Source organism: Sphingobium limneticum (assembly GCF_008710155.1).
Classification (GTDB): Bacteria; Pseudomonadota; Alphaproteobacteria; order Sphingomonadales; family Sphingomonadaceae; genus Sphingobium; species Sphingobium limneticum.
On the sequence record NZ_VYPZ01000012.1, the window covers coordinates 53947 to 109080 of the forward strand.

At 64.9% G+C, this 55134-nt stretch carries 59 protein-coding genes and 1 other RNA gene (2 of these 60 cut by a window edge); 30 read left to right on the top strand and 30 right to left on the bottom strand.

The genetic code is table 11. The features are described from left to right. The 3 genes from F4U94_RS14960 to F4U94_RS14970 form a co-directional block, all read left to right on the top strand. Positions 1-141: the 3' end of a glycosyltransferase family 4 protein gene (locus F4U94_RS14960; RefSeq protein WP_120251945.1), read on the top strand. It extends 1155 nt beyond the left edge of the window; 141 of the gene's 1296 nt are visible here — the last part of the coding sequence; its start codon lies off the left edge, out of view; its stop codon occupies positions 139-141. 137 nt (positions 142-278) lie between these two features. Continuing rightward, positions 279-1916 (top strand): capsular polysaccharide export protein, LipB/KpsS family, encoded by a 1638-nt coding sequence (locus F4U94_RS14965; protein ID WP_120251946.1) that lies wholly within the window; start codon positions 279-281, stop codon positions 1914-1916. Further along, the gene (locus F4U94_RS14970; protein WP_120249408.1) at positions 1909-3171 is read left to right on the top strand and encodes a capsule polysaccharide biogenesis protein; all 1263 of its coding nucleotides are present in this window, start codon (positions 1909-1911) and stop codon (positions 3169-3171) included. Before F4U94_RS14965 ends, F4U94_RS14970 begins: the two co-directional genes overlap by 8 nt. Before the next feature lie 105 nt (positions 3172-3276). Here F4U94_RS14970 and F4U94_RS14975 read toward each other — a convergent pair whose 3' ends face one another. Genes F4U94_RS14975 through modA form a run of 3 tightly spaced genes read right to left on the bottom strand, consistent with a single transcriptional unit; the run spans position 3277 to position 5361 of the window. Beyond that, positions 3277-3891, bottom strand: a complete 615-nt coding sequence (locus F4U94_RS14975; protein ID WP_120251948.1) for an ATP-binding cassette domain-containing protein — start codon at positions 3889-3891, stop codon at positions 3277-3279. Further along, on the bottom strand, positions 3881-4594 hold the full coding sequence (gene modB, locus F4U94_RS14980; protein ID WP_232015833.1) for a molybdate ABC transporter permease subunit: 714 nt from the start codon (positions 4592-4594) through the stop codon (positions 3881-3883). Before modB ends, F4U94_RS14975 begins: the two co-directional genes overlap by 11 nt. Then, a complete protein-coding gene (gene modA, locus F4U94_RS14985) occupies positions 4591-5361 on the bottom strand; it encodes a molybdate ABC transporter substrate-binding protein (RefSeq protein ID WP_120249409.1) in 771 nt (256 codons plus the stop codon). The genes modB and modA overlap by 4 nt, the downstream gene beginning before the upstream one ends. Before the next feature lie 92 nt (positions 5362-5453). Between modA and F4U94_RS14990 the strand changes: the two genes are divergently transcribed. Continuing rightward, positions 5454-7109, top strand: a complete 1656-nt coding sequence (locus F4U94_RS14990; RefSeq protein ID WP_120249410.1) for a molybdopterin oxidoreductase family protein — start codon at positions 5454-5456, stop codon at positions 7107-7109. Here F4U94_RS14990 and F4U94_RS14995 read toward each other — a convergent pair. Further along, entirely contained in the window at positions 7106-8278 is a 1173-nt protein-coding gene (locus F4U94_RS14995) for a glycosyltransferase (protein ID WP_120249411.1), read from the bottom strand. The genes F4U94_RS14990 and F4U94_RS14995 overlap by 4 nt on opposite strands. A 60-nt stretch (positions 8279-8338) precedes the next feature. After that, on the bottom strand, positions 8339-8902 hold the full coding sequence (locus F4U94_RS15000) for a helix-turn-helix domain-containing protein (RefSeq protein WP_120249412.1): 564 nt from the start codon (positions 8900-8902) through the stop codon (positions 8339-8341). 99 nt (positions 8903-9001) lie between these two features. Between F4U94_RS15000 and F4U94_RS15005 the strand changes: the two genes are divergently transcribed. Continuing rightward, complete coding sequence (locus F4U94_RS15005) at positions 9002-9454, top strand: DUF6456 domain-containing protein (RefSeq protein WP_120249413.1); 453 nt, start codon at positions 9002-9004, stop codon at positions 9452-9454. Here F4U94_RS15005 and F4U94_RS15010 read toward each other — a convergent pair whose 3' ends face one another. The 4 genes from F4U94_RS15010 to F4U94_RS15025 all read right to left on the bottom strand — a co-directional run bounded on the left by F4U94_RS15010 (position 9455) and on the right by F4U94_RS15025 (position 12204). Next, positions 9455-9997: an NUDIX hydrolase gene (locus tag F4U94_RS15010; RefSeq protein ID WP_120249414.1), complete on the bottom strand. Its 543-nt coding sequence runs from the start codon at positions 9995-9997 to the stop codon at positions 9455-9457. After that, positions 9994-10671, bottom strand: a complete 678-nt coding sequence (locus F4U94_RS15015) for a TPM domain-containing protein (RefSeq protein WP_120249415.1) — start codon at positions 10669-10671, stop codon at positions 9994-9996. Before F4U94_RS15015 ends, F4U94_RS15010 begins: the two co-directional genes overlap by 4 nt. Continuing rightward, positions 10671-11525 carry a TPM domain-containing protein gene (locus tag F4U94_RS15020; protein ID WP_427772680.1) on the bottom strand — a complete coding sequence of 285 codons (855 nt, stop codon included), beginning with the start codon at positions 11523-11525 and terminating at the stop codon, positions 10671-10673. The genes F4U94_RS15015 and F4U94_RS15020 overlap by 1 nt, the downstream gene beginning before the upstream one ends. A gap of 76 nt (positions 11526-11601) precedes the next feature. Then, positions 11602-12204 carry a LemA family protein gene (locus tag F4U94_RS15025; protein WP_120249416.1) on the bottom strand — a complete coding sequence of 201 codons (603 nt, stop codon included), beginning with the start codon at positions 12202-12204 and terminating at the stop codon, positions 11602-11604. 102 nt (positions 12205-12306) lie between these two features. Here F4U94_RS15025 and mscL point away from each other — a divergent pair, with 102 nt between their 5' ends. The 13 genes from mscL to F4U94_RS15090 all read left to right on the top strand — a co-directional run bounded on the left by mscL (position 12307) and on the right by F4U94_RS15090 (position 22684). Then, entirely contained in the window at positions 12307-12744 is a 438-nt protein-coding gene (mscL, locus tag F4U94_RS15030; protein ID WP_120249417.1) for a large conductance mechanosensitive channel protein MscL, read from the top strand. 145 nt (positions 12745-12889) lie between these two features. After that, positions 12890-13159, top strand: coding sequence for a hypothetical protein (locus F4U94_RS15035; RefSeq protein WP_120249418.1), 270 nt, complete (start codon positions 12890-12892; stop codon positions 13157-13159). Positions 13160-13311: 152 nt separating this feature from the next. Beyond that, positions 13312-15678, top strand: a complete 2367-nt coding sequence (locus F4U94_RS15040) for a chemotaxis protein CheA (RefSeq protein ID WP_150411957.1) — start codon at positions 13312-13314, stop codon at positions 15676-15678. 11 nt (positions 15679-15689) lie between these two features. Then, positions 15690-16127: a chemotaxis protein CheW gene (locus F4U94_RS15045; RefSeq protein ID WP_120249420.1), complete on the top strand. Its 438-nt coding sequence runs from the start codon at positions 15690-15692 to the stop codon at positions 16125-16127. 82 nt (positions 16128-16209) lie between these two features. Then, the gene (locus tag F4U94_RS15050) at positions 16210-16575 is read left to right on the top strand and encodes a response regulator (RefSeq protein ID WP_120249421.1); all 366 of its coding nucleotides are present in this window, start codon (positions 16210-16212) and stop codon (positions 16573-16575) included. A 71-nt stretch (positions 16576-16646) separates the two neighbouring features. Then, on the top strand, positions 16647-17729 hold the full coding sequence (locus F4U94_RS15055; RefSeq protein WP_120249422.1) for a chemotaxis protein CheB: 1083 nt from the start codon (positions 16647-16649) through the stop codon (positions 17727-17729). Further along, positions 17729-18613 (top strand): CheR family methyltransferase, encoded by an 885-nt coding sequence (locus F4U94_RS15060; protein ID WP_120249423.1) that lies wholly within the window; start codon positions 17729-17731, stop codon positions 18611-18613. Before F4U94_RS15055 ends, F4U94_RS15060 begins: the two co-directional genes overlap by 1 nt. 129 nt (positions 18614-18742) lie before the next feature. Continuing rightward, positions 18743-19441 carry an N-acetylmuramoyl-L-alanine amidase gene (locus tag F4U94_RS15065; protein WP_120249424.1) on the top strand — a complete coding sequence of 233 codons (699 nt, stop codon included), beginning with the start codon at positions 18743-18745 and terminating at the stop codon, positions 19439-19441. Between the two features lie 56 nt (positions 19442-19497). Continuing rightward, positions 19498-19885, top strand: an RNA gene (gene rnpB / locus F4U94_RS15070) — RNase P RNA component class A. Positions 19886-19946: 61 nt separating this feature from the next. Further along, the gene (locus F4U94_RS15075; RefSeq protein ID WP_120249425.1) at positions 19947-20495 is read left to right on the top strand and encodes a J domain-containing protein; all 549 of its coding nucleotides are present in this window, start codon (positions 19947-19949) and stop codon (positions 20493-20495) included. Next, complete coding sequence (locus tag F4U94_RS15080) at positions 20468-20806, top strand: (2Fe-2S) ferredoxin domain-containing protein (RefSeq protein WP_120249426.1); 339 nt, start codon at positions 20468-20470, stop codon at positions 20804-20806. Before F4U94_RS15075 ends, F4U94_RS15080 begins: the two co-directional genes overlap by 28 nt. A 34-nt stretch (positions 20807-20840) precedes the next feature. Beyond that, the gene (locus F4U94_RS15085) at positions 20841-21152 is read left to right on the top strand and encodes a hypothetical protein (RefSeq protein WP_120249427.1); all 312 of its coding nucleotides are present in this window, start codon (positions 20841-20843) and stop codon (positions 21150-21152) included. A gap of 8 nt (positions 21153-21160) precedes the next feature. Then, entirely contained in the window at positions 21161-22684 is a 1524-nt protein-coding gene (locus tag F4U94_RS15090) for a methyl-accepting chemotaxis protein (protein ID WP_249042054.1), read from the top strand. 147 nt (positions 22685-22831) lie between these two features. Here F4U94_RS15090 and F4U94_RS15095 read toward each other — a convergent pair whose 3' ends face one another. The 8 genes from F4U94_RS15095 to F4U94_RS15130 form a co-directional block, all read right to left on the bottom strand. After that, entirely contained in the window at positions 22832-23446 is a 615-nt protein-coding gene (locus tag F4U94_RS15095; RefSeq protein WP_120249428.1) for a superoxide dismutase, read from the bottom strand. A 195-nt stretch (positions 23447-23641) separates the two neighbouring features. Next, on the bottom strand, positions 23642-24289 hold the full coding sequence (ispZ, locus tag F4U94_RS15100; protein ID WP_120249429.1) for a septation protein IspZ: 648 nt from the start codon (positions 24287-24289) through the stop codon (positions 23642-23644). A 93-nt stretch (positions 24290-24382) separates the two neighbouring features. Beyond that, positions 24383-25321 carry a signal recognition particle-docking protein FtsY gene (gene ftsY / locus F4U94_RS15105; RefSeq protein ID WP_120249430.1) on the bottom strand — a complete coding sequence of 313 codons (939 nt, stop codon included), beginning with the start codon at positions 25319-25321 and terminating at the stop codon, positions 24383-24385. Continuing rightward, complete coding sequence (gene mtaB / locus F4U94_RS15110; protein ID WP_120249431.1) at positions 25321-26634, bottom strand: tRNA (N(6)-L-threonylcarbamoyladenosine(37)-C(2))-methylthiotransferase MtaB; 1314 nt, start codon at positions 26632-26634, stop codon at positions 25321-25323. The genes ftsY and mtaB overlap by 1 nt, the downstream gene beginning before the upstream one ends. Positions 26635-26638: 4 nt before the next feature. After that, a complete protein-coding gene (gene dapF, locus F4U94_RS15115) occupies positions 26639-27439 on the bottom strand; it encodes a diaminopimelate epimerase (protein ID WP_120249432.1) in 801 nt (266 codons plus the stop codon). A gap of 103 nt (positions 27440-27542) precedes the next feature. Then, positions 27543-28940, bottom strand: coding sequence for an amino acid permease (locus F4U94_RS15120; RefSeq protein WP_120249433.1), 1398 nt, complete (start codon positions 28938-28940; stop codon positions 27543-27545). Positions 28941-29274: 334 nt separating this feature from the next. Next, complete coding sequence (locus F4U94_RS15125) at positions 29275-30243, bottom strand: diacylglycerol/lipid kinase family protein (protein ID WP_120249434.1); 969 nt, start codon at positions 30241-30243, stop codon at positions 29275-29277. Positions 30244-30253: 10 nt separating this feature from the next. Then, complete coding sequence (locus F4U94_RS15130) at positions 30254-30748, bottom strand: DUF2141 domain-containing protein (RefSeq protein ID WP_120249435.1); 495 nt, start codon at positions 30746-30748, stop codon at positions 30254-30256. A 130-nt stretch (positions 30749-30878) separates the two neighbouring features. On the opposite strand from F4U94_RS15130, the gene lptF reads away from it, so the two are divergent. Both lptF and lptG read left to right on the top strand, forming a co-directional pair. Further along, entirely contained in the window at positions 30879-32105 is a 1227-nt protein-coding gene (lptF, locus tag F4U94_RS15135; RefSeq protein ID WP_120249436.1) for an LPS export ABC transporter permease LptF, read from the top strand. A 3-nt stretch (positions 32106-32108) separates the two neighbouring features. Continuing rightward, entirely contained in the window at positions 32109-33209 is a 1101-nt protein-coding gene (gene lptG / locus F4U94_RS15140; RefSeq protein WP_120249437.1) for an LPS export ABC transporter permease LptG, read from the top strand. Between the two features lie 365 nt (positions 33210-33574). On the opposite strand, the gene F4U94_RS15145 is transcribed toward lptG, so the two are convergent. Continuing rightward, complete coding sequence (locus F4U94_RS15145; RefSeq protein ID WP_120249438.1) at positions 33575-34642, bottom strand: fatty acid desaturase family protein; 1068 nt, start codon at positions 34640-34642, stop codon at positions 33575-33577. Between the two features lie 150 nt (positions 34643-34792). Here F4U94_RS15145 and F4U94_RS15150 point away from each other — a divergent pair, with 150 nt between their 5' ends. Further along, positions 34793-35950, top strand: coding sequence for an N-acetyltransferase (locus F4U94_RS15150; protein ID WP_120251951.1), 1158 nt, complete (start codon positions 34793-34795; stop codon positions 35948-35950). Between the two features lie 84 nt (positions 35951-36034). Beyond that, positions 36035-36217, top strand: coding sequence for a CsbD family protein (locus tag F4U94_RS15155; protein ID WP_120249439.1), 183 nt, complete (start codon positions 36035-36037; stop codon positions 36215-36217). 279 nt (positions 36218-36496) lie between these two features. Here F4U94_RS15155 and F4U94_RS15160 read toward each other — a convergent pair whose 3' ends face one another. Continuing rightward, positions 36497-37867 carry an alanine/glycine:cation symporter family protein gene (locus F4U94_RS15160; RefSeq protein ID WP_150411958.1) on the bottom strand — a complete coding sequence of 457 codons (1371 nt, stop codon included), beginning with the start codon at positions 37865-37867 and terminating at the stop codon, positions 36497-36499. A 216-nt stretch (positions 37868-38083) separates the two neighbouring features. Here F4U94_RS15160 and glmM point away from each other — a divergent pair, with 216 nt between their 5' ends. The 4 genes from glmM (at position 38084) to F4U94_RS15180 (ending at position 41221) form a co-directional block, all read left to right on the top strand. After that, positions 38084-39424 carry a phosphoglucosamine mutase gene (gene glmM, locus F4U94_RS15165; protein ID WP_120251952.1) on the top strand — a complete coding sequence of 447 codons (1341 nt, stop codon included), beginning with the start codon at positions 38084-38086 and terminating at the stop codon, positions 39422-39424. An 87-nt stretch (positions 39425-39511) separates the two neighbouring features. Continuing rightward, on the top strand, positions 39512-39748 hold the full coding sequence (locus F4U94_RS15170) for a DUF1272 domain-containing protein (protein ID WP_120249441.1): 237 nt from the start codon (positions 39512-39514) through the stop codon (positions 39746-39748). Next, entirely contained in the window at positions 39745-40629 is an 885-nt protein-coding gene (thiD, locus tag F4U94_RS15175) for a bifunctional hydroxymethylpyrimidine kinase/phosphomethylpyrimidine kinase (protein ID WP_120249442.1), read from the top strand. Before F4U94_RS15170 ends, thiD begins: the two co-directional genes overlap by 4 nt. Beyond that, positions 40622-41221, top strand: coding sequence for a ribonuclease HII (locus tag F4U94_RS15180; RefSeq protein ID WP_120249443.1), 600 nt, complete (start codon positions 40622-40624; stop codon positions 41219-41221). Before thiD ends, F4U94_RS15180 begins: the two co-directional genes overlap by 8 nt. 3 nt (positions 41222-41224) lie before the next feature. Here F4U94_RS15180 and F4U94_RS15185 read toward each other — a convergent pair whose 3' ends face one another. The 8 genes from F4U94_RS15185 to F4U94_RS15220 all read right to left on the bottom strand — a co-directional run bounded on the left by F4U94_RS15185 (position 41225) and on the right by F4U94_RS15220 (position 48833). Then, positions 41225-41644: a DUF2147 domain-containing protein gene (locus tag F4U94_RS15185; protein ID WP_120249444.1), complete on the bottom strand. Its 420-nt coding sequence runs from the start codon at positions 41642-41644 to the stop codon at positions 41225-41227. Between the two features lie 127 nt (positions 41645-41771). Continuing rightward, complete coding sequence (locus F4U94_RS15190) at positions 41772-42761, bottom strand: type II secretion system F family protein (RefSeq protein WP_120249445.1); 990 nt, start codon at positions 42759-42761, stop codon at positions 41772-41774. Between the two features lie 19 nt (positions 42762-42780). Beyond that, positions 42781-43779 carry a type II secretion system F family protein gene (locus F4U94_RS15195; RefSeq protein WP_120249446.1) on the bottom strand — a complete coding sequence of 333 codons (999 nt, stop codon included), beginning with the start codon at positions 43777-43779 and terminating at the stop codon, positions 42781-42783. Between the two features lie 54 nt (positions 43780-43833). Further along, positions 43834-45123 (bottom strand): pilus assembly protein CpaE, encoded by a 1290-nt coding sequence (locus F4U94_RS15200; RefSeq protein ID WP_120249447.1) that lies wholly within the window; start codon positions 45121-45123, stop codon positions 43834-43836. 1 nt (position 45124) lies between these two features. Further along, entirely contained in the window at positions 45125-45775 is a 651-nt protein-coding gene (locus F4U94_RS15205) for a CpaD family pilus assembly protein (RefSeq protein WP_120249448.1), read from the bottom strand. A gap of 15 nt (positions 45776-45790) precedes the next feature. Further along, complete coding sequence (locus F4U94_RS15210; RefSeq protein WP_120251953.1) at positions 45791-47293, bottom strand: type II and III secretion system protein family protein; 1503 nt, start codon at positions 47291-47293, stop codon at positions 45791-45793. Position 47294: 1 nt separating this feature from the next. Next, complete coding sequence (gene cpaB, locus F4U94_RS15215) at positions 47295-48308, bottom strand: Flp pilus assembly protein CpaB (protein ID WP_150411959.1); 1014 nt, start codon at positions 48306-48308, stop codon at positions 47295-47297. Between the two features lie 51 nt (positions 48309-48359). Next, positions 48360-48833, bottom strand: coding sequence for an A24 family peptidase (locus F4U94_RS15220; protein WP_120249449.1), 474 nt, complete (start codon positions 48831-48833; stop codon positions 48360-48362). 50 nt (positions 48834-48883) lie between these two features. Here F4U94_RS15220 and F4U94_RS15225 point away from each other — a divergent pair, with 50 nt between their 5' ends. The 3 genes from F4U94_RS15225 to F4U94_RS15235 are packed head-to-tail and all read left to right on the top strand — an operon-like array spanning position 48884 to position 51152. After that, on the top strand, positions 48884-49834 hold the full coding sequence (locus tag F4U94_RS15225) for an alpha/beta fold hydrolase (protein ID WP_120249450.1): 951 nt from the start codon (positions 48884-48886) through the stop codon (positions 49832-49834). Between the two features lie 14 nt (positions 49835-49848). Next, the gene (locus tag F4U94_RS15230) at positions 49849-50952 is read left to right on the top strand and encodes an NAD(P)/FAD-dependent oxidoreductase (protein WP_120249451.1); all 1104 of its coding nucleotides are present in this window, start codon (positions 49849-49851) and stop codon (positions 50950-50952) included. 23 nt (positions 50953-50975) lie between these two features. After that, positions 50976-51152, top strand: a complete 177-nt coding sequence (locus tag F4U94_RS15235) for a YegP family protein (RefSeq protein WP_120249452.1) — start codon at positions 50976-50978, stop codon at positions 51150-51152. A gap of 16 nt (positions 51153-51168) precedes the next feature. On the opposite strand, the gene F4U94_RS15240 is transcribed toward F4U94_RS15235, so the two are convergent. Then, positions 51169-52476 (bottom strand): lipopolysaccharide biosynthesis protein, encoded by a 1308-nt coding sequence (locus F4U94_RS15240; RefSeq protein WP_172598746.1) that lies wholly within the window; start codon positions 52474-52476, stop codon positions 51169-51171. Between the two features lie 108 nt (positions 52477-52584). On the opposite strand from F4U94_RS15240, the gene F4U94_RS15245 reads away from it, so the two are divergent. Then, entirely contained in the window at positions 52585-53355 is a 771-nt protein-coding gene (locus tag F4U94_RS15245) for a phosphocholine cytidylyltransferase family protein (RefSeq protein ID WP_120249453.1), read from the top strand. A 288-nt stretch (positions 53356-53643) separates the two neighbouring features. Here the strand turns inward: F4U94_RS15245 and F4U94_RS15250 are convergent, their stop codons facing one another. Together F4U94_RS15250 and F4U94_RS15255 are read right to left on the bottom strand one after the other, a co-directional pair. Beyond that, positions 53644-54069, bottom strand: a complete 426-nt coding sequence (locus tag F4U94_RS15250; RefSeq protein WP_120249454.1) for an HIT family protein — start codon at positions 54067-54069, stop codon at positions 53644-53646. Further along, a protein-coding gene (locus F4U94_RS15255) for a CDP-alcohol phosphatidyltransferase family protein (RefSeq protein WP_120249455.1) crosses the window boundary here: on the bottom strand, positions 54066-55134 show its 3' portion. It continues 35 nt past the right edge of the window; 1069 of the gene's 1104 nt are visible here — the last part of the coding sequence; the start codon falls outside the window, past its right edge; the stop codon is at positions 54066-54068. Before F4U94_RS15255 ends, F4U94_RS15250 begins: the two co-directional genes overlap by 4 nt.

Genomic DNA, 55134 nt, shown 5'->3' on the forward strand with positions numbered 1-55134 from the left:
ATCGAGGCCTATAGCCAGCCGGACGCGCCGGCACGCGCGGCGCAGATCGCGCGGCTGGTCGATTGGCGCGCGCCGACCTGGCGTGACTATTTCGACATCATCACCGACCTGATCGAAGAAGTAACAGCCTCTGTTCCTTGACCTTGCCGGACGGCAATCGCATGGTCGGACGAGCTAATGAAGGACAGGGGCATGGCCCGCATCGGGGCATCATCAAGGGACGCAAACAGCGCATCGTCGCGCGCCGCGTGGATCATGCGCAAGCACATCCTTTCTTGATGACGACTATTGCGTTTCTGCGATCGCCGCCCTTTGCCGGCATTGCCGCCGCGACGGCGGCCGTCAGCGCGCCGGCGGTCGGCGAAGGCGATGGCGCGTCGATATCGGACGACATGCTGGTACTGCTGGCGCAGGCCCGTGTGGGGGGCGATTATTGGGGGCATCGGCCGCAAGGGCTGCGCCTGGTCGTGCGCGATGGGGTGTCGGTCGATGGATCGCATCTGGAAGGGCTGTTGCCGGAGCAGATCGGGATCGTGCCGGGGCCGGGGCGCGCATCGAGCGCGGGCGCGGGCCGACGCCTGCCCGATGGGTGCGATCCGTGGGCGCTGGTGGCGCAGGTGGATTCCGTCCATGCGGCAGCGGATGACGAGCTGGCTCTGGTCGCAGGCTTGCTGGAGGTGCCGGTGATCGGTCCCGACGGTCTGCGGGTCGACCCTGCCATGCTGCGCAGCATGTTGCGGGCAAGGTTGGCGGCGGCCAGCTATCGCGACTGTTTTACCGAGGCGGCCGTGGATATCGTGACCGTCATCACGCAGCTGGCCGACTGGCGGCGGCATATGGATGGCAATCGCGGGATCGCAGCGGCCAGCGGCATGGCCTTCTGGAAGCGGGAGGCGATCGGCCATTTCCTGTGGGATGGACTGCGCGCGCCGCCTTTCCTGTCGGCAGAGCGCGGCTTGCGCCGGGCGCAGCGGGCGGGCGGGGCGCTGGCCATTTGGCCCTCGCGCGTGCCGCCGGGCACGTCGCAGGCCGCCGCCGCCATGGGTGTTTCGATCGCGCAGGTCGAGGACGGTTTCCTGCGCTCGCGCGGGCTGGGTGCCGCGCTGCATCCGCCCGGGTCGGTCGTGGTGGATCGCAGCGGTATCTATTATGATGGGCGCAGGGCCAATGATCTGGAAACCCTGCTGGCAACGCATGAATTCCCCTCGGCTCTGGTCGAGCGGGCAGGGCGATTGCGCGAACGCATATGTTCGGCGGGCGTCACCAAATATGGGCCGGAAGCAGGGCAGATGATCGGCCTGCCATCCGGACGGCGCACGGTGCTGGCGGTCGGGCAGGTGGAGGATGACCTGTCCGTCCGGTATGGCGGTGCGGGTGTCGCGGGCAATCTGGATTTCCTGGCGCGGGTCCGCCGGGCCGAACCGGACGCCTGGATCGTCTACCGACCCCATCCCGACGTGCAGGCCGGCCATCGCAAGGGGCATCTGCCCGATGCGACCGTGCTGGCGCATGCCGACGCCATCGATACCGGCGCGCCGCTGATGGAACTGGTGCAGACGGTGGACGAGGTGCATGTCCTGTCGTCGCTGACCGGGTTCGAGGCGCTGATGCGCGGCCGGTCCGTCACGGTCCATGGCATGCCCTTTTACGCCGGCTGGGGCCTGACCCGCGATCTGGCCAAATCAACTGGTCGCCGCGGCCGTCAACTCGGCGTGGATCAGCTTGTGGCGGCCGCCCTCATTCTCTATCCTCGCTATATTGATCCGGTTACGCGGTTGCCGTGCGGCCCGGAAGTGATGGTGGACCGCATGGCAAATGGATCGACGCCGCCGATGACATGGCTTATTCGGCTGCGGATGCTACAGGGGAAGTTGCGTCGTTTTATGACTTTGTTCGCCGAGTTGTTGCATGGCTGAAGCGTCCGCAAAGACATTCCTGTTCCTGCAAGGGCCACATGGCCCCTATTTTGCGATGCTTGCAGACGCCTTGCGCGAGCGCGGGCATCGGGCTTTGCGGATCAACATCAATGGCGGCGACAAGGTCGACTGGCCGGGCGAAGCCACCGACTATCGCGGTACATTTCGCAACTGGCCGCTCTTCTTCGACGATTTCATCGTCAATCATGGCGTCACGGATCTTATTCTCTACGGTGATTGCCGCCCCTATCATACGTCCGCGCATGGCATGGCGCGCCTGCGCGATCTGCGCGTCCATGTGGTCGAGGAAGGCTATATCCGGCCGGACTTCATGACGTTGCAGGATGACGGGGTGAACGGCAATTCCACCCTGCCGCTCGACCCCAAATGGTATCTGGAGGAGGCCAGCGCCCTTCCGACGCAGGAGGAAGTCCTGCCGCAGATCCCGTCGACCTTCCGCGCGCGTGCGCGCAACACGATGCGCAACGGCCTGGCCGCCGCGTTGATGCGGCCCATCTTTCCCTTTTACAACACGCACAGGCCGCACAGCTTCCTGATGGAATCCGCCGCCTGGTGCTGGAAGCTGATCATGCGCAAAAGCCATGAGCGGCGGTCGCGGGCGGAATGGGAGAAGATCAAGGATCAGCCCTATTTCACGCTGCCGCTTCAGCTGAATTCCGACTATCAGATCCGCATCCACTCGCCGTTCGGCAATATGCGGGCGGCGTTGCGGTTCGTCATCAAGAGTTTCGCCCAGCATGCGCCGGACAATGTATCGCTGGTCGTCAAGCGGCACCCGCTGGATGCCGGGCTTGTCGGATGGGACAGGCTCACGCGCCGGCTGGCCCATCATTATGGCGTTGCGGATCGGGTCATCTATCTGGCCGACTGGGACATTGCCGATGTGGTGGGCAAGTCGCTGGGCGTCGTCACGGTCAACAGCACGGTCGGCACGCTGGCCCTGAATGTGGGCAAGCCGGTGATGGTGTTGGGCCATGCCGTCTACAAGGTGCCGGGCGTCGTCTATACGGGCAGCCTGGACGATTTCTGGCAACGCCCCAAGGCACCGGATTTGCAGCTTTACGCCGCGTTTCGGCGCGTGCTGATCGAGCGCTGCCTGGTGCGGGGTGGCCTGCTAAGCGATGAAGGCCTGCACATGCTGGTCGGCAATTCCGTCGCGCGCCTGCTGGCCCATCGGCGATCGAAAGCGCCGGACATGCTGACGGAGCGGCGCCCCAGATTGGTCGGCAGCTAGGGCTTGGAGCATGATCCGATTGGATTGGATCGAATCATGCGACAAGAGTCTTTTGTTTTCCGCATTTTGCGAGCCGTCAGCTGTGCTAGCTGACTTCAAAATGCTCTAATCATCCCCGGCCATGGTCACGATCATGGCCGACAGCCGTTCCGCTTCGCCGATATCGTGGGTGACGTAGAGGATGGGGGCGCGCATGCGGATCTGGTCGATCGCATCGAGAATGTCGCTCTTGCGGTGGCGATCGAGCGAGGAGAGCGGTTCGTCGAGCAGCAGGAAGCGCGGGCCGGACAGGAGCGCCCGGCCGATCGCCACGCGCTGCGCCTCGCCGCCGGAAAGATTGCGCGGCCAGCGGTGGAGCAGATGGCCGATCCCCAGAAAGTCCAGCACATCGTCCATGTCGACCGATATGCCGGTGCGCCGACCATAGAGCAGGTTGGCGCGCACCCGCATATGCGGGAAGAGGCGGCGATCCTGGAAGACATAGCCGGCATGTCGCTCCGCGGGAGGCATGTCGATTTTTGCGTCGCTGTCGAACAGGGTCTGGCCGTCCACGGCGATATGCCCGCGATCGGGCCTTATGATGCCGGCCACCATGTCGAGGATGCTGGTCTTGCCGACGCCCGATGGGCCGACCAGCGCGACCAGCGGGCGATCGGTGCGGACGGTCAGCGCGATCCTGCGCCCGCCGACGGTCCGGCTGACGTCGATGTCAAATGACATGGCGACCCCCATGGGCAATCCGGCGCACCATGATTTCCGACAGCATCAGCGCGCCGAGCGACAGCATCGTCGAAAGGATGGCGAAGCGAGTGACCATCGCTTCCCCGTCCGGCATCTGCATCGCGGCGTAGATGGCGATCGGCAGCGTGCGGGTTTCGCCCGGCACGTCGGATACGAAGGTGATGGTCGCGCCGAATTCACCCAGCGAGCGGGCGAAGCCAAGGATGATGGCGGCCAGGACGCCGGGCAGGGCGAGTGGCAGCGAAATGGTGAAGAATATCCGTAGCCGCGATGCACCCAGCGTGGCGGCGGCACTTTCCAGCCTCGTGTCGATCGCTTCGATAGACAGGCGGATGGCCCGGACCATGAGTGGAACGGCCATGATGGCGGCGGCCAGCGCGGCGCCCGTCCAGCGGAACAGCAGGGTGATGCCGAAAACGTCCGACAGCCATCGGCCGATCGGCCCGTTCATGCCGAACAGCAGCAGCAGCAGCCATCCGGTCACGACCGGTGGCAGCACCAGCGGCAGATGGACCAGCGCATCGACCAGCAATTTGCCGGGAAAGCGCCAGCGGGCCAGCATCCAGGCGATGCAGAAGCAGGCTGGCAGGATCGCGGCGACCGCGACCAGGCTGACCTTCAGCGAGAGGGCCAATATGCTCCATTCTTCAGGAGACAGGGCGGCGTAGATGTCGCTGCTCAAGGCGCGCTGAAACCATAGCGTGCCAGCACGGCGCGTCCCTTGGGCGAGAGCAGGAAGGTCCGGAACGCGTCCGCATCGGCATGGCGACTGGTCCGCAGGCGGGCGACGGGATAGCGGATCGGCGGGTGCGTCCAGGCCGGGAAGATGCCCGCAATCCGGACCTTGCGCGACGCGCGGGCATCGGTCGCATAGACGATGCCGAGCCGCGCTTCGCCCCGTTCGACGAGGGCGAGTGCGGCGCGGACATTTTCCGCGCGCACGACCTTGGGCGATACCGCGGTCCACACGCCCAATTGGGTCAGCGCGGCCTTGCCATATTTGCCGGCGGGCACGCTGTCGGGATCGGCCATGGCCAGCCGGGACGAGCCGAGCGCACGGGCGATCGGCATGCCGCGCCCCATCTTCACCTGCGCCGGCTGACGGATCGGCGTGACCAATACCAGCTGATTGCCGGCGATGTCCGCGCGCGTCCGGGGCTGGATCAGGCCGCCTTTCTCGACGATGTCCATCCAGTCTTCATCGGCCGAAATGAACAGGTCGGCCGGCGCCCCCGCGCGGATCTGTCGCGCCAGTGCGGACGAGCCGGCGAAGGAGAGGACCGGTTGGGCATGGCCCTGCCGCGCCCATTCGACGGCGGCGACGGCCAGCACATCCTGCAGGCTGGCGGCCGCAAGTATCACCGGGCCGCGATCGTTCGCGGCGCTGGACGGATTGGCCGACAGCAAAAGGAGCAATGCGCAAAAGGCGCGAAGGAAAGGGGGCTTCATCCGGCCTTTTTGCGCTGCATTGCCGGGCAACTCAACCGGGAACGGCAGGTGCGACCTTTTTCCCGCGATCCCGATCGGCTAGAGGGTCGGCGATGATCGCGACCAAGACGTTATGCGGCCGATGTGCCATGGGGTGCGGCGTACGCGCTATGGCCGATCCACAGGACGGAAAAGATCGGCGCGTCTTTCTGGAAGGCGATCGGATTCATCCCGCCAATATGGGTTGGCTCTGCCCGGCGGGTGAAGCGCTGGTGTTCGAAGCGGGGCTGGAAGGGCGTCTGCTGCACGCCCGGCTGGGCGCGCGGCGCATTCCGCGCGATCGGGCGATCGCGCAGGCGGCCAAGCGCCTGACCGACATCGTCGCGCGCCATGGCGCCGGCAGCGTCGCGCTGCATGTGGCGGGCGACCTGACGACCGAGGATTATTTCGTCGCCAACAAGCTGATGAAGGGCTTTATCGGCTCGGCCAATATCGACGTGCCCTGGGCGGAGGCCGGCGCGCAGGCGCATCGCGTGGCGTTCGGCGAAGATGTCATGCCCACCAGCGTCGAGGATATCGAGCAGGCCGAACTCATTCTGTTGATCGGCGCGCAGGCGCTCCAACGGCATCCGCTGCTCAACGAGCGAGTGAGGCTGGCCCGTGAGGAGCAGGGCGCCCTACTGGTTGTGATCGATCCCGATCCGGCGTCGGCCGATGGGGATGCCGACCTTTACCTGACGCCGGCGCCGGGGACGGTGGACAGGCTGTTGGGCGGGCTATTGCTCCATTGCCATGACGCGAACCTTATCGACCTGCCGTTCCTGAGCGAGAAAGTGGCGCTGCCGCATGGCTATTGGGACGATCTGCGGCCGGGGCATGATCTGTGGTCGGTGACGCGCGCGACCGGTTTGCCGGCTGCGCGGATCCGTGAGCTGAAGGACATGATCGCCGGCGCCGGGCGGATGGTGACGATCTTCGATCCCGATGGGGAGGAGGGAGCGGATCGTACCGCCGCTGCCATCCTTGCGCTGCATCTGGCGACGGGGCGGATCGGACGACCGGGTGCGGGGCCGTTCGCCCTGCCCGGCGCGCCCAATGCCATGGGCGCGCGGGAAGCCGGATGCTGCGCCACGACATTGGCCGCGCACCATGCGTTCGGGGCGGATGGGCATGGATCGGTTGCACGTTTCTGGGCCGCGCCGAAACTGGTGAAGGCGCCGGGCCTTGCTGGCGCGGCGCTGCTTGATGCGATCCGGGACGGGCGGATCAAGGCGCTGATCATGTTGGGGGCCATGCCGCCCGTCTGGTTCGATGCGTTGCCCGCCAGCCGGCCCTTCACCTTGTTCGTCGGTGACAGGCTGGACCCGTCAATGGCCGATCGGATCGATATCGCCCTGCCCATGGCGGCGATGCTGGAGCGGGACGGGACGTTGACCAGCGCGGACCGGTTGATAGGTCGGCAGCGCCCTGTCTTCCCGCTGCCGGGGGAAGCGCGGCCGGGCTGGTGGATCGTCACGCAGATCGCGCGGGCTATGGGATGGCATGAGGCCTTCCATTATGAGCGGCCGGCGGAAATCTATCGCGAACATGCCCGGCTGTCCGCCTATCATGATGATGGGCGGCGCGTATTCACCCTGCGCCGCCATGCCCCGGTGTCCAATCCCGCCTATCAGGAATTGACGCCCTGGCGATGGGGTGAGCTGCCGTTCGATGAAGGGCGGTTCCCCACGGACGATGGCAAGGCGCGGCTGGTCCGCTTCTGGGATTAATTCTGGCCGGCGATCGCCTGAAGATGGGCGAGCAGCGTGTCGCCATTGGCGGTCCAGGTGAAGCGCAGCGCGGATTCCCGCACGGCGGATCGGGCGGGCGGATTGTCCAGTATCGCGCGGACGGCCTGCGCGATCGCATCGGGATCGCGCTCCACGATCCGGCCGGCGTCCGGCCGGTCGAGCAGCTCGCGCGCGCCGCCGACATCGGTGATGACGATCGGCGTACCGCAGGCGAGCGATTCCACCCAGGCATTGGCCAGCCCCTCCGATTCGGAAGGCAGCGCCATCACATCGGCGGCGGTATAGATGCGCGGCAATTTATGATGCGGTACCGACCCCAGAAAGCCGACACGCCGTTCGACGCCCAGTTCCTGCGCCAGATTTTCCAGCGTGCGGCGGAAGGCGCCTTGCCCCGCCAACAGCAACGTCACATCGGGCAATTGCGGCAGTGCGCGGACCAGCAGATCCTGCCCCTTGCGCGGGATCAGCGCCCCGACGCAGAGCATGACCGGGCCGCTGAAGTCCAGTGCGGCCTTGGCTGCGTCGCGGTCGCCCCCTTCGAACGTGTCGAGATCGACGCCGGTATAATGGACGCGGATCTTGTCCATATCGATGCCCATGCGGCCCATCGATCGGCGCATGGCTTCGGACACGGCGAGCAGGCCGGAAGCGCCCTCGGCCGCCTGCAGCACCAGCTTGCGCGTGCTGCGCTGCGTACCCCAATAATGGATGTCGGCGCCGCGCGCCTTGACCGAATAGGGGATGCCGAGCGCTTTCGACAGGCGCTGGGCCACGGGGCCGTCGGGGAAGAAGAAACTGGCGTCGATCACGTCGAACGGCTTTTCCGCGTGCAGCCGGCGGACCAGCGGCAGGATGGCGCGAGTCATGGCGCCGACATTGGTGGCGCCGCCGAATTTGGGGATGATCGGGAAAGTCGGGCGGTAGACTGTCAGCTCGCGCCAGCGTTCCTTGCGCGGCAGCGCGCGCAGCGGGGCGTAGCGGCTGGCCAGCGATAGCGGCCATGGCGGCAGCCCGACCGGCGCGAGTACGGTAACGTCTGCTTCGGGCCGGCTGGCCAGTTCGCGCGCCTGCCGTTCCACGAACACGCCGAAATTGGGCCGGCTGATGTCGGGAAAGAGGGTCGATAGCATGAGAATGTTGAGCGCCATGGCCTCTCTCTTCGCAACATAGTCTTTAGAAGATGGTTAAGCAGCCCCGCGCCGACTTGGCTAGAGGCGTCGGACGAGTTGCACCGCCACAGCGGCCCATGGCGGGTCGGTGATGACCGTTTGGCGGGCACCGGCGCCGAAGGGGAGGAGTTGCAACCGGTCGCCTTCCCGGCCGATGAGCCGCCCGAACAGGAAGCGGCCGGCGGGGCGGGGGACGAGCAGGTCGCGGTTGAGCGCGCCGGCAAATTCCTCCGGCGCGATCCGCTTGCACCAGATGGCGTCGCCGCTGCGATAGTCGCCGATGCTGGCGTTGACATGGACGCCGACCATGCCGTCCGATGCGACGGGCGGGGGGAAGGCGAGCGGGCGGGTGGGCGCGCGCGCGCCGTCGGGGCCGAGCAGGGCGGCGACCGGCACGGCGGCCTGCCCCGGCAAAGCGACCAGTTCGGCGGTCGTCACGCCCAGCGCCAGCGCGATGCGATTGAGCCATTTGACCGATACGGTACGGGTGCCGGTTTCCAGTCGCCCGATCGTCTGTGCCGTGGTAGGCGGATCGCATAGCGCGCCGACCTGCTCCAGCGTCAGCCCCTTCGCCTTGCGAACTTCGCGGATGCGCGTGATCATGCCATGTCCTGAAATAAGAACCTATTTGGTTTTCTCTTTCCTACAGATTATCCCACATGGCAAGTGTCTGCGCTGCATATAGTCAGCGGAGAGACGTTTATGGCCGCCACCCATGTCGAACAAATGATCGAAGATCCCGATGGGCGGACGCAGTCGGTCATGGTGCATATCGGCGAATCGCCGATCGCCTGGCTGCATGCGCGTGGGCATTTGAGCGAACGGCATTATGTGGCGGGCGATCTGTTGCGCCGGGATTGGGAGAAGGCTGGGCTGGGCGCGCGGGTCACGATGCGCTGGGACGGAGCGCCGCGCGGCGGGCGTATGGCGGGGCAGCCAAGCGATCCGACATTGGCGCAACTGGCGGCGCGGGATCGGTTCGACGGGGCGATCAAAGCCGCCGGGCCGGGGCTGGCCGACATATTGTGGCGGGTCGCCTGCGCGGGCGAAGGGCTGGTCGCGGCGGAAAAGGCTTTGGGCTGGCCAAGCCGCGCGGGAAAACTGGTGCTGACGCTGGCGCTGGATCGGGTGGCGGCCTGGTATCGGCTGGCCTGATCAGGCCAGCATGCCCGTGCCCAGCAGCAGGAGCAGCTTCACGTCCATCGCATAGCCCTGCGCGCGCCAGTCGGCGATCTGTTCGTGCAGCGTTGCGAGGGGGACGCGATGGACCACTATATCCTCGCCCTCCACGCCGCCGCCTTCGCCGGTCTTCACCAGATCATGGGCGCGGAAGAGGGTGAAGCTTTCCGACACCATGCCGGGCGAGCTGAAATATTGACCGAGCGATTCGAGGCGGCCGGGCAGGAAGCCGGTTTCCTCCTCCAGTTCGCGCGCGGCGGCGATGCTGGCGTCTTCGCCCTCTTCCTCATCGCCGACCAGTCCGGCGGGCAGTTCGATGCAGCGCCGGCCGAGCGGCACGCGATATTGATCGACCAGCAGGACGTGGCGGCCATCCTCCGCCTCGTCGATGGCCAGGATGACAGCGGCGTGAATGCCGCGCGCCCGGCCGACATATTCCCATTTGCCACGCCGCTTGGCGGTGATGAAGCGGCCGGCCCACATCACTTCTTCGGGGGCAGTCCGGTCCGGGTCGGTCATAATTCGATCAGCCTGTCGGGAAGTTCGTTGATATCATCGTCTGCGCGGGGGAAGTGCGCGGCCAGCACCAGCCCGACCTGCTGTACGACCGCCGCCAGCCCTTCGCCCGCGCGACCGTCGCGGATGGCGTCGATCAGCGCGGCCATCGCATCGCCCCATGCCTCCGGCGCGACCTTCTCATTGATGGCGCGGTCGGCGACGATTTCGGCGCGATGTTCGTCGAGCGAGAGATAGATGAGGACACCGGTGCGCCCGCGCGTGCGCGCTTCGGCGGCGGTGCGGAACAGTAATATGGCGCGACGCCGGACCCGGCGCGCTTTGGTCGCGCGCGGCGTCATCAGCATGCGCAGCGGCATGATCGCCAGCAGATAGCGCACGAGGAGGAATTTGAGGATGAGGAGGCCCAGCAGCCCCATCAGCAATTTCCAGTCGGCCAGTTCATGCTCCCAATCGAGCAGCAGCATGGACAGGAAGGCGCGCAGATGTGCCGGGAAGGCGGCCATCAGGGCCAGGGCGATGAACACGACCGCCGCCGCCCAGCTGAGACCGACATCATGATAATTGTCGGACCGCCGCGCGACGATGGTGACGATCTCTCCGGAGGTGTGTGCCTCCGCCTCCCCCACGGCGCTGGAGACGAGGTCATGGTCGGCTTTCGACAAATGAAGCTGCATCACCAATCCCCCGATGCGCCGCCGCCGCCGAAGCTGCCGCCACCCGAAAAGCCGCCACCGCTGTCGCCGCCGCCCCAGCTGGAACCGCCACCGCCGGAACCCCAACCGGAGGAACCACCCCAGTCGGAACCCGCGCCCGGCCCCCAGATGATGATCGGCCCGCTGCCGCCGCCACTGCGATAGCGTTTACCGCCCTTGGCGCGCGACAGGAGCGGCAGGGCCACGAAGAAGACGATGAACAATATGATCCAGAAGGCGATGATGCCGCCGCCGCCATCATCCTGCTTGCGGGTGGCCGCCTCTGCCGCCGCCACGCGCGCCTTGGCCTGGTCGGGGGGCAGGGCGAGCAGCGTGGTGATTTCGTCCACGCCCGCATTGATGCCGCCGACCATGTCGCCCGCCTTGAACCGCGGGCTGATGGCGTTGCGGATGATCTGGGACGTGACGGCGTCGGTCAGCACGCCTTCCAGCCCATAGCCGACCTCTATCCGGATCTTGCGTTCGGCAGGGGCGATGATCAGCAGCGCGCCATTGCTGTCCTTGTCGCCGATCTTCCAATCTCGCCCCAACCGATAGCCATAATCGGATATGTCATAGCCCTGAAGGTCGGGGATGGTCGCCACGACCAGCGACCGGCCGCTCGCCTGCTTCTGCGCGATCAGCTTGGCGCTGAGCGCCTGTTCCTGCGCGGGGTCGAGCAGGTTCGCGGCATCGACCACGCCCTTGTCGTCGAATGTGGGGAAGCTCTGCGCCCAGGCCGACGGCGCGAGGGCCAGCAGCGCGAGGATCAGGAGCAGGATAGGAGCGATAGATCGCCACCGCCCGCCGGGCCTGTCCTTCCCGGACGGGAAAATATGGGCCTTCGACGGGGTCAGGCCGAACGGGGCAGGGCGGCGCCCCGTCGGCGCAAGGGTGGCGATGGGCACCGGATCAGTTGCCGAAGTCGACCTTCGGCGCTTCTTCCGCGCCGGGCGTCGTGGCCTGGAACGGGGTCATGGGCTTGGCACCATGGATGATCTTCGCGCCGATCGCGTCGGGGAAGGTGCGGATGCGGGTATTATAGGCCTGCACCGCGCCATTATAGTCGCGGATGGCGACGGCGATGCGGTTTTCCGTCCCTTCCAGCTGCGATTGCAGGTTCAGGTAATTTTCGTTGGTCTTGAGGTCGGGATAGGCCTCGACCGACGCGAGCAGGCGGCCGAGCCCCTGGCTCAACTGCGCCTGCGCCGCCTGGAACTGGGCGACCTTGGCGGGATCGGACAGATCCTCCGCATTGACCTGAACCGAGGTCGCCTTGGCGCGGGCCTCGGTCACCTTGACTAGCGTATCCTGTTCCTGCTTGCCCGCCGCCTTCACCGTGGCGACGAGGTTGCCGACGAGATTGGACCGGCGCTGATATTGCGCTTGGACGTCGGCCCATTTGGCCTTCGCCTCTTCCTGCGCGGTGGGCACGCTGTTGATGCCGCAGGCGGACAGGGCGAGCGCGCCGACGATCGGCAGAAGCACGGTGGAAAAACGACGCATCAGCGACATGGAACATCCTCGGCTTTGTTTCGCTGTTGAAATAGGACGTTGCCCCTGACGGCGCAACGGGCCATGCAGTGATTATTGCAGATGGTATAAGGGGCTTACACCATGGGGCTGATTTCGGAATTCAAGACTTTCATCAATCGCGGCAACGTGATGGACCTGGCCGTCGGTGTGATCATCGGCGGCGCTTTTGCCACCATCACCAAGTCGCTGACCGACGACCTGATCATGCCGGTGGTCGGCTTCATCTTCGGCGGCGCGGACTTTTCGGGCTATTTCGTGCGGCTGGGCGACCTGCCTGCGGACTTCAAGGGCAATCCCACCAGCTATACCGATCTGAAGGCGGCGGGCGTCGCCATGTTCGGCTGGGGCCAGTTCCTGACGGTGCTCGTCAACTTCATCATCCTGGCCTTCATCATCTTCCTGCTGGTCAAGGCGATGAACAAGCTGACCGCCAAGCCGGAACCTGCGCCGGCCGCACCTGCACCGACGCCCGAAGACATCGTGCTGCTGCGCGAAATCCGGGATTCGCTCAAAAAATAATCGTTTATGCGACGAAACGAGCCTGCGACGGGAACCATCAGGCGTACGGCCGGTTGATCGGCGTCAGGGTTTGAGGTGGCATATGCCGCCACGACCCGGTGCCGAATGATGTATGCCCTGAGGGGGCGCAACAGGAGAAAACGCCGTGAAAACTTTCGTCGCAGTTCTGGGCCTTGCCAGCCTTGTCGCACTTTCCGCGTGCGATTCCGCCAAGGAAAACAAGGTCGAGAACGCTTACGAGAATCAGGCGGACGCGCTCGACAACCAGGCCGACAATATGGAAGCGGCGGCCGACAACCTGTCGGGCAATGCGGAAAATGCGGCTGAAAACGCGGCCGACGCGCTGGAAAACAAGGCCGACGCCACCCGCGAAGCGGGCGAAAAGGCGGCGGATGCTGTCGAGAAGCATAAGTAAGCAACTGGCCATCGGCCAGGTGCATGAAGGGCGCTGCGGATATCCGCGGCGCCCTTTTTCTTTCGCGCGAGCGATCGTCGGCCGCAGCTTTAACGGCCCTTTAACTACGTCGCCGCAATGGTGCCACCGCGCGCATCTTGGGGCCTTGAGGCATGGACGAACTACTACAGGAATTCATATCCGAGACTCAGGAGACGCTGGAGGCTCTGGCCGGCGAGGTCGTCGCCTGGGAGGCTGATCCGTCGGACCGGGATCGGCTGGACGCCATCTTCCGCTTCTTCCACACGGTGAAGGGCAGCTGCGGCTTCCTCAACCTGCCGCGCTTCGAGCGGCTGAGCCACGCGGCCGAGGATGTGCTGTCGGAAATCCGCGCCGGCAACCGCCGTCCCGATCCCGCGACCGTCAGCGCAGTGCTGGGCATCATGGACCGGATCGGCGAACTGACCGAGGCCGTGGCGATCGGCGCCGCCTTGCCCAGCGAGAATGACGATTTCCTGATCAGCGCACTGAGCGCACAGGGCAGCGAGGCCGAGCCGGCCGCGGTTCAGGCGGCGCCCGTTGGCGTGGGGCGGCCGGCCGCCGCGCAGTCGGTGCCGCGGACCATTCGCCTGCCGCTCAGCCTGATCGACCAGTTGATGAACGGCGTGTCGGACATGGTGCTGGCCCGCAACGAATTGTCGCGCAAGCTGCGCGAGCGATCGGCCGACCCCGAACTGGACAATGTGTTCGAGCGGTTGTCGACCTGCGTTGCCGATATGCGCGACGTGATTTCCAAGACGCGGATGCAACGTGTCGATCGCCTGTTCGCCGCGATCCCGCGCATGGTGCGCGACCTGGGCCGGGAACTGGGCAAGCGCATCGACCTCAGCCTGGAAGGCGGCGATGTCGAGATGGACCGCGAAATGGTGGAGATGGTCGTCGACCCGCTCACCCATATCGTGCGCAACAGCATCGACCATGGTATCGAGACGCCGGAGAAACGCCGCGCCGCCGGCAAGCCGGAAACGGGCCGGCTGCGGCTGGAAGCGCGCCAGTCGGGCAACCAGATCGTCATCGCCATCGCCGATGACGGCGCGGGTATCGACACGGCGCGGCTGGTGGACAAGGCGATCGCTGACGGGCGGCTGACGCCCGATGCGGCCGCGCGCATGTCCGAACAGGACAGGCTGGACCTGATCTTCCACGCCGGCCTGTCGACCGCCGCCAAGGTGACGGCCATTTCCGGCCGGGGCGTCGGCATGGACGTGGTCCGGGCCAATGTGGAGCGGATCGGCGGCGTCATCGCGCTCGACAATCAGCCGGGGCAAGGGCTGTGCATCACGTTGCGCGTGCCGCTGACGCTGACCATCATCCCCGGCCTGATCGTGCGCGCCGGCGGGCAGCATTTCGCCATTCCCCGCGCGGCGGTGGTCGAAATCCTGCACGATAACAATGAAACGCTGCATGTCAGCGAAGTGGGCGGCGCAAAGATCGCGACGATCCGCGCGGTCCGCCATTCGATGGTCGATCTGGAGGATGTGCTGGGCATGGCCAAGCCGGTGCAGCAGGGGCCGCGCGCCATCATGGTGGTGCGCTCTGCGACCGGCGTACCCTTTGCCATGGGCGTGTCGGCGGTCGACAATCATGAGGAACTGGTGATCCGTCCCGCTTCGCCGCTGGTGATGGCCACAGGCGTCTATGCCGGCATGACCTTGCCCGACAATGGCAAGCCGATGCTGCTGCTGGACGCGGCGGGCCTGGCCAATGCGGCGCGCCTGCCCAACATCATCGACGATCGGGCGGCGCGGCAGCAGGAAGAGCAGGCGGACGCGCAAACCGGCGTCGAAATGGTCGCTGCGCTGCGGTTCGAGGAATTGTCGGGCGAGCGGCGCCTGCTGAAATTGTCGCTGATCGAGCGGGTCGAGGATATCGACGCGAACCTGTTCGGCCGATCGGGCGGCCGCGCCTTCGTGCGGCTGGACGGGCGGCTGGTGCCGGTCGCCAATGGCCTGTCGCAATTCGACCGGGACAAGGTTTCGGCGTTGCGCCTGCGCGACGATCGGCGCGAGGCCTGCTATCCGGTGGCGGCGGTGCTGGACATCGTCCAGATGCCCGCCGTGCCAGACATGGTGGCGATGCACGGCATGCTGAGCGGTGTCGCCGTGATCGAGGGCGAGCATCTGGAGGTCATCAACCCCTTCGCCCTGTTCGCCGCTCTGCCCGAAGAGGCGATGGTCGAACGGGTGCGGGGTCGCTGCCTGCTGGCCGACAGCAATGACGGCTGGACGCGCGAGATATTGGCGCCGCTGCTGCGGCAGGCGGGGCATGAAGTGTTGCTGGGCCTGCCCGGCGACGCGCTGGTCGATCCCGACGATGTGGTGCTGTGTACCGAAGCGGACGCGGCGCAGGCGGCGGAGATCATGGGATGCCGCGTCGTCCATCTGCGCGCGTCGCCCAGGCCCACGGGGCCGCAGGATGGCAGCATCTATCGCTATGATCAGGATGCGCTGATGGCGGCGATTGCCGGTCGGCGGGGATAAGGACGGGGTTTATGGATCAGCTTTATCTTCTCGCGACGCTGGCAGGCACGCGGATCGCCGTCGAAACCGGTGAGGTGGAGGCGGTCGTCCGCCTGACCGACGTGTCGCCCGTGCCCGGCATGGGCGCGCATATCGCCGGCCTGTCGGCCCTGCGCAGCCGGGTGCTGACGATCATCGACGTCGCAGCCCTGATTCGCGGGCAGGCGACGCCGGTCGAGCAGCGCAGTCTGGCGATCATCGCGAATATCAGCGGCCATAGCTACGGCCTGATGGTCGATGGCGTATCGGATATCTGCCGCGTGCCGGAAGGGGCTTTGCCCTTACGCGGGCAGCTCGATGCGGCCTGGGCACCCTATGCCCGCGCGCTGGTCGAGCATGAGGGGCATCCCTGGCTGCTCGTATCGCTCGCCGCCTTCATCGAGGGCGGGGCGCTCGCGCAGGCCGCCTGATTCACGCACGCTTGTTTACCAAATCCTCGCCTTTGCTGGTTAAGCCCGACGAAACGGGACGCAAAAATCTAAGGGACGCTTCATGAAGAATTGTTTGGTCGTCGACGACTCGAAGGTCATCCGCAAGGTTGCCCGCCATATCCTCGAATCGCTCGACCTGACCGTCAGCGAGGCCGTGGACGGGCAGGACGCACTGACCCAGTGCGAGGCATCGCCCCCCGACGTCGTGCTGCTCGACTGGAACATGCCGGTGATGAGCGGGATGGAATTTCTGCAGGCGCTGTCGACCGCCAAGATGGCGGCGCGGCCCAAGATCATCTTCTGCACCACCGAAAATGGGATCAGCCATATCAAGGCGGCGGTCGAGGCCGGCGCCGACGAATATGTGATGAAGCCGTTCGATCGGGAAACGTTGGAAAGCAAGCTGGCGATCGTCGGGGTGATCTAGCGGTCGTCCTGTCCGCCGATCCAGGAGTGCCGCCGATTTTCCGTTGATCCTTCCGCGCAGAAAGCCCCGAAATGACCGCGATGATGCCGATAATGACCAGTCATGGTGACGCACGACCCGTCGTGCGCGTGCTGGTCGTCGACGATTCGGTCGTCGTGCGGACAGTGATCGAACGCATCCTCAACGCCGATTCGGGCTATAGCGTCGTTCACAAGACGAACAGCGCCGAACATGCGCTGAACTATCTGGCCGACCATGTGGTCGATCTGGTGCTGCTGGACATCGAACTGCCGGGGCAAAGCGGTCTGGCGGCATTGCCCCAGATCCTGCGCGCCAATCCACAGGTCAAGGTCGCGATCCTGTCGGGCAAGTGCGAGGAGGGCAGCGCCGCGGCGATCGAAGCGCTGGCCCTGGGCGCCAGCGATATCGTGTCCAAACCGGGCAGCGGCAGTTTTGGCGAGCAATTTCCCGAAGCGTTGATCGGGCGCCTGAACCGCCTGTTCGGCGACTGGCCGGAGGCGCCGTCGCTGCCACGCGTGCCCCAACCGGTGCCGATGAACGAAACCGGCGCGCAGCTTGCCTGTATCGGCATCGGCGCGTCGACCGGTGGCATCCATGCGCTGGGCCAGCTGTTTGAAGGGCTGGCGGCGCCATTGGGCGTGCCGGTGTTGCTGACCCAGCATCTGCCGGCCAGCTTCACCGTCTATTTCGCGCAGCAATTGTCGCGCATGACCAGCCTGAAGGTGAAGGTCGCGGAAACCGGCGACGTGCTGGCGCCCGATACCGTCTATGTCGCGCCGGGCGACGCGAATATCCAGTTGCGCCGCAGCCTGCATGGCCGGGTGGTGATCCTGCTCAATCCCGAACGGACGCCGGCGGGCAACCTGCCCGGCGTGGACCCGATGTTTGCCAGCATGGCGGACGTCTATGGGGCGGGTGCGGCCGGCATCGTCCTGACCGGCATGGGCCGCGACGGCACGCTGGGCGCGCGTGAGATCGTAGCGGCGGGGGGCTGGATCGTGGCGCAGGACGAAGCGAGCAGCGTCGTGTGGGGCATGCCGGGATCGGTCGCCGGCGCGGGGCTGACCTGCGCCGTGATGGAGCCGCTGGCGATCATGAATTTCGTCGCGCGTCGTGGAAAGGTTACCGCCTGATGCCGCTGCCGCCCGCCGAAATCAGCGCTTTTCAGGGTGCCGCACGGATCCTGTCCGGATTGCTGGAAGCGCGCACCGGACAAGTGCTGTCGGAAGGCCGCGCCTGGCGGATGGAAACCGCGTTGCGCCCCGTGCTGCGCACGCACGGGTTGCAGACGATCGACGATCTGGCCGCGCAGTTGCTGCGAAAACATGATCCGCGATTGGACGAGGATGTCGTCAACGCGCTGCTCAACAATGAAAGCAGCTTCTTTCGCGATCTCCAGATTTTCGACATGATCCATCGCCAGATCCTGCCCCGCATCCGGGAGGAGCGGCAGGATCGCACGCTGCGCATCTGGAGCGCGGGCTGCTCGACCGGGCAGGAGGCCTACTCGCTGGCGATCCGCCTGCGCAACGATGCCGAACGCTGGCAGGGGTGGCGGATCGAGATATTGGCGAGCGACATTTCCACCGCCGCGATCGAGCAGGCGCGATCGGGCATATTTTCGCAAATGGATGTGCAGCGCGGTCTGGGCGTGGGCGACCTCATCAAATGGTTCGAGCCGCATGGCGAGGATTGGCGCGCCAATCCCGAATTGCGCCGGATGATCGATTTCCGCCGCGACAATCTGTTCGATCCGCGCGCGCCATCGGGTGCATATGATCTGCTGCTATGCCGCAACGTGCTGCTCTATTTCACGCCCGCGCGGCGTGGAGAGGTGCTGCGACTGCTCGCCCGGCACAGCCATGCCGGATCGGTGCTGCTGCTGGGCGCGGGTGAGACGGTGATCGGGCAGGGCGACGATTTCCTGCCCCATCCCGATTTTCGCGGCGGCTATGCGCCCAAGGCGCTGGCACTGGCGCCCCATCATGCCGGTGGGTCGATACGGCGGGCCGGATGAAGCGCCTTCTTCCGCATTAACCCTGCTTGATTGCTGCGCCCGTCTCGGCCATGGTCCTGCACAGGCCGCCAGAGGGGCGGGCCGGAAGGGTGCGATGACCGAGCCGCTGCAAGTGACTGGCCTTTTCCGATGACCGACATGCCCATGATCGATACGCCGTCGCCCAATTATGACGACCGCAGCCTGCCGATCACGATGCTGGTGCTGCACTATACCGGCATGCCCGACGCGGCGAGTGCCATCAACTGGCTGGCGAATCCGGAATCGAAGGTGTCGGCCCATTATGTCGTGACGGAGGACGGGCAGGTCATCCGCATGGTCGATGAGGGCAAGCGCGCCTGGCATGCAGGCCGGTCGCACTGGCGCGGCGTCGATGACATCAATTCGGCCAGCATCGGCATAGAGATCGTCAATCCCGGCCATGAATGGGGTTATCGCCCGTTCCCGGAGACGCAGATGGGATCGCTGATCCCGCTGGTCCACACCATCGTCCAGCGGCACAAGATCACGCGCGGCAATATCGTGGGCCACAGCGATATCGCGCCGGCGCGCAAGCAGGATCCGGGCGAACTGTTTCCCTGGGCGCAATTGGCGCGACTGCGGCTGGCACTGCCGCGCCCAACCAAGAATCTGATGGACCCGCGATGGACCGACAGCGGCTTCATGCTGGCGCTCGAACGGTTCGGCTATGATATTGCCGATCCCAAAGCGGCGGTGGTCGCGTTCCAGCGCCGTTTCCGGCCGGAACTGATCGACGGAGTCATTTGCGGCGAATGTCGCGCCATCCTGCTGGCCTTGCTGCTGCCCAAACCACGCGGGGATGAATAGGTGGTGTCAAATAAGCGGGATGACGGGGCCGTAAAATCGGTCTAAGGCCCATCCCGCCAGAGGGCCGGGCGGCCGCGGCGTGGCGGGTAACTTCCACGGCGAGGAAAGTCCGGGCTCCACGAAATGACGGTGCCGGTTAACGACCGGCTGGAGTGATCCAAGGGACAGTGCAACAGAAAGCAGGTCGCGAAGGTTTCGGCCCCGCGAAATTGAAAGGGTGCGGTAAGAGCGCACCGCGTCTGCGGCAACGCAAGGCGGCACGGTAAACCCCACCGGGAGCAAGACCGAATAGGGGCGGCGCGCAGTTTCGACTGCTAGGTCTGTTTCGACCGAGATCGCCCGGGTTGGTTGCTTGAGGAACGGAGCAATCCGGTCCCTAGAGGAATGGTCGCCTATCCCCTTTATCGGGGTGGACAGAACCCGGCTTACAGGCCCTCTGGCATTTTCCGCTGCAAAATCGGCGGCTGGGCTGGCTTTCCGCCCGCACCTTCCCTAATTCGGGGCAATGGCAAGAAATAGCCGATCCAATGACTGGGGCTTTCCCCGCTGGCGTGCCTATGGTGCAGCGCGTGAGGCGCAGCGCGTGCGCATGTGCGACCGCTATGGCTGCGACCAGCCGGGCGACTGCCCCGCACCCAAATCGCCCAACAGCCCGGAACGCTGGTATTTCTGCCCCGAACATGCCGGCGAATATAATCGCAACTGGGATTATTTTCAGGGCCTGGACGAGGAAGAACGCGCGTCGCGGGAAAAGGCCGAGCGGCGCGATGCCGGCGGATACCAGTCCAGCGCCTATCATAGCTGGGGTGGCCCCGGCGACGGCAGCCGATCGCGTGACGAACTCCATGCGCTCAAGGCATTGGAGCTGGAGGATGATGCCGGTTTCGACGCGGTGAAGAAAAGCTGGCGTCGGTTGGCCAAGGAATATCATCCCGATGTGAAGCCCGGCGACAGCGACGCCGCCGTCCGGTTTCAGGCGATCCAGGCCGCCTATGAAGTGCTGCGCGCGGCAGAGGAGCGGCGGACCTGGAAACCGCGAGGAGCGGCGGATTGAAGGATCAGGTCCGGTCCAACTGGTCCAATGTGGCGCTCATTTGCCGCAAATGTTCCAAGAAGCTGGACGGCGGCTTCGGGCCGGGCGGCGGCGAACGGCTGGCCAAGGCGCTGCGCAAGCATCTGTCGTTGAAGAAGGGGCGCAAGGCGGCGGCCGGCATCGTGGAGGTCAATTGCCTGGGCATCTGCCCGCGCGGCGCGGTGACGGTGGTGGATGGCGCGGCCAGCCGCGACTGGCTGCTGATCCGGCCTGGGGCCGATCTGGATGAACTGGCCGAGGCGCTGGGCCTGAACGCTGCGCCCCATCCTTAATATTATTCTTACCAATCCCGCCTAAACGGAGGCAATGCCTCTCCCTGCATCCTTTCGACGCGGCCTGCCTCTGGCGGCGCAATGCGCCCTGATCCTTTTCGGCTTGCTCGGCCTGTACGCCGTGCCGCCTGCCAGCGGCCGGATGCTCCTCCTGCCCCTGACCGATGGGGCGAGGGCGTCGGTGGCGTCCGTCGCCGTGGCCGCGGGCGCGCGGCTGGTGGCCAAAGGCCCATGGCCGGGATCCTTGCTGGTCGATGGCGAACGGGACATGCTCGCCCCTGCGCTGTTGAGCCGGGGCGTGATCGCCCTGTCGGCGCAGATGGGCGGATGCGGAGCGCCGGCTTGATGAACGCCATGACCAGTCTGGACCGGCTGCGGTTGCAGGGCCTGCGTATCCTATTGTTCGCCAATTGGTGGTGGACCGTGGCGATCGGTCTGGGCGGCCTGTTCCTGCCTGTGCAGCATGGCGGCCGGGCGTTGTTTCTGTCCGCGATCGTGAACGTCCTCCCGACCATCCAGGTGATGCGTCAGCGCGAAGGGTTGGAGACGCGGCTGATCGTGGGTACGCTGGCTGCGGTACAGCCGGCGATCGGCCTCTACCTTCTGTCCGGCCATGGCTGGCAGATGGACGGCCATATGTTCTTCTTCGTGGCGCTGGCCGGCCTGACGCTGCTGTACGACTGGCGGCCGATCATATTGGCTGCGGCATTGACGGCGGTGCATCACCTCATCCTCAACTTTCTTTTGCCGGCCTGGGTCTTTCCGGATCAGGCCAATGTCGGGCGGGTGGCGATCCATGCCGTCGCCGTCGTGTTGCAGGCGGCCGTGCTTTGCTATCTGACCGTGCGATTGCGCGGGATGCTGCTGGCGCTCGATGGCCATGTGGTGCAGGCGGGCGAACTGGCGCAGGAAGCGGAAAAGGGGCGCGATGCGGCCGAAGCGGCGATGACCGCCAGCCGGGCCGTCGATGTGCGTGCCGCGCAGTTGCGAAGTCAGCAGGAGGCCGAAAAGACGCGCATGGCCGAAGATCGGCGATCGGCGACCATGGCACTGGTACGGGATTTCCGGCAGTCGGTGTCGGAAATCGTCGGATCGGTGGGCGCTGCGGCGCAGGAACTGGACGATTCCGCACGGCAACTCAACCAACTGGCCCAGCGTGCGAGCGCGGGCACGGAAGAAACGGTGGCGATCGCCGAACAATCCTCCGCCAACGCCGCCATGCTGGCGCGGCGCATCGGCCAACTGTCGGAATCCATCGCGGCGATCGCATCGGCATCGCACCAGCAGGCGGTGCTGGGCGGGGAGGCGCAGCGTGTGTCGACCACCGGCCATCAGGCCGTGCACGACCTGGAAGGGCGCACCACCTCCATCACCAGCTTTGCCGATTCGATTACGGAAATTGCCGCGCGCACCAATTTGCTGGCGCTCAACGCCACGATCGAGGCGGCGCGGGCTGGCGATGTCGGTCGGGGCTTTGCGGTGGTGGCGGGCGAGGTCAAGCAACTGGCGGGACAGGCCGCCAATGCGACGGGCGAAATTCACGCCCTTGCCTGGTCCGCGCGCGAAGGCGCCGGCGTGGCGCGCGAAGCACTATCGGAGGTTGCTGGCGTGGTGGAGCAATTGGCAGGCGCGGCCGACGAAATTCAGCGGGCCGTGGCCGATCAGCGGGACGCCACCAGTGCGATCGGGGAATCCGCGCGCGATACGGCGCAGGATGCCGCCAGCATGACGCGCCAGATGGGGGATGTGGCCGATGTGGCGCGCGACACGGAAAGCCTGTCCGGTCGGGTGTCGAGCGCGGCGTCCAGCCTGTCGCAGACGGCGCAGATATTGCAGCGGGCGGCGGACCAGTTCGTCACGCAACTGGCAGCGGCCTGATCGCGATGGAGTAACGATGAAGTTGGCGCATCCGGAGCGTTCCGGGGAGCGCTTCCTATGGCTCAGGCTCATCCCGCCTCGATATCTTCGCGGGGCAGAAGTAGAAAAGGACCGGCCCCCTCATCGGCGGCCGGTCCTTTTATCTTGTCAGGCCGGCTGGTCGGCGCGGCTGGCGCCTTCGCCGTCCAGGTTCTGGGCTGCGAAGTCCCAGTTGATCGCTTCCTTCAGCAGCTTTTCGGCATAGGCCGGGCGCAGGTTGCGATAGTCGATATAATAGGCATGTTCCCACACATCGAGGATCAGCAGCGGTGCGTGGCCTTCATGCGCGACGGGGGTGTCGGCGTCATGATAGCTGGTCACTTCCAGCTTGCCGTCCTTCAAAATCAGCGCGGCCCAGCCGCTGGCGAAATGGCCGACGGCCTCCGCCTTCAGCTTTTCGATCAGCGCGTCCACCGAACCGAAGGCTTCTTCGATCTTGGCGAGCAGCTCGCCGGTCGGTGCGGTCTTCACCGGCGACAGCGAGTTCCAGTAGAAGGTGTGGTTCCAGATCTGGCCGACCTGGTTGAACAGGCCGCCCTTGGCGGTCTTGATCAGTTCGACGAGCGACTTGCCCTGAAGCGCGACGTCGGCGGCGACCAGTTCGTTGGCCTTAACGACATAGGCATTGTGATGCTTGCCATGATGGAAGTCGAAGGTTTCGACCGACAGGATATCGCCGAAGGCGTCCTTGGCGTAGGGAAGATCAGGCAGAACAAAGGCCATGGCGGAACTCCTCGGGTTCGTTATGGGGCGGCCGCGCAAGACGAGGGCGCAGCCGTTCGATCATATGGTCCATGCGGGGCGTGGACGCCTCCGTCGCTTCCCATATGCGCACCCAACGCCCAAGAAAACCAATATGTGCCTATTGCGAAACGATTGCAGAAATCGGACGATTTCCGTAGGATTTGACGTTTCGCCTCAGCCCTGCGGCGGGGTCGTCTCACCCACCTCTTCGCTGTCCAGGCCATCGCCCAGCGTCAGGCCATGGCGCATCAGCATCGGGATGTTCGCGGCGGCGAAAACGACCGATACGATGGTCACGCCCCACACCTTGACCGCCAGCCAGGTGTCGAATGTCATGGAGCGGCGCATCACCTCGTTCGCGATCGCCATGGCGACAAAGAACAGCGCCCAGTTGCGCGACAATTTCAGCCAGCCTTCATGCGTCAGCCCGTCATAGGCGGCCTGAAGCAGATATTTCAGCAGCGGCTTGCCGCGCAGCAGGCCGGCGAACAGCATGAAGGCGAAGAAGGTGTAGATGATCGTCGGCTTGATCTGAATGAAGCTTTGATCGTGGAAATAGATGGTGAGGCCACCGAAGAAGAGGATCAGCAGCGCCGACAGCCAGAGCATGGGCGATACGCGGCCCAGCTTCACCTTCGATATGATCACCGCGATCACGATCGAAAGCATGAAGGCGGCGGTACCGACGGTCATGGCGGTGATCGGATTGCCCGCGCCCCAGATCCATCCCGCACCCTTGTAGGTCAGGAAGAAGACCAGCAGCGGCCCGAAATCGAGGGCGAGGCTGAGCGTGCCGTTATGCGCGGGCTTGGTATCAGCCATCAATTTTGCTCCGTCATCCCAGCGAAGGCTGGGATCTCATTTTTCAAAAGGAAGAGAGATGCCAGCCTGCGCTGGCATGACGAGTAAGAGGTTTCACCGCGCATAGGCCGTCCCCGCGATGGCGCGCGCCATGTCGCCCGGATCGAAGGGGCGCAGATCCTCGATCTTTTCGCCCACGCCGATGGCATGGATGGGCAGGCGGAATTTCTCGGCCGCCGCGACCAGCACGCCGCCGCGCGCGGTGCCGTCCAGCTTGGTCATGACCAGCCCCGTCACCTGCGCGGTTTCCTTGAAGACTTCGATCTGGTTCAACGCATTCTGTCCAGTGGTGGCATCCAGAACCAGCACAACGTCGTGCGGGGCGGCCGGGTTCAATCGGCCCAGCACCCGGCGCACCTTGGCCAGTTCGTCCATCAGCTCGGTCTTGTTCTGAAGCCGGCCGGCGGTATCCACGATCAGCACGTCGATGCCGGTTTCGGTCGCCTGCTTGACTGCATCGAACACGATGCCTGCCGCGTCGCCGCCTTCCTTGCCCGCGACGATGGGGATGCCCAGGCGCTCGGCCCAGACTTTGAGTTGGCCGATGGCCGCCGCGCGGAACGTGTCGCCGGCCGCCAGCATCACGCCATAATCCTGCTCCAGGAAATTATTGGCCAGCTTGGCGATGGTGGTGGTCTTGCCCGACCCGTTGACGCCGATCACCAGGATCACCTGCGGGCGGGGAAAGGCCTCTATCTCCAGCGGACGGGCGACCGGGGCCAGCGTCTTCTCGATTTCCTCCGCGATGATCTCGCGCAGATATTCCTCGGTCAGCTCCTTGTTGAAGCGCCCTTCGGCCAGGCGATCGCGCACGCGCGCGGCCATGGCGGGGCCAAGGTCGGACATGATCAGCGCTTCCTCGATCTCGTCGAGGGTCTGCGCGTCGAGCGCGGCCTTGGAGAAAAGGCCGGTGAGATTGTCGCCGAGCTTGTCGGACGTGCGCTTCAGCCCGCCGAAAAGGCGGTCGCGCCAGCTGGTGCCGGTATCTGTCATTATGCTGCCTCTTGCGCGATCAGGGCGCCATTCTCAAGCGCCGTGATGGTGGCGCGGACGATGGATGAGGGGGGCTTAGCCGATGTGAAGCGCACTGGCGCGAAATTTTCGGCATGGCCATGCAGGCCGCTGCGTTCGACCAGCACCGACTGGCTGGTGCCGATCAGGCTGCGCAGCCAATCGTCGCGTCGGGCGGCGCAGGCGTCGCGCAGGCGGGCGGCGCGGGCCTTTATGACCGTGCGATCGACTTGCGGCATGCGAGCGGCAGGCGTGCCGGTGCGCGGCGAATAAGGGAAGATATGGCCGTGGACGATGTCGCATTCGTTCACCAGCGCGAGGCTGTTTTCGAACATCGCCTCATCTTCGGTCGGGAAGCCGGCGATGATGTCCGCGCCGATGCTGATGTCGGGGCGGGCGGCCTTGACGCGCTGCACGATGGCAATCGCGTCGGCGCGGCCATGCCGGCGCTTCATGCGCTTGAGGATCATGTCGTCGCCGGCCTGCAAGGACAAATGAAGATGCGGCATCATGCGCGGTTCGTGGGCGATCAGGTCGAACAGGCGCTCGTCTATCTCCACACTGTCGATCGAGGACAGGCGCAGGCGGGGAAGGTCGGGCACGCCCTTCAATATGCGCTCGATCAGCAGGCCGAGCGACGGGCTGCCCGGCAGGTCGGGGCCATAGCTGGTGACATCCACGCCGGTCAGCACGATTTCGCCATAGCCCGCATCGACCAGCTGCTTCGCCTTGTCGATCACCGCGCCGGCGGGCACGGAGCGGCTGTTCCCCCGGCCATAGGGGATGATGCAGAAGGTGCAGCGATGGTCGCAGCCATTCTGTACCTCCAGGAAGGCGCGGGCATGATCCGCAAAGGCGGACGCCATGTGCGGCGCGGTGTCGCGCACGGCCATGATGTCGGACACCTTCACCTTCTCGGTCATGCCAGCGAAGGCTGGCATCTCAGTTCCTTCGTGCGGAGAAGAAAAGAGAGATCCCCGCTTCTGCTGGGATGACGAGAGGTAGGTGTCGGCCTCCATCTTCTCCCGGTTGCCGATCACGCCATCCACTTCCGCCATGGCGGCGAAGGTCTGCGGCTCGGTTTGCGCCGCGCAGCCGGTGACGAGGATGCGGGCGTCGGGCCGCTCCCGTTTCGCCCGGCGGATCGCCTGGCGCGTCTGGCGCACCGCCTCGGCCGTCACGGCGCAGCTGTTGACCACGATCAGGTCGTCTTGGCCCTGCGCCATGTCGCGGATCGCCTCGCTCTCCGCGATGTTCAGGCGACAGCCCATGGTGATGATGTCGGGGCCGGCCATAGGCTCAGAAACGCGACCAGTCGGCCTCGCCGTCGAAGACATGGGTGGCGGGGCCGGTCATGCGGATCGTACCGCCGGGCGCCCAGTCGATCATCAGGTCGCCACCGGGCAGGCTGACGGTGACGGGGCCGGCCATGAGTTTCCGGCGGATCGCGGCGACGGCGGTGGCGCAGGCGCCGGTACCGCAGGCGCGGGTCAGGCCGGCGCCGCGTTCCCACACGACCAAGCGGATATGATTGTCGCCAACGACCTGCGCGAAATTGACGTTCACGCGCGCCGGGAACAGCGGATCATGCTCGATCAGCGGGCCGAGCCGATCGAAGTTCACAGTGTCGAGATCGTCCACGAAGAAGATGACATGCGGGTTGCCGACATTGACCGCAGCGGGGGCGGGCAGGTCTTCCCAACTGGCGCCCATGGTCAGCGTGTCCATGGGATAGGCGAGCGGGATGGCGTCCCAGTCGAAGCGGGGCGCACCCATATCGACGCTGGCGCCGCCATCGACCGACTTGGCATCGAGCAGGCCGGCCTTGGTACGGATCAGCACGTCGCGGCCGACGAACAGGGGCACGCAGCGGGTCGCGTTGCCGCAGGCTTCCACTTCGCTGCCATCGGCGTTGAAGATTTGCATCGACACGTCGGCGTCATCGCTCTCGCCGATCAGGATCAGCTGGTCACAGCCGATCCCGGCATGGCGATCGGCAATGGCGCGGGCGCGCGCCTGCGTCATCGCGACATCGCCTGCGCGCGCGTCGATCACGACGAAATCATTGCCCAGCCCGTGCATTTTCGAAAAGCGTCCCATGCGCGGCCATGTAGTGCGCGCGCATGGAAAAGGCCAGTGGCTCGGCGGTTTGGGTTTCCGCATTTTGCGAGCCGTCCGCTGTGTTAGCGGACGTTAAAATGCTCTACCGCACTGCGTCGGCCCGCTTTTGCCCATAGAGGAAATAGACCAGCAGGCCGATGGCGTTCCAGATGGCGCAGGCGATGATCGTCTTCATCGGCAGGCTGAGGAACAGATAGGCGCAGCCCGCGATGGCGCCGATGCCGACGAACCAGGCGGCAGGCGTGCGGAAGGGGCGGCGCAGGTCGGGCGCGCGCTTGCGCAGGACGAGGAGGCACAGGCCCACGGCGGTGAAGGCGATCAGCGTGCCGGCATTGGCCAGCGCCGCGATCTCGTCGATGGGCAGGACGCCGGCGATGATCGACACCAGAATTGCGGTGACGATGGTGATGCGCGCGGGCGTGCCGCGCTTCGAGATTTTGGCAAGGCTCTGCGGCAGGAAGCCGTCGCGCGCCATGACCAGGAAGATGCGGCTCTGGCCATAGAGGAAGCCGAGCAGCACGGTCGGCAACGCGATGACGGCGGCGATGGCGACGATGCGGGCGATCCTGCCCTGGCCCATTTCGCGCAGGATCAGCGCCAGCGGTTCCGGGCTGTCGGCAAAGCGGGTGAAGGGCAGGGCACCGATCGCCGCTGCGGCGACGAGGACGTAGATGAGGGTGCAGACGATCAGCGATCCGACGATGCCGATGGCCAGGTCGCGGTCGGGGTTCTTGGCCTCTTCCGCTGCGGTCGAAATGGCGTCGAAGCCGTAGAAGGCGAAGAAGATGATCGCGGCGGCGGCCATCACGCCACGCTCGACGCCGTCCGGTCCCATATGTTTGGCAAAGCCGAAGGGCATGAAGGGTTCGAGATTGGCGGCATCGAAAGCGGGCAGGGCATAGGCGACGAACAGGCTCAAGGTCACGATCTTGATGAGGACCAGGATGGTGTTCAGCCGCGCGCTTTCGCGCGTGCCGAACATCAGCAGGCCGGCGACCACGGCGATGATGAAGATGGCGGGCAGGTTGATGAGGCCGCCCAGTTCAGGCCCCTGCGTCAGGGCGGTCGGGAAGCCCAGCGGGGTCAGCAGCGGCGCGGCATAGCCCGACCAGCCGACCGCCACGGTCGATACGACCAGACTATATTCCAGGATCAGCGACCAGCCCACGATCCAGGCGATGCCTTCGCCCAGCACGACATAGGAATAGCTATAGGCGCTGCCCGCCGCCGGCATCATGGTCGACAGTTCGGCATAGGCGAGCGCGGCGCAGGCGCAGATCGCGCCGGCAATGGCGAAGGAGAGCAGCACGGCCGGGCCGGCACGATCCGCGCCGACGCCGATCAGAGTCAGGATGCCGGTGCCCACGATCGCGCCGACGCCCAGCGCGAGGAGGTGCGGCCAGGACAATGTGCGCGCCATTTGATGCCCGGCGTCCCTGGGCGTCATCGCCTCCATCGGCTTGCGGCGTGTCCAGCTCATGATCCTATCGCTCCCCAGGATATTTCTCTTCCCGCCTGCTGGCGCAAATGGGCGGGGGGTGCAAGCGCCGGGCGCAGGCAGGACGGCTTGTTGCAGAAACGGGGGCTGCGTTGTGCATTTCTTGCCCGGAAAGCGGCTTGTCGAGCAATGGGGGCTGCCTTCGCGCTCGCGGAGCGCCATCGCGTTACGAGTCGTTGGCGCAAGAGCAGCGCAGGCAGGCCCAGGTTCCGGAATGGCAAGAGTAGCGGGTCGCGGCCAGAAATGGCCATGTTACCCCTCCCGGAAGCGGGAGGGGTAACATGGGGAATTACCCAATCCCGCCGAAATCCCGGCCCTACGCCGCCAGTCGCAAAAACGGCACCGGCTGGGTGGAGCGCAACACGATGGGCTTGCCTTCCGACGCTTCGAACAGTTCGCCGTCCAGGATTACGCTGCTGCGGTCGCCCTCGATGCGGATGACGTCGCCCTGTTCCAGATGGATGCCCTGCATCTTGTGCTTGCCCACCCGCTTGAACAGGCTGGCCCAGATCAGGCGGAACAGGGCGGGTAGGCTCTGGTCCACCGCCATCAGCTTCATATTGCCGCGCCGGCTGTCGCCCGGGTCCACGCCCAGCAGCAATCGCTCCAGCGTGGTCACGATCAGCACGGCGAAGCGCCCGACCAACTGGCCTTCGCGGATCAGCGATATGCTGACCGGCCGGCTCGACGGCGGCAGGAATTTGGCACGAATGCCGAACAGCAGCGAGAATACCACCGCGATCGCGGTGATGACATGGCTGAGGCCATTGGACAGGCCGAGCGGATAAATCTGGTTGCGGCAATAGAGCATGTAATCGGCGAGGCCCGCGCCGCCCAGAAACATGCCCAGCACCGGCCGGCTGCCGACCGCGCCGTCGGACAAAGCGATCAACTCGCGCGCGACGACATGATCGTCGACGCCCGCCTTGGCGATCTGCACGATCCGCTCCAGCGCCTTGATCGGATCGCCATGGATGCCGAGGTCGAGAGCAATCAGGTTCGTCTTGCCATTGGGCAGCACCGCGATCGGCGGCACCCGGCCCTTGAAATGCTCACCTTGATACAGTTCGGTCAGCGATGCCTGCACCGTGCCATCGCCGCCATTGATGACGATGACGACCGGATCGACGCGGGCGATCGTCTGGAACGCCCGGCCGATCTGATCGACCTGCTCCACCTCATAATGGAAGATGTCCGGGTTGCTGGCGCAGTAACTGCGCACGCGCGGAAGCGTCTGCCGGTTGCCCGTGGATTTCGGATTGGACAAGAGGGCGACGCTTACCATGGCTTTTCGATCACATATATTTGAGGTTGATCGTGATTTTCGTCACGCCCGGCCCAACATGAAAGGCCGCCTTCTCCACGCCGGGCTTGCCCAGATTGAAGATGCTGATCGCCGGATTGTTGGAAAATCCGCCGCCGTCCCGCGAAATGTCGGTCTTACCATTGCCGTCGCGGTCATGCCGCACGGCGATGCCATATTCGCCCGATTTGGGCACCGGCACGCAAAAGCGCATCGTGCCATTGGCGGGCTTTACCGCCGTATCGATTCGATTGAGCCACTCGCCCTTGGCCAGCCAGGCCGCCCGCGTCGCGGGATAGGACTGGATGCGCACCTTGCCGGTGGCCGCCACGAAACCGCGCACATCTACCAGCACCGCCGGCCCGCGCGCATCCGCGCCGCAGCGTTCCAGATCGTTCGAAATTTCCTGGCCATGGGCCATGACCGGGCTTGCCGCGACCATCGCTGCCCCAACCATCAGACCCATTGCAACTTTTATCATGACCATCAGACTCCTGGAAGCTATAGCCGCCGATATGGACCGGACGGCGAGCCCCTGTTCGCCCCGCTTTTCTACCTGACTCGCATATGGGATGGGTTTGCGGCCAAAACATGGTGATGGGACGACGACTTAGAGAATGCTGACCGCCACCGACAGATATCTCGCCCGCCTGATCGCGGTGCCCATGCTGGGTACGCTCGTGATCGCCGCGATGCTGCTTGTCCTCGACAAGATGCTCAGCCTGTTCGATTTCGTCGCGGCGGAAGGCGGACCGGTCAGCGTCGTGTGGCGCATGCTGGCCAATATGCTGCCCGAATATCTCTCGCTCGGCATCCCGATCGGGCTGATGCTCGGCATCCTGCTCGCCTTCCGCAAGCTGGCCTTGTCGTCGGAGCTGGACGTGATGCGCGCGGTCGGCCTGTCCTACGGCCGGCTGCTGCGCGTGCCCTATCTCTATTGCATCGCGCTGGCCCTGCTGAATTTCGGCATCGTCGGCTTCGTTCAGCCCTTGTCGCGCCACGCCTATGAAGCGCTACGTTTCGAGCTGCGCTCCGGCGCGCTGGGGGCCTCGATCAAGGTCGGCGAATTCACCAATCTGGGCAAGCGCATGACCATGCGCATCGAACGCAGCAAGGATGAAGGCCGCAATCTGCAAGGCATCTTCGTCCGCGCCGTCGGCAAGGATGGCCAGTCGGTCGCGGTGACCGCGGCGCAGGGCACCTTCCTGGCCACCGACGATCCCGACGTCATCATCTTCCGCCTGCGCAACGGCGTGCTGGTCAATGATGGGCCGAAGTACAAGACGCCGCGCATCCTGTCCTTCTCCAGCCATGACCTGCCGATCGACCTGCCGCAGATCGAGAATTTCCGCGGTCGCGACGTCGATCGGGAAAAGACGATTCCCGAACTGATGGTGATCGGCCGCAGCCCGGCCACGCCCGACAAGCTGAAGGCCGAAGTGCGCGCCAATTTCCATTTCCGCATGGTCGAAGTGGTGTTCATGTTCCTGCTGCCGCTCGCGGCGCTGGCCTTCGCGATCCCGCCCAAGCGATCGACATCGGCACTGGGCGTCTTCCTCTCGATCATCTTCATCGTGACCTATCATAAGATCAATCAATATGGCGAAGGCATCGGCGCGCTGGGCAAGGTCGATCCGATCATCGCGCTATGGGGACCGTTCCTGCTCGCGTCGGGGCTTGTCCTGTGGATGTATCATGTGATCGCCAACCGACCCGGCGGCCAGCCGATCGGCGCGCTGGAAGTCGCCTTCTCCAAATTGGGCAAGCAGATCGTGCGCCTGCTGCGCGTTGGCCGACGCCGTGCGCCCGCCGATGCGGATGTCGCCGGACAAGGAGCGGCCTGACCCATGCAGTTCAACTTCTTCCCCTCGCGCCAGATCAGCCTCTATATGGCGCGCCTGTTCCTGACCCGGACCTTTGCCGTGCTGGCATTGCTGGTGGTCGTCCTCCAGACGCTCGACCTGCTCGGCAATTCGGGCGACGTGCTGGCTTATCCGGGCAATGGCGACGCGCAATTATGGCATTATGTCGGCCTGCGCGCGCCGCAGATCATCGCGCGCTTTCTGCCTTTCTCCGTGCTGCTCGGCACGCTGGTGATGCTGGCGACGCTCAACCAGAATAGCGAAATCATCTCGATGAAGGCGGCTGGTCTGTCCGCGCATCAGATTTTGGCGCCGCTGGTGCTGGCGGCGCTGGGCGTGTCGGTCATCAGCTTCGTCTTCAACGAACGGATCGTCGCCCGATCGACGGCGGCGCTCAGCGCCTGGGAAGCGGTGGATTATGGCCCGATCCCGCCCGACAGCGGAGTGAAGAGCAATCCCTGGGTGCGCGACGGCAATAATCTGGTCAATGCGGCGATCGTCGCCGGGCGCGGCACGCAGGTGCAGTTGCGCAAGGTGCAGATCTACAACCGCATCAACAACAGCCTGACCACCATCGTTCAGGCGCCCAAGGGCCATTATGACGCGGCGAGCAAGAGCTGGCTGCTGGAAGGCGCGCGCCAGTTCGATGTGGCGCGTGGCACCGTCACCAATGTGGGCACCGTCCGTTTCGGCCGCGACATCCGCCCCGACCAGTTCACGCTGGCGAAGGTCGATCCCGACGCGCTGACCTTCCGTGAGCTGGAGGCGGCGATTTCCGACCTGCATGATGCCGGCCGCCCGACCGCCGAACTGGAAGGCAGCCTGTGGCACAAGCTGTCCGGGCCATTGTCCGCGCTGCTGATGCCGATCCTGGGATCGGTCGCGGCCTTTGGCCTCGCGCGTTCGGGGCAGCTGTTCATGCGCGCGGTGCTGGGCATGGCGCTGGGCTTTGCCTATTTCGTCGCGGACAATTTCTCGCTCGCGATGGGCAGCCTTGGCGCTTATCCGCCAGTGCTGGCCGCCTGGGCGCCCTTCTTCCTGTTCCTGCTGGTGGGCGAAACGGTCCTCTTCCGCACCGAAGAGTGATTTCGAGTGCAATGGACCATTGCACGGCTCGGAAATCACGGAAAACAAAGAACAGGTACATCGCCGGCCTGAGATGCCCGCGCCCCAAATAAAAAGGCCCCGGCGACCAAGGGACGTCGCGCGGGGCCTTCCAGAGGGGGCGTTCCGATCCTCTTTAGGGGGGAGGGGAAAGACCGGAACCACCCCGATATAATTGCCTCAAATCGGGTTTCAACCCGCAACCGAATTATTTTATTCGCGCGGAGCCCGCCATATTAAGCGTTCCCCGGCGCAGGCCGGGGTCCAGTTCAGAACGTCGGACTGGACCCCGGCCTGCGCCGGGGAACGCTTCAGATATGATTGCAACTTCCGCTTCCTGATCCGGCTCAACGCGCCGCCATGGTACTCCGGGCGATCTTGCCGACCAGCGGCAACATCCCCTTGTAATTGCCCCGATGATAGGGCGATTGCTCGTCCAGCGTCGCGATCAGCTGCGCATGCGCCTTGCCCAGCGCATGATAGGGCACGCTCGGCAACAGGTGATGCAGCGCATGATAGCGCAGGCCCACCGGCGCCCACAAAGCGGGCAGGGTGCCGGGCGGCGGCACATTGACCGAGTCCAGATATTGCGCCGTCACGGTCATCGGCTCGCCCTCATTCTCCCACAGATGCGCCACCAGCGTGCGCAGCTGGTTGATGACGGTCATGGCCGAATGGATCGCCATATAGACCAGCAAGGGCTTCCACCCGAAGGCGAAGACGCTGCCGACCAGCGCCAGCGCGAACAGGCACGCGCCTGCTTCCTGCCACGCCCATTGGCGCGCAAACTCGCCTTCGGGCGCGCGGCGGCGATAGGCGGGGTTGATCGACAGGGCCGAAAATTCCGCCACCACCTTGCGCCGCAATGCAGGGATCAGCAGCGACAGCGGCGTCAGCACGCCAAAGCGCAGGATCAGGCCGATCGGCGCCAGCGACGCGACGATGATGAACAGGGGCAGCGACCAGGGCTTCATCAGCGCCAGCGGCAGATATTCGGGATCTTCCGCCGTGCCATAGCGGGTGCGCTGGTGATGCTGGGTATGTACGCCTTCATACATGAAGGACGGGATCATCAGCGGCACGCCGACGATCAGGTTCCAGGCGAACCGGAAGCCGGGCAGGGCGCCCTTGCGGATATGGGTCAGCTCATGGATGAAGCTGGCCGCACGATAGAGCGCCAGCATCGACACGAGCGCGCAGGCGAGGGCGATCGCCACATTGTCGACCAGAATCGCGCCAGCCATCGCGCCCCAGCCGACCAGCGCGGATGCCAGCAGGTCGGTCCAGTAGATACGCGGATTGGCGGTCGAATAGGCCCGCGTCAAATCGGCCGCGGCGCGCAGCATTGCGGTATCGTCGGGAATGGCCGCTCGCGCCCGCTGCGCGGCGGCAAGAATGGGATCATGCACTGTCATGCGGGCGGTCCTAGCCTCCAAATGCGCTGATATCATGGCAGCACCATGACATATTCACCATGTTATCCGCCTGAACGCGGCGCGTGATTGACATTCCGCAAACAAGCGCCGAACTGCACCGCATTCCATTTTTCCTGCAAGGCGGCACCCGTGGCGCATAACGATCTGGTCATCACCCCCGTTTCCGGCAAGGCCGACCTGAAGGCTTTTATCGACCTGCCCTGGCGGCTTTATGCCAATGATCCCAATTGGGTGCCGCCATTGAAGGCCGAAGTGAAGGAATTGCTGACGCCGGGGAAGAACCCCTTTTTCGGCCATGCCGAAGCGCAATATTTCCTCGCCCGTCGCAATGGCCAGGTGGTCGGCCGCATTTCCGCCCATATCGATCATCTGGCGCTAGAGCAGCCGGTCGAGCAGGGCATGGGTCCGGGCACCGGCAATTTCGGCCTGTTCGAGGCGGAGGATGACGCGACGGCCAAGGCGCTGATCGCCACGGCCGAGGATTGGCTGCGCGCCAAGGGCATGACCCGCGTGCTGGGGCCGATTTCGCTCTCCATCTGGGAAGAGCCGGGCCTGTTGATCGCCGGTCATGACCATCCGCCCACGGTGATGATGGGCCATAACAGCCCCGCTTATCAGGCGATGATCGAAGGGGCTGGCTATGTCCCGGCCAAGCAGCTCAAAACCTATGAGCTGGACATCACGAAAAGCTTCCCGCCGCTGATTCAGCGGATCATCCAGTCGGGCGAGAAAAGCCCGCGCATCACGATCCGCAAGGTCGACAAGTCGAAATTCGACAAGGAAGCCGCGATCATCCTGTCGATCCTGAATGACGCCTGGGGCAATAATTGGGGCTTCGTGCCGATCACGGACGATGAAGTCGCCCATACCGGCAAGAAATTGAAACCCATCGTGTTCGAGGATCTGATCATGATCGCCGAACTGGACGGCGAGCCGGTCGCTTTCATGATGACGCTGCCGGACCTGAATGAAGCGACCAAGTCGCTGAACGGATCGCTCTTCCCCTTCGGCTTCATCAAGCTGCTGAAATGGCTGCGCAAGCCCAAGGCGCGCACGATGCGCGTGCCGTTGATGGGCGTGGTGCAGCGGTTGCAAAGCTCACGCATGGCCAGCCAGCTTGCCTTCATGATGATCGAAACGATCCGTCTGGAAGCGGTGGCCCATTATGGTTCGACCCGTGGCGAGATCGGCTGGGTGCTGGACGACAATCAGGGCATGAATGCCATTGCCGACGCCATCAACAGCACGGTGAACAAGATCTATCAGATTTACGAGAAGCCGCTCTGATATTTCGTTTCGGCTTCGTATCGGCGGAAACCCTTTGTGCCGCCTCTCGTTGATACTCCAACACCCTAGCCAAGGAGTATCGACATGGGCGAAGCAACCGACAAGCTGAAGGCCGCAGGCAACAAGGCCGCTGGTTCCATCAAGGAAGGCATCGGCAAGGCGACCGACAACGAACGTCTGGAAGCCGAAGGCAAGGCGCAAAAGGCCAAGGGCACGGCGCAGGACGTCGCCGGATCGGTCAAGGGCGCTCTGGGCGACAAGATCTGACGATCCGACCGTCTGCACGACGAACAGGCCTCGCCCCGAAAGGTGCGGGGCCTGTTCGTTTCTGTCCTACATGACCGAAATCCGGTACATGCTGTTCCCCGGCGCAGGCCGGGGGCCAGTTCCACGCTCGCAACTGGACCCCGGCCTTCGCCTGGGAACGGCAGCCGACAGGGGCACGTCATTGTTGCTCGCTGCTACCTACTGGCGGCCTGTTGGAGACTTTCCGATAGGATCATTCCCGCGCAACGAAATGTCGCATTTGGCGGGAAATGTGCGAAGTTAAGCCTCTTGCCCATCCAGATAGTCGCGCACATCCCGCCGCAATTCCCCGGCGCACAGGTACAGCGCGATGACATTGGGAATGGCCATAAGGAAGAAGCTGCTGTCGACGATCCCGACGACGCGGCCCAGATCGATCGCCGCCGCCGGGGGCAGGGCGACGACATAGAGAATCTTGTACGTCCACTGCGCTTTCGGGCCATTGCCGAACAGATAGCCCCAGGCCTGCAACCCATAAAAGCCCCAGGCCACCAGCGTCGAATAGGCGAACAGGAACACCACCACCGCCAGCAGCCATGGGAACCATGGCGATACCTGCGCGAAAGCGGCCGACGTGATCGCAATCCCCTCCAGCCCGCCATTCCATGTGCCCGCCACGACTAGCGCCAGCCCGCCGAACGCACAAACGATCATCGTGCCGAGCAAGGGCTCCAGCAGCGCGACCAGTCCTTCCGACACCGGATGCTGGGTCCGCGCCAGACTATGCGCCATCACCGCCGACCCGACGCCCGCCTCGCTGGCGAACACCGCGCGCCGCATCCCCGCGACGAAGGCGCCGACCGCGCCCCCGGTCGCCGCGTCGCCGCTCCACGCCCCGTTCCAGATCAGCGCCAGCGCGCCCGGTATCTCGCCGATATGCAGGATCAGGATCGCCGCGACCCCGCCCAGATAGACCGCGACCTTGATCGGCGTCAGCCGCTTCGACACTTCGCCCAGCCAGGCCGCGCCGCCCAGCGTGACCAGCGCCACCGCGCCGGCCAGGAACACGCCATAGGCCCAGCCATTGGTCAGGCCCGTGACGACCTTCACCTGCGCGAAACTCTGGTTCACCTGCACCATGGGGATCGCCCCGAACAAGGCGAAGAAGGCATAGGCCCCGCCCAGCGCCAGCCCCAGTTTCGGCCAGCCCCGCGCCGCGCCCACGGCTTTGAGCACATACATCGGCCCGCCATGCACATGACCGCGACTGTCGAACACGCGATATTTCAGGCCCAGCGTCACCTCCGCCATCTTCACCGTCATCGCGAACCAGCCGATGATGAACATCCACAATATCGCGCCCGGCCCACCCATGGTCAGCGCCACCGCGACGCCCGCGATATTGCCCAGGCCGATCGTGCCCGACAGCGCGGTGGAAAGTGCCGCCCACTGGCTGACATCGCCCTTCGCCTCGCCATGCTGCGGCTGGCTGCGCAGGATGTGGATCGCGCGCCCGACATGGCGGATATTGGGAAAGCCCAGCCACAGGGTGAAGAACAGCATCGGCAGCGCCAGATAGAGCACGATCAGTTCGATCTGCGCGCCAAAGAGCGGCACCTTGAAAAAGACGGCGGCGGACAGGCCGTCGACGAAGGCGTTGAAATTTTCCATCACTCGCCGATGCCTATGAGGACGCAGATTGTCGACTGAGAAAAACTTGACTCTTTCCCTCTCCGTTCGCCCTGAGTAGGGTCTGAGCGACGTCGAAGACCCGTATCGAAGGGTCGCACGACGCGCATGTCCTTCGATACGCCGCTTCGACAGGCTCAGCGGCTACTCGGGACGCACGGATGAATGGGGACTGTCCCCGAGGAAGATGAGAGCTTTGTGAGCAGGCAATATTTCGGCACCGACGGCATTCGCGGCCGCACCAACCAATGGCCCATGACCGCTGAGCTGGCGATGAAGGTCGGCATGGCGGCGGGCACGCACTTCCTGCGTGGCAGCCACCGCCACCGCGTCGTCATCGGCAAGGATACGCGGCTTTCGGGCTATATGGTCGAAAATGCGCTGGTCGCGGGCTTCACCGCCGTGGGCATGGACGTGGTGCAGTTCGGCCCCATTCCGACGCCTGCGGTCGCGTTGCTCGCCCATTCGATGCGCGCCGATCTGGGCGTCATGATCTCCGCCAGCCACAATCCCTATTTCGACAATGGCATCAAATTGTTCGGCCCCGATGGCTACAAGCTGTCGGACGAGGATGAACTGAAGATCGAAGCGCTGCTGGGGCAGGATATCGCGCTCGCCGCGTCCAAGGATATCGGCCGCGCCCGCCGGGTCGAGGATGCGCGCGGTCGCTACATCCATGCGGTCAAGTCCAGCTTCCCCGCCGACCTGCGCCTGGACGGGCTCAAGATCGTGGTCGATTGCGCCAATGGCGCCGCCTATCAGGTCGCGCCGTCCGCCCTGTGGGAATTGGGCGCCACCGTCGTCGCGGTCGGCGTCAGCCCCAACGGCACCAACATCAATGACGGTTGCGGCTCCACCGCGCCACTGCTGTTGCAGGAAACCGTGGTGTCCTCCGGCGCCGACATCGGCATCGCGCTGGATGGCGACGCGGATCGGCTGATCGTCGTGGACGAACAGGGCAAGATCGTCGATGGCGATCAGATCATGGCGCTGATCGCCGCCAATTTCGCGCAGGAAGGCACGCTGCGCGGCGGCGGGCTGGTCGCCACGATCATGTCGAACCTCGGCCTCGAACGCTTCCTGTCGGCCAAGGGCATCGGTCTGGAACGCACCAAGGTCGGCGACCGCTATGTGCTGGAACGGATGCGCGAAGGCGGCTTCAATGTCGGCGGCGAACAGTCCGGCCACATGATCCTGTCCGATTACGCCACCACCGGCGACGGCACGGTCGCCGCGCTTCAGGTGCTGGCCGCCCTGATCCGCTCCGGCAAGCCTGCCAGCGAAGTGCTGCACCAGTTCGACCCCGTGCCGCAATTGCTGAAGAATGTCCGCTTTTCCGGTGGCAAGCCGCTGGAGCATGACGATGTGAAGCGCGTCATCGCGCAGGCGGAAACGGAACTGCACGGCACCGGCCGCCTCGTCATCCGCCCGTCCGGCACCGAACCGGTGATCCGCGTCATGGCCGAAGGCGACCGCGAGGATCAGGTGAAGGATGTGGTGGACCGCATCTGCGCCGCGGTCGAGAAAGCGGCGGCGTGACATCTTTCTCTCTCCGTTCGGTTCGAGCTTGTCGAGAACCCGACGCGCAACGGTTCTCGACAAGCTCGAACTGAACGGACATTTGCTATGCTTGAAATGCGCCCCGACTGCGAACGCTGCGGCACGGACCTGCCCGCCGATCAGCCCGGCGCGTTCATCTGTTCCTTCGAATGCAGCTTCTGCGCGCCGTGCGCCGAGGCGCTGGACGATCGCTGTCCCAATTGCGGCGGCGAACTGATGGACCGCCCGACTCGCGTGGGGAAGGCGTTGGCCGACAATCCCGCCTCCACGGTGCGGCATTTCACGGCCAAATCCAGCCAGTGACGCCCGCCCGCATTCTCATCATCGCCGGCTCCGACAGCGGGGGCGGCGCCGGCATTCAGGCGGACCTCAAGACCGTGACGCTGCTGGGTGGTTTCTGCATGACCGCGATCACCGCCATCACGGCACAGAACACGCTGGGGGTGCAGGGCGTCCACCCGATCCCGACCGACATGGTGCTGGCGCAGATGGAAAGCTGCATCGGCGACATCGGCGTCGACGCAGTGAAGATCGGCATGATCGGCAGCGCGCAAACCGCCAACGCCGTTGCCGATCGACTGGCGCAACTGGACGATGTACCGATCGTCTTCGATCCAGTGATGGTCGCGACCAGCGGTTCCCTGCTGGCGGACGATGCCACCATCGCGGCGTTTGAGAAACTGATGCACGTCGCCACCGTCATCACCCCCAACCTGCCCGAACTGGAAGCGCTGACCGGCCGGACCATCGCCGATCTGGATGGGCTGGAAGAGGCCGCGCAAGCGCTGCGCGAGCGGACCGGGGCGGTCATATTGGCCAAGGGCGGCCATCTGCCACAGCAGGCGGAGGATGACCGGCCACTGATCCACGACCTGCTGGTCGATGAAGATATGGTCGCCGACTTTTCGATCGCGCGGATCGAAACCCGCCACAGCCATGGCACGGGCTGCACCTTGGCCAGCGCAGTCGCCTCCGGGCTGGGGGCCGGCCTGTCGCTGGGCGATGCGGTGGATCGGGCGGAAGCCTTCGTCGCGGCGGCCCTTCAAGCGGCGCCGGGCCTTGGACAGGGCCATGGTCCGATGGGGCATGCTTTGGGCATGACGCCTTTCTACCATCTGCTCGCCGCGCAGGATGGCGATGGCTGGGACGCGGCGGCCTTTGCCGCGCGCTATTCCGATGCCTGACTTCACCCACGAGCTGATCCATCATCCCGGCCTGGTCGCCGGGGTGGATGAAGCGGGGCGGGGACCGCTGGCCGGTCCCGTGGTGGCCGCCGCCGTCATCCTGCGCGCCGACGATTGCCCTGATGGCCTGAACGATTCCAAGCAGCTCAGCGCGAAGAAGCGCGCCGGGTTGGAGGTGGAGATCAAGGCGCGGGCGCTTTGCTGGGGCGTGGGCATCGCGACCGTCGCGGAAATCGACGAGATCAACATCCTCTGGGCGACGATGCTGGCCATGACCCGCGCGGTCGAGGCGCTGAGCCATGACTGCGCGCATGTGCTGGTCGATGGCAATCGCTGCCCGCAATGGCGCTGGGCCTCCACCGCGATCGTGGAGGGGGACGCCAAATGCCTGTCGATCGCGGCCGCCTCCATCCTCGCCAAGGAGGAACGCGACCGGATGATGATCGCGGCGGCGGCCGACCATCCGCATTATGGCTGGGACACGAACAAGGGCTATGGCAGCGCCAAGCATCTCGCCGCGCTGCGCGAACATGGCCCGACCCCGCTCCACCGGCGCAGCTTCGCCCCGGTGGCGCAGCTTAGCCTGCTGTAAGGATCAGCGCACCGCCGTCCAGGTCTGCGTCTTGCAGAAGAAGGCGATGCAGCCTTGCACCTTCAGCGTGCCATTGGCGTTGCGGCTGACCTTGGACGTATAGCTTTTGCCGCTTTCGGGATCGTAGATCGTGCCCTTCCACAGGTCGCCGTCATCTTCGAAGCCCGACAGCAGGGCAAGGCCGACCAGCGGCTTGGAGCGCAGTGCAGGATCGGGATTCTTGATATCGGTCTGCGGACGGCCGGGGGTGGGCTTCACGATCTTCTCGATCTTGCCGCACAGATGCTTGCCGCACGGCGCGATCTGGACGATCGCCTTGCCGTCCACCGTGGCCCAGCGGCCGGTGACCGGCTGGGCCGCCTGCGCCGGCAGGGCCGCAAAGGCGGCGGTCAGGGTTGCAAGGGCGATAACAGTCGATTTCATGCGATCCACTCCGTGTCTTTGATATGAAGATAAGCATGAAAAAGGCCGCCCGCCACCGCCTTTTTATGGCGGGGCGGGCGGATCTTTCGGGCGACGCTACGGCAGCGCCGGTCCCTCTCCAAAGTTTTTAGAAGGCCGTGCTGATCGAACAGGCCGCCGGACCCAGAATGACGACGAACAGGGTCGGCAGAATGAACAAAATCAGCGGTACGGTCATGATCGCGGGCAGGCGCGCGGCCTTTTCTTCGGCGCGCATCATGCGTTCATGACGGAATTCGGCCGACAGCACACGCAGCGCGGACGCGAGCGGGGTACCATATTTCTCGGTCTGGATCATGGTCGTGACCACGCCCTTGACCGCGTCCAGCTTCACGCGGGTCGCGAGGTTCTCGAACGCCATGCGCCGTTCGGTCAGGAAGCTCAGCTCGATCGCGGTCAGCTGAAACTCGTCGCCCAGTTCCGGATAGGCCTTGCCCAGCTCGCGCGCCACTCGGTTGAAGGCGGCATCGACGGTCAGGCCGGCCTCGGCGCAGATGACCAGCAGGTCGAGCGCGTCGGGCAGCCCCTTGCGGATCGCGGAAGACCGCTTCTGCACCTTGTTGTCGATATAGATGTCGGGTGCCTTGTACGACAGCAGCAACGCTGCGGCGAAGGCGAAGAAGCGCTTGAGCGGCCCCCATTCGGGTTCGATGCCCACGCCATAGAGCAGGATCGCGGCCGTACCACCGATCAGGATGGGCAGGATCATGCGGCCGAAGATGACCGCGACGGCCCAGTCCTTCGACCGGATGCCCGCCTGCGCCAGACGGATCTGGGCGTCCTTCAACTGGTCGTCCTGCAATACCTTCAGGCTGGACAGGAACGACCGCATATGGTCGGTCGTCTGGTTCCTGCGCACCAGGCTCGCGCGCCGTTTGGCGGTGGAGGCGGTGATGCCGGCCTTCAACTGTTCGCGCCGTTCGTTCAGTGCCTTGACCCGCTTGGCCATCGGGTCGCGCACCGTCATCACGGCGTAGAGTGCGAACAATATGGAAAGCGTCGCCAGCGCGGCCAGCAGCGTGCCGAAATCGGTCGCGGTAAGGCCGAACAAGGTGCCTGCGGGGGTAGGAGCGTCCATGATCTCTTGTCCTTGCCCGTCAGATTTCGAAATTGACCATCTGGGCCATGATGAAGACGCCGATGCCCATCCAGCACATGCCGCCGATGCCGATGACCTGCATCAAGCTCAGCCCGAAAATGCCCGACGGGTCCGGCGTGTAGAAGGGGCTCATATAGTTGAAGTTGATGTAGCTGATCAGGCCGAAGACCAGGAAGGGCAGGCAGCCGATGATATAGGCCGACGCCTTGGATTCCGACGACATCGCGCGGATCTTCAGCTTCATCTGCGCGCGCTGGCGGAGCACGGTGGCCAGGTTCGACAGCGTTTCTGCCAGGTTGCCGCCCGTTTCGCGCTGGATAGCCAGGGTGATGACGAAGAACTGGAATTCCGGCGTGCCCAGGCGATCCGCCGTTTCCTGAAGCGCCTGCTCCATGGTGCGGCCGATCTTGATGCGTTCGGTGATCAGCTTGAATTCTTCACCCACCGGCCCTGGAATTTCGCTCGATACGATACCCAGCGTTTCCGCGATCGGCAGGCCCGACCGCAGGCCGCGAGTAAGCAATTCCAGCGCATCCGGGAATTTTACGGTGAATTTGTTGACGCGGCCCCGGATGAGACGGCCCACCCACCAATGTGGCAGGCCCAGCCCAGCGGCCAAGCCGAACATCACGGCAAACAGGAACGGGAAACCGCGCAGCATCAGGAACGCAGACAACAGCAGGAACGTGATGGCGCATGCCGTCATATACTGGCTGAGCGTCCACTTCTTGCCGGTCATCTTCAGACGCTTGGTCAGATTTTCCGGATTGGGAATCAGCGAGACCAGCATCTTCGCTTCGGTGCCCGTCGCGCGGTTGGAAATCGCCCGGCGCATGCGGGCTTCCAGCAGCGCTTCGGCCGATTCGCTGTGACGGCCGCGGATCATGGCGACGCGGCGCTTGCGCGCCTTGTCCGGCGACGGGCCGGCAAACACGACCGCCGCGACGCCCAGCAGGGTCGCGATCAGCACCGTTATCAGGATGAAATTGCCGTCCATCTCGTCGCCCGTCTTTCAGGAAGCCGCGCCGCCCGGTCCGGGCGGCACATGCGGTCAATTATCCAGCGTCGCCTTGTCCTTGCGGCGCGACGGCATCATCGACTTGAAATCTATCTTGCCGAGCAGCGAGTCGCCCTTCTTGCGGGCGGCTTTGGGCGCGCCGTCAAATTGGTCGGCATCGGCCGCACCCAGCACCTGGTTCAGCATTTCGGTGCAGGCTGCGCCGACCTTGCTGCCCTTGGCGGTTTCGGCCAGCGTCTTGCCCAGCTTTGCCGCCTGCGATGCGACGCGCAGGTCGAACGGCACCATGACGTCCACCTTGCGCTCGATCGACTGCTCGAAATCCTTGCGGCTGATTTCCGGCGCGCCGGGGTGAACCCGGTTGGCGACCACCAGCAGGCGGGCCTGCGGCGCATTGCTCTTGAGCCAGGACAGGATGCGGATCGTGTCGCGCGCGCCGGCCAGCGTCAATTCCGTGACGACCAGCGTCACATTCACGTCGGCCATCAGGTGCGGATGATGGATCAGCATGTTGCGGGGCAGGTCGATGACGCTACATTCGAAGGCCAGGCGAAATTCTTCCAACAACTGGTAGAAGGCGCCGCCATCGCTCATCATCGGCTGGCTGATCGGTGCTTCGGCGGACAGGATCGCCAGCGTGTCGCTCGCCCGCACCATGGCGCGTTCGATGAACAGGCCGTCGATGCGGCTGGGATTTTCGATCGCGTCGGTCAGGCCGCGGCCCGGCTCCAGATCCATCGCCAGCGCATTGGTGCCGAAATGGACGTCCAGGTCGAGCAGCGCGGTCGGCCGCTTCTTCTTTTCCGACAGCAGCCAGGACAGCGATGTCGCGATGCTGGAGGCACCAACGCCACCACGCGTGCCGATCACCGCCATGGTCGAATGGGGCCGTTCGGGCGCCGCGTCACGCGGGGCCATGAACACGGCCTGCGCCTGCGCCAGTGCGTCACGCAATTGATCCGCGCCGAATGGCTTGAGCAGATAGTCCTGGATGCCGCTGGCCACCAGATCGCGATACAGGCGTACGTCGTTGACCTGGCCGGCGGCGATCACCACCGTGCCCGGCTCGCACACTTCGGCCAGGCTGTTGATGTCGTTCAGCGGATCGCCGCTTTCGGACATGTCGACGAACAATATCTGCGGGCTGGCGGTGATGGACAGGCTCTGCACGGCATTGCGCATGCCGCCCTTGTTCACCTTTTCCGGCGCCCATCCCAGTTCGGCCGACACGGCGCGCAGCATGTCGAAACTGTGATCGTCGCAGACGAAGGCATGGAACGGATCGCGATGACCACCCAGGCCCGGTTTCCAGGGAGCATTCATGTTACTGGCCTCCCGGCGAGATTTGCTTGAGGTCGCCGGCGCCGGTCGGCGCCTTGTCGCGATAGGTGCTGATGGCGCGGTTCGACGTTACGGTCCGCAGGTCGCTGTCGGTGCCCTGGCCCCGGACCAGATCTTCCGGATTGGCGACCATCGCGGCCCAGTTGCTGTTCACGCCGCAACCGAAATTGGAACCGGCGCCCATGGCGCCATTGGTTTCCTGCTTCGCGCTCCAGTCGGGGCAGCCCGGCACGCTGGCGGTGGCCCGACGCACGATCAGGCGGACGCTGCCAGTCGGTGCCTGGCCGGCCTCTGCCGAACTGTCTTCGGCGACCAGCAGGCCGCGACGGGCCACGACATCGCCGATATCGTCGTGCAGGGCAGGGCTGTAATAGCCGCTGTCGGTGACGATCGCGATGCTGTCGCCATAGCCAAGGCCGATCGACACGAACCAGTCGTTCAGACGGATCGCTTCATTCGGCGTCAGCCCGCCGCCGGAGCCGGCCTGTACGTCGAAGACATAGGCGGCGTGGCTCACCACCGGCTGATGGATCGAATCGACGCTGCGGTTCGACCGGGGAAGGGCATGGGCGGTGACCGGCAAAGCGATCATGGCGATGGCCGCGAGGGCCTTGAGCGACAGAGGCGTGGTCATGTCTTTGTCCTTCCGTCAGAAACTGAAGCCGGGCGCGGCGGCGCCGGTCTTGTTCGACTTGCCGGGTGCGGCTGCCGAGACGTGTGATCCCGGTACCACGGGCGTCGATCCCGGCGCGCGGGCCGGTGCGGGGCTGCGGCCGCCGCTGATCCCGTCATTGCCCTGTTGCAGCAGCAGGCCCTGCGCCTGCGTGGCGTTGCGGAAGCCGTCGGTCGGCAGGCGCACGTCGGAAGCGTTCATCGGCTTGGCGAGATAGGGCGTGACGACGATGACCAGCTCGGTTTCGTTGCGCTGGAAGGAGCGCGACTTGAACAGGCTGCCCAGGATCGGAATATCGCCAAGGCCCGGCACCTTGTTCACCGTGTTGCCGGTTTGGCTGTTCAGCAGGCCGGCGATCATGAAGGCCTGCCCCGAACCCAGTTCCACCGTCGTTTCGGCGGTGCGGCTCTTGAGCGCGGGCACGGACGAATTGACCGTGAAGTCCAGGCTGGACACGGTCGGCCTGACGCGCAGCGAAATGCGCCCGTCGGCCAACACGGTCGGCGTGAACGCCAGCTGCACGCCATATTGCTTGAATTCGATGCTGTTGCCGTTGTTGGCGCCGTTGTTGACCGTGTAGGGATATTCGCCGCCGGCCAGGAAGCTGGCGGTTTCGCCCGACAGGGACGTCAGGTTGGGCTGGGCCAAGGTGGTGGCGAGGCCACTCGATTCGGCAAGGTCCAGCGCAGCGGCAATATCCATGCCCAGCAATTTGGCGACGAAGCCGAGTGAGGTCGTCCCATCGGTGGGGCTGTTGAACGTCCAGGACCGGGTGATGTCGTTGGCAGCACCGGTCGTCGACGAGTTCGTCTGGAAAGCGCGATCGGCGCGGTTGAAATAGCCGCTGAAGCTGCCCGATCCGGTGCCCAGGCCGGTCACATTCATGCCGATCTTGTGGCCGATATCCTTGCTGACTTCGGCGATCTTGACCTGCAGCATGACTTGCAGCGGTGTCGCCATGCGCAGGCGGCTGACCACGGTTACGTCCTTGCCGACGAAGGCCTGCGTCAGCCGTTCGGCCTCCGCTGCATCCTCTGGCGCCTGGATCGTGCCGGTCAGCAGGATCATGCCGTTCATCTTGTTGACCGCAATTTCCGCGCCGGGCATCGCCAAATGGAGCATGTCGTCGATGCTGGTCAGGTTGTTGCCGACCCGCACCGTGCCCGAAAACAGGACTTTGCCATTGGTCGCGGTGACGAAGACGGTGGTTTCGCCCGGCTTTTTGGCGATCAGATAAAGCTGGTTCTGCGACCGGACATGGACGTCGACGACTTCGGGATCGGCGATCACCACGTCGGACATCTTGGCCGTCAGGTTGACGACCCGGCTGCCACCCACCGACAACAGGATCGCATTATCCTGTGCGCTGGAGGGGGCGGCATTGAGCGCGGTGGTCGGCGCGGCGATCGCGGCGACCGCCAGGCCCAGCGCGATTGCCGGAGCGGCAAGGCGCGGGGCGCGATTGTGCAGGCTCTTCATCTCACTTCCCCCCGACCGGAACTTCGGTCACGTTGGTGCCGCGCGCCACGCGGATCACCGGGCCTTTGAAGGCGACGGTGCCGGCCGGTGCGCCATTGGCGGCGACGGCTGCTGACATGGGTGCTTCGGTCTTGGCGGGTACCGAGCTGCGCTGGTAGCGCGACACGTCGGCGCCGGTGGAATAGGTGGAACCGCGATCGACCGGGCGGGCGGCCAGCTTGGCGATGATCGCCTTTTCGGCGTTCGCATTGGCATTGCCGGGCAGATCGACGTCGGTGCCCGCGATCGCCGCGTCCAGATCCGACGCATTGTCGGCGATGGAGCGGAGCGACATGGAAAGCGACCCGATGGTCTGCGACACGGCGATCTTTTCGGCGATCTTGGGCGTCACTTCGATCGTGACGTTGGAATAGGTGCGGACCTCGGGCTTGCCGTCGGCGCCCATCGCATCCATGCGCTGGTCGGTGGCGAGCACGCGCAGGTTGCGCAGGATCGTTTCGGATACCTTCAGCGGATCGCCGTCACCCCCGCCATTGACGCTCTGCGTCAGGACAAGGTCGATGCGGTCGCCCGGAAAGACGAAGCCGGCGACCGAACTTTGCGCCGACACCGGCACCGTCACGGCGCGCATGCCCGGGCCGAGGGCTGCGGCCAGGAAACCGCGATCGCCGGGCTTGACGATGGCGCCCTGGGTCAGCGGCTGCCCTGCGGTGATGGCGCTGCGCACGACGCTGCCGGCCAGCTTGGCAGGATCGGCCTGACCGCGCAGATAATAGGCCTGCTCGATCAGATCCTTGGGCCAGGGCTGAAACCGAAAGCTTTCCGCGTCCAGGATGGTGCCCACGGGCAGGGCCTTGGTCGCGACCAGAACGTGCGGCTGGTCTGCTTCGACCGGCATGTTTGCGGCGGTGACCTGCGGCGTGCTCGACGAACTCAACATGCTGCGCGCAAGCAAGGCTGTAGTGACCGCTATGATAAGCGCCCCCACCAGCAGCACGATCTTCTTAGCATCCATGACGAAATTCGCCTCCCTCAAATGGGTGCACTGCCCCCAGTGCCCCACTCATCACGCAAAATGGTTAAGATATCGTTCGCCAAGCAACCAAAGGGCTGAGATGGAGATGGCGACGCCATAGGGTATTTCGGGTTGCCCCGGCTTTTTGCTCATCCGGTGGTGTATGACCGTGACGATGGTAACCAGCCCGCCCAGCATCGCCATCAGGACGATCAGGGACAGCACGGCCTGCCACGGGAACCATAGCGCCAGCGCGCCGAGCAGCTTTACGTCGCCGCCGCCCATCATCCCGGCCGCAAAGAGCGCGGCGAACAGGGTGAAGACGATGGCGCCGACAAGCAGTTGCACGGCCATGCCGGGCCACGGCTCCAGTCCGCAGGCCAGCCACCACAAGGGGGCCAGCGCCGCGACGGCCAGATTCAACCGATTGGAAATGATGCGGGATCGCAAATCGGTGATCGCCGCCGCAATCAGCAGCGCGCTCAAGGCGCCGATCAGCGCGATCTGGAAAAATTCCCCCGTCATGGGGCTTAGGCCCTAGACCATATGGCTTACCAAAGGGTAACCATCGGGCGATGGATTCACCCGACTTTCCTACAGCCGCTTTCGACCGGCGCGCCTGGCCGATGGGCGGGCGGCTGGATTATTGGCATGCGCCCGACGGCTGGCCGGTCCGCCGCTATCGATTGGGGTCGGGTGCGCGTGGCCGCATGCTGGTGCTGGGCGGGCGCGGCGACATGATCGAAAAATATCTGGAGGTGATCCACCATTGGGCGTCGCGCGGCTGGGCCGTGACCAGCTTCGACTGGCGCGGGCAGGGGGGATCGGGCCGGCTGACCGACGATCCGCTATGCGGCCATATTGGCGACTTTGCCGACTGGATCGCGGACCTAGGCGCGCTGGCGGTCGATTGGCGCGCGGAGGGGGAGGGGCCGACCGCAATGGTGGCGCACTCCATGGGCGGTCATATGCTGGTCCGCGCGCTGGCGGAGGGGATGACCCCGCCGGATGCCGCCGCCGTGGTGGCGCCGATGCTGGGCGTCCATACCGCCCCGCTGCCGCGCTGGCTGGCGGTGGGAATCGCCCGTGCGATGGTGCGCAGCGGCCATGGCGAGGACCGCGCCTGGACGCAGAAGGAACAGTCGGAACGGCAGCGCAAGATGCGGCAAAAGCGGCTGACGCACGATCCGGACCGTTATGCCGACGAAATCTGGTGGCGCGACCATAGCCGGGAGATCGCGCTGGGACCGCCCAGCTGGACCTGGGTATTGCAGGCGCTGGAATCGACACGGGCGCTGGAACGGTCGGAAGCGGTCGCACGCATAGCCACGCCGATGCTGATCCTGGCGACGGCGGTGGATCAGCTGGTATCCACGCCCGCCATCCGGCGGGTCGCGGCGCGCATTGCGACGGCGCGGCTGCATGTCTATGGGCCCGAAGCCGCGCATGAAATATTGCGCGAACTGGACCCGGTCCGGCTCGATGCGCTGGCCCGGATCGACGCTTTCCTGGACGAGACTGCTTGAGGCGGAATGGGCCGTTGAATCATCCCGATATCGTGATCGTGGGCGGCGGCATGGCCGGCGCCAGCCTTGGCGCGCAGCTGGCCGCCCATGCCCGCGTGCTGATATTGGAGATGGAGGATAGCGCGGGCTATCACGCCACCGGCCGTTCGGTTGCCTTTTGGGAAGAAACCTATGGCGGTCCGCTGGTCCAGCCGCTGACGACCGCGTCGGGGCCTTATCTGACCAATCCCGATCCCGACTTCCACGACCGCAGCTTCCTGTCGCCACGCCGCGCGCTTCATGTCGGCCGGGCGGAGGATGCGCCCTGGCGCGACGCTTTGATGGATGGATTTGCCGGTAAGGTCGATCTGCGCGCCGTCGATCCCGCATCGTTGATGCCGGGGCTGCGGCCGGACTGGACGATCGGCGTGCTGGAGGAAAGCTGCCAGGATATCGATGTCGCGGCGCTGCATCAGGCCCATCTGCGCCGCTTCCGCCGGTTGGGCGGGGAAATCAGGCTGGCGACGCGTCTGACGGCTGCTCGTTCCGAAGGCGGTGGCTGGCAGGTGGATAGCGGGGCGGAGATCATCCGTTGCGGCCTGCTGGTTAATGCGGCCGGTGCCTGGGCGGATCAGGTCGCGACCGTCTGCGGCGTGCGGCCGATCGGCATCACGCCGCTGCGTCGGACGGTGGTGCAATTGCATATCCCCGGCCTGTCCTCGCCCGATCTGCCGCGCCTGATGGATTTGCGTTCGCGCTTCTATTTCAAGCCGGAAGGGCGCGACCGCGTGTGGCTGACCCCGCATGACGAGGTGCCGTCGCCCCCCTGTGATGCCGCGCCCGAAGAGCTGGCCGTGGCGCAGGCGATCGCCTTGTTTCAGCAAGCGGTCGACTGGCCGATCGCGGCGGTCGAGCATAAATGGGCGGGCCTGCGCAGCTTCGCGCCCGATCGCGCGCCGGTCTATGGCTTCGACCCCGACAGTCCGGGCTTCTTCTGGTTCGCGGGGCAGGGCGGTTTCGGCATCCAGACTTCGCCCGCAGCAGCGCTGCTAGGGGCCGCGCTCATCACCGGCAATGCGCCGCCCGCCGCCATTGCCAAGCTCGATTCGCGCCCCTATTCTCCAGCTCGATTTCGCTGACGCAACGAGTCTGGAGATGTCCCATGGCGCACAAGTTCGTGATCGAGAAGAACAAGGCCGGCGAGTTCGTCGCCAAGTTCAAATATAATAGCGAAACGATCTTCTGGACCGAAGGCTATGCCAGCAAGGCCGGCGCGAAAAATGCGATCGAATCGGTGCTGAAGAACGGCCCGGGCGCCCCGGTCGAAGAGGCCGAATAAGCGACGCTGCTTCCGATCAGTCCCGCATCGCGCGGCGGCTGGCCAGCCCCATCATCGCAAATCCGGCGAGCGACGCGGCGATATTGGCCATCGCCGCGCCCTTCGTGCTGTACAGCGGCAGTAGCGCCGATTGCAGGGCCAGCAGCAACAGGGTCGATACGAAGGTGATGCGCAGCGACAGGCCGGCCCGGTCGGTCGCCATCAGCAGCGGGCGATAGCTGACCCCGATCAGGTCGATGCAGGCCGCAACCCCCAGCATCAGCAGCAGCGGATAGGCCGGCAGGAAATCCTTGCCCGCGATCAGCCCCAGCAGCGGATGGCCGATGGTGACGATCAGGCCGATGATCACCGCGCCCGCCACCAGCGCCAGCCTGTTGGTGCGGCGGAACAGCGCGCTCAGCGCTTCCTTCCCGTGGCTGCTGGTGCGCGACAGTTCGACGAAGATGCTGCGCGAAAGGAGACTGCTGATCTTGGTCAGCGAATTGGCGAGTTGGTTGGCGAGGCGATAGAGGCCCGCCCCGGTCGGCCCGACAAAGGCGCCCACGATCAGCACCGCGACCTGCTGGCCGATGGAAGAAAGGCTGGTTTGCAGGTTGGTGGCGGTCAGAAAGCCGATGATGCCGGGATTTTCCGTCCGCGCGTCCAATGCTCGTCCCGCGCGCCAGCTGCCGATCCGCCCGCGCCCGACCTTGAGAGCCAATTGCCAGTAGCTCAAGGCGCAGAGCAGTTCGGCAAAGGCCCAGGCGATCAGGAAGCCGCTGATGTTCGGCATCATCGCCAGCGCCACGCCTGCGCCGATCATGCGGCCGACCGGGATCATAGTTTCGGCGAAGGCGGCCGAATCGAACCTGTCGAACAGGCGTAGCACGCCGGTCGGGCTGGACCGGATGGTGATCATCATCACCATGCAAAAGGCCCAGACCTGCCACCCCATGTCCGGCCCGATTTCCAGCAGGTTGCCGAATAGCAGGATGATGGCGGCGGCGATCAGCCCGCCCGCGAGTGCAGAGCCAAGGTCGATCAGGATGCAGAAACGCAGCACGCGATTGAGCGCATCGCCATTCCCGCTCGCCAGATGCGGCTGGCCGTAGCGCACGACGATCTGCCAGCTGTCGAAACTCACCAGCGTCTTGATGACGTTGGCGGCGCTCAGCACCAGCGCGAAACGGCCGAAATCCTCCACCCCCAGCGTGCGGGTCACGATGGCCAGATAGGCGAGGCTCAGCACCGCGCCCACGCCCTTGCCGCCCAGCAGCCAGCCGGTATTGGCCAGGATACGGGCGAACCCGTCGCCAGCGGCTCCCGATCCGCGCTTGAACATCATGACTCCATAGGACCGAAGGAGGGTTGGGCAGGTCGCGCTTTAGGCGAGCGAAAGATCGAGTGCAAATGCCGCCTTTTTTTCGGCCAAATTGGCTTCTAAAGCGCGGACATGACGATCAGCAAAGCCATCATCCTCTCCGCCGGCCAAGGCTCGCGCCTCCTTCCGCTGACCCGCGACGTGCCCAAGTGCATGATCGACTTCAACGGCCGCAGCCTCATCAGCTGGCAGGTCGCTGCGCTGGTCGCCAATGGCGTGACCGACATCGTCGTCGTAACCGGCTTCCGCACCGAACGGGTGGAGGATCATGCGCTGCAACTTTATCGCGACACAGGCGCGCGCATCCGTACCGTTTTCAACCCCTTCTTCCAGGTCGCCGACAACCTTGGCACCTGCTGGATCGTGCGGGAGGAGATGGACCGGGACTTCATCATCCTGAACGGCGACACCATCATTTCCGACGAGATCGTCGGCCGCCTCGTAAACGGCGCGCAGGACGCCATCACCGTCACCGTCGATATCAAGGCGGACGGCGACTATGATGATGACGACATGAAGGTGAACCGCGACGCGACCGGTCGCCTGCACCATATCGGCAAGCGGCTGCTGCCCCCCGACACCAATGCCGAATCGATCGGCATGCTGGCCTTCACCGGCGAAGGCCCCGCCATTTTTCGCAACCAGATCGAACAGATGATGCGCACGCCCGAAGGGGTAGAGCGCTGGTATCTGCGCGCCATCGACATCATCGCCAAGGGCAATCGCGTCGGCACCGTCTCGATCGACGGGCTGGACTGGCAGGAGGTCGATTTTCCGCAGGATGTCGAAGCGGCGAACGCTCTGACGGCGAAGTGGGTGGCCGAAGGGCGCTACGCGAAATAAGGTTTCGCGCGCTTAACTTCGCACATTTCCCGCTCACCGCGCAATTTCATGTCCTATTGCAGACCGATTGTTGCGAGCGAGTTGATGGTAGCAGCTGAGGCCTGAATAGGACAGGGCACCTTCCCTTCTTCCCAATCAAGGCGCGCATATGACGCGTTCCCCGGCGCAGGCCGGGGTCCAGTTCAGAGCGTGCACCTGGACCCCGGCCTGCGCCGGGGAACGGAAAGCCACAGGTTGAGCAGCAAGCGGCCAAGTCTGCGCATCCCTCTCCCCCAAAGGGAGAGGATTTCAGGCGAAATAACCCTTCAACCAATCGCGCAAGCTGTCCAACTCGCTGTCCAGCTTCACCGCCGCGCCCAGATCGGGCTGACCCGGCCAGCCGGCATCCGCCACCGTCACGCCCGCCGCGCTCCGCTCGCCTTCATAGCGAGGGATGACGTGGAAATGGACGTGGGGATCGACCATCATCAGCATCAGATAGTTGATCCGCGCATAGTCCACCGCCTTGCCCAGCGCCGCCTCGATCGCCGCAGTGACGGTCTTCAACTCGGCATGCGCTTCCGCCGGCAGGTCGCCGAACGCCGTCGAGTCGCTCTTGGCCGCCAGAACCAGCGACCCCAGCGTCGGCTGTGCCGGGCGCAGGAGCACAACCCAATGGGTGAACTCCGCGATCAACGTAGCGGGCCAGCCGAACTTATTGATCGTCGCGTTCACAGCGCCGCTTCCGCTTCGTCCATCCAGCTGACGATCGGCTTGCCAGAGCGCGCCTGCCCATAGGCCTGCGCCAGTCGCACGGCATGGACGACCAGCGAGATGATCGTCCACCATGCCAGCGCGATCAGGCCGATATCGGGACGGCCGAACAGCAGCGCGACGAACAGGATCACCATGTTCGGATTGCGCCGCGCGGTGATGAGGCGAAACTGGCTGTCGAACGGGCGCCAGACATGAATGTCCATCTTGAAGTCCTTCAGGAACATCCCCTCGATCAGCCGTTGCAGCACATAGCCCGCGATCACGGCCGTCATGATGAAGGCGAAGGTGCCGCCCGACAGGCCAAGGCCCCAATAGACCAGCCCCGTGCCCCAGAAATACCACCAGAAGGGCGGGTGGACGAGGTCGACGCCATGGTCGATCACATTGCCCCATTTGGACGATGTGATGGTGCAGCGGGCCAGCTTCCCGTCCACCGTGTCCAGCACCATGAAGATGAAACCGCACAGGAATCCGGTCCAGAACAGCCCCTTGGCAAACAGGAAGGTGGCGACGAGGCAGAGGGTCACGCCGATCACCGACACCATGTTTGGTGTCATGCGCAATTGCGCGGCGATGCGCGTCAGGATCAGCGCCAGTTCGGGCCACAGATATTTGGTCAGGACGTCGGTCACGCCCTTGTACGCGCCGAAATAGCTGCGCCGCTCGATCTGCCGCCGGGATGCAGGGGTGAGTTCGCGCACCATCGGCTGCTCCAGCTTGCGCAGCTGGCGGTTATAGAGTTTGCGGCCGTCCGACAGGTCGATCACATGCTGCGCCGTCAGCGGATCGGTGCCCTGCGCCACCTGACCCACGATCGGCGTGCTGCCCCACACGAACAAGGTACCCGGCGTCTCCAGCACGAGCCGCAACAGCAGCGGATCGAAGGCGTAGGTGAGGTTGAACAGCAGCTCATGCCCCGGCGCGAGCGCGCTGCCATTCTTGGCCGCGCTTTCGGCCATGCGCCGGTTGCGCTCGGCATTGGACATGCCCCAGATCGGCGTCGCATTGTCGCCGATCAGGCGG

Excerpts from the sequence above, each read along its gene's own strand:
- F4U94_RS15245 (WP_120249453.1), top strand. The coding sequence starts at position 52,585 with ATGACGATCAGCAAAGCCATCATCCTCTCCGCCGGCCAAGGCTCGCGC.
- F4U94_RS15235 (WP_120249452.1), top strand. The coding sequence starts at position 50,976 with ATGGCGCACAAGTTCGTGATCGAGAAGAACAAGGCCGGCGAGTTCGTC.
- F4U94_RS15155 (WP_120249439.1), top strand. The coding sequence starts at position 36,035 with ATGGGCGAAGCAACCGACAAGCTGAAGGCCGCAGGCAACAAGGCCGCT.
- dapF (WP_120249432.1), bottom strand. The coding sequence starts at position 27,439 with ATGGGACGCTTTTCGAAAATGCACGGGCTGGGCAATGATTTCGTCGTG.
- F4U94_RS15075 (WP_120249425.1), top strand. The coding sequence starts at position 19,947 with ATGGCAAGAAATAGCCGATCCAATGACTGGGGCTTTCCCCGCTGGCGT.
- F4U94_RS15125 (WP_120249434.1), bottom strand. The coding sequence starts at position 30,243 with ATGGTAAGCGTCGCCCTCTTGTCCAATCCGAAATCCACGGGCAACCGG.
- F4U94_RS15045 (WP_120249420.1), top strand. The coding sequence starts at position 15,690 with ATGGATCAGCTTTATCTTCTCGCGACGCTGGCAGGCACGCGGATCGCC.
- F4U94_RS15130 (WP_120249435.1), bottom strand. The coding sequence starts at position 30,748 with ATGGTCATGATAAAAGTTGCAATGGGTCTGATGGTTGGGGCAGCGATG.
- mscL (WP_120249417.1), top strand. The coding sequence starts at position 12,307 with ATGGGGCTGATTTCGGAATTCAAGACTTTCATCAATCGCGGCAACGTG.
- F4U94_RS15025 (WP_120249416.1), bottom strand. The coding sequence starts at position 12,204 with ATGTCGCTGATGCGTCGTTTTTCCACCGTGCTTCTGCCGATCGTCGGC.
- F4U94_RS14970 (WP_120249408.1), top strand. The coding sequence starts at position 1,909 with ATGGCTGAAGCGTCCGCAAAGACATTCCTGTTCCTGCAAGGGCCACAT.
- mtaB (WP_120249431.1), bottom strand. The coding sequence starts at position 26,634 with ATGGCCGGCCCCGACATCATCACCATGGGCTGTCGCCTGAACATCGCG.
- F4U94_RS15015 (WP_120249415.1), bottom strand. The coding sequence starts at position 10,671 with ATGCAGCTTCATTTGTCGAAAGCCGACCATGACCTCGTCTCCAGCGCC.
- F4U94_RS15055 (WP_120249422.1), top strand. The coding sequence starts at position 16,647 with ATGACCGCGATGATGCCGATAATGACCAGTCATGGTGACGCACGACCC.
- F4U94_RS14990 (WP_120249410.1), top strand. The coding sequence starts at position 5,454 with ATGATCGCGACCAAGACGTTATGCGGCCGATGTGCCATGGGGTGCGGC.
- F4U94_RS14965 (WP_120251946.1), top strand. The coding sequence starts at position 279 with ATGACGACTATTGCGTTTCTGCGATCGCCGCCCTTTGCCGGCATTGCC.
- F4U94_RS15180 (WP_120249443.1), top strand. The coding sequence starts at position 40,622 with ATGCCTGACTTCACCCACGAGCTGATCCATCATCCCGGCCTGGTCGCC.
- F4U94_RS15085 (WP_120249427.1), top strand. The coding sequence starts at position 20,841 with ATGCCTCTCCCTGCATCCTTTCGACGCGGCCTGCCTCTGGCGGCGCAA.
- lptF (WP_120249436.1), top strand. The coding sequence starts at position 30,879 with ATGCTGACCGCCACCGACAGATATCTCGCCCGCCTGATCGCGGTGCCC.
- F4U94_RS15240 (WP_172598746.1), bottom strand. The coding sequence starts at position 52,476 with ATGATGTTCAAGCGCGGATCGGGAGCCGCTGGCGACGGGTTCGCCCGT.
- F4U94_RS15145 (WP_120249438.1), bottom strand. The coding sequence starts at position 34,642 with ATGACAGTGCATGATCCCATTCTTGCCGCCGCGCAGCGGGCGCGAGCG.
- F4U94_RS14975 (WP_120251948.1), bottom strand. The coding sequence starts at position 3,891 with ATGTCATTTGACATCGACGTCAGCCGGACCGTCGGCGGGCGCAGGATC.
- ftsY (WP_120249430.1), bottom strand. The coding sequence starts at position 25,321 with ATGACAGATACCGGCACCAGCTGGCGCGACCGCCTTTTCGGCGGGCTG.
- F4U94_RS15220 (WP_120249449.1), bottom strand. The coding sequence starts at position 48,833 with ATGACGGGGGAATTTTTCCAGATCGCGCTGATCGGCGCCTTGAGCGCG.
- F4U94_RS15090 (WP_249042054.1), top strand. The coding sequence starts at position 21,161 with ATGACCAGTCTGGACCGGCTGCGGTTGCAGGGCCTGCGTATCCTATTG.
- cpaB (WP_150411959.1), bottom strand. The coding sequence starts at position 48,308 with ATGGATGCTAAGAAGATCGTGCTGCTGGTGGGGGCGCTTATCATAGCG.
- F4U94_RS14995 (WP_120249411.1), bottom strand. The coding sequence starts at position 8,278 with ATGGCGCTCAACATTCTCATGCTATCGACCCTCTTTCCCGACATCAGC.
- F4U94_RS15170 (WP_120249441.1), top strand. The coding sequence starts at position 39,512 with ATGCTTGAAATGCGCCCCGACTGCGAACGCTGCGGCACGGACCTGCCC.
- F4U94_RS15205 (WP_120249448.1), bottom strand. The coding sequence starts at position 45,775 with ATGACCACGCCTCTGTCGCTCAAGGCCCTCGCGGCCATCGCCATGATC.
- F4U94_RS15060 (WP_120249423.1), top strand. The coding sequence starts at position 17,729 with ATGCCGCTGCCGCCCGCCGAAATCAGCGCTTTTCAGGGTGCCGCACGG.
- F4U94_RS15120 (WP_120249433.1), bottom strand. The coding sequence starts at position 28,940 with ATGAGCTGGACACGCCGCAAGCCGATGGAGGCGATGACGCCCAGGGAC.
- F4U94_RS15005 (WP_120249413.1), top strand. The coding sequence starts at position 9,002 with ATGGCCGCCACCCATGTCGAACAAATGATCGAAGATCCCGATGGGCGG.
- ispZ (WP_120249429.1), bottom strand. The coding sequence starts at position 24,289 with ATGGCTGATACCAAGCCCGCGCATAACGGCACGCTCAGCCTCGCCCTC.
- F4U94_RS15065 (WP_120249424.1), top strand. The coding sequence starts at position 18,743 with ATGACCGACATGCCCATGATCGATACGCCGTCGCCCAATTATGACGAC.
- F4U94_RS15010 (WP_120249414.1), bottom strand. The coding sequence starts at position 9,997 with ATGACCGACCCGGACCGGACTGCCCCCGAAGAAGTGATGTGGGCCGGC.
- F4U94_RS15200 (WP_120249447.1), bottom strand. The coding sequence starts at position 45,123 with ATGAATGCTCCCTGGAAACCGGGCCTGGGTGGTCATCGCGATCCGTTC.
- lptG (WP_120249437.1), top strand. The coding sequence starts at position 32,109 with ATGCAGTTCAACTTCTTCCCCTCGCGCCAGATCAGCCTCTATATGGCG.
- F4U94_RS15040 (WP_150411957.1), top strand. The coding sequence starts at position 13,312 with ATGGACGAACTACTACAGGAATTCATATCCGAGACTCAGGAGACGCTG.
- F4U94_RS15195 (WP_120249446.1), bottom strand. The coding sequence starts at position 43,779 with ATGGACGGCAATTTCATCCTGATAACGGTGCTGATCGCGACCCTGCTG.
- F4U94_RS15210 (WP_120251953.1), bottom strand. The coding sequence starts at position 47,293 with ATGAAGAGCCTGCACAATCGCGCCCCGCGCCTTGCCGCTCCGGCAATC.
- F4U94_RS15095 (WP_120249428.1), bottom strand. The coding sequence starts at position 23,446 with ATGGCCTTTGTTCTGCCTGATCTTCCCTACGCCAAGGACGCCTTCGGC.
- F4U94_RS15050 (WP_120249421.1), top strand. The coding sequence starts at position 16,210 with ATGAAGAATTGTTTGGTCGTCGACGACTCGAAGGTCATCCGCAAGGTT.
- F4U94_RS15000 (WP_120249412.1), bottom strand. The coding sequence starts at position 8,902 with ATGATCACGCGCATCCGCGAAGTTCGCAAGGCGAAGGGGCTGACGCTG.
- modA (WP_120249409.1), bottom strand. The coding sequence starts at position 5,361 with ATGAAGCCCCCTTTCCTTCGCGCCTTTTGCGCATTGCTCCTTTTGCTG.
- F4U94_RS15185 (WP_120249444.1), bottom strand. The coding sequence starts at position 41,644 with ATGAAATCGACTGTTATCGCCCTTGCAACCCTGACCGCCGCCTTTGCG.
- F4U94_RS15190 (WP_120249445.1), bottom strand. The coding sequence starts at position 42,761 with ATGGACGCTCCTACCCCCGCAGGCACCTTGTTCGGCCTTACCGCGACC.
- F4U94_RS15225 (WP_120249450.1), top strand. The coding sequence starts at position 48,884 with ATGGATTCACCCGACTTTCCTACAGCCGCTTTCGACCGGCGCGCCTGG.
- F4U94_RS15160 (WP_150411958.1), bottom strand. The coding sequence starts at position 37,867 with ATGGAAAATTTCAACGCCTTCGTCGACGGCCTGTCCGCCGCCGTCTTT.